55 protein-coding genes (2 of these 55 only partly in view) are annotated in these 55,667 nt (G+C 71.1%); 28 read left to right on the plus strand and 27 right to left on the minus strand.

The genetic code is table 11. The features are described from left to right. Positions 1 to 738 carry the 5' portion of a GMC family oxidoreductase gene (locus ACTWP9_RS16690; RefSeq protein WP_443246941.1) on the minus strand. The gene continues 735 nt to the left of window position 1, outside the view, so 738 of the gene's 1,473 nt are visible here — the first part of the coding sequence; the start codon lies at positions 736 to 738; its stop codon lies off the left edge, out of view. Positions 739 to 928: 190 nt separating this feature from the next. On the opposite strand from ACTWP9_RS16690, the gene ACTWP9_RS16695 reads away from it, so the two are divergent. From ACTWP9_RS16695 to ACTWP9_RS16705, 3 genes are all read left to right on the plus strand, one after another. After that, positions 929 to 1,876, plus strand: coding sequence for an NADP-dependent oxidoreductase (locus ACTWP9_RS16695; protein WP_443246942.1), 948 nt, complete (start codon positions 929 to 931; stop codon positions 1,874 to 1,876). 192 nt (positions 1,877 to 2,068) lie between these two features. Next, positions 2,069 to 3,127: a cation diffusion facilitator family transporter gene (locus tag ACTWP9_RS16700; RefSeq protein WP_443246943.1), complete on the plus strand. Its 1,059-nt coding sequence runs from the start codon at positions 2,069 to 2,071 to the stop codon at positions 3,125 to 3,127. A gap of 35 nt (positions 3,128 to 3,162) precedes the next feature. Next, positions 3,163 to 3,636 (plus strand): hypothetical protein, encoded by a 474-nt coding sequence (locus tag ACTWP9_RS16705; RefSeq protein ID WP_443246944.1) that lies wholly within the window; start codon positions 3,163 to 3,165, stop codon positions 3,634 to 3,636. 65 nt (positions 3,637 to 3,701) lie between these two features. On the opposite strand, the gene ACTWP9_RS16710 is transcribed toward ACTWP9_RS16705, so the two are convergent. Next, positions 3,702 to 4,760 (minus strand): aldo/keto reductase, encoded by a 1,059-nt coding sequence (locus ACTWP9_RS16710; RefSeq protein WP_443246945.1) that lies wholly within the window; start codon positions 4,758 to 4,760, stop codon positions 3,702 to 3,704. A 204-nt stretch (positions 4,761 to 4,964) separates the two neighbouring features. Here ACTWP9_RS16710 and ACTWP9_RS16715 point away from each other — a divergent pair, with 204 nt between their 5' ends. The 6 genes from ACTWP9_RS16715 (at position 4,965) to ACTWP9_RS16740 (ending at position 13,486) form a co-directional block, all read left to right on the plus strand. Further along, positions 4,965 to 5,999, plus strand: a complete 1,035-nt coding sequence (locus ACTWP9_RS16715) for a YncE family protein (protein WP_443246946.1) — start codon at positions 4,965 to 4,967, stop codon at positions 5,997 to 5,999. A 191-nt stretch (positions 6,000 to 6,190) separates the two neighbouring features. Further along, the gene (rpmF, locus tag ACTWP9_RS16720) at positions 6,191 to 6,361 is read left to right on the plus strand and encodes a 50S ribosomal protein L32 (RefSeq protein WP_443246947.1); all 171 of its coding nucleotides are present in this window, start codon (positions 6,191 to 6,193) and stop codon (positions 6,359 to 6,361) included. Between the two features lie 6 nt (positions 6,362 to 6,367). After that, complete coding sequence (locus ACTWP9_RS16725) at positions 6,368 to 7,549, plus strand: GTP-binding protein (RefSeq protein WP_443246948.1); 1,182 nt, start codon at positions 6,368 to 6,370, stop codon at positions 7,547 to 7,549. A 228-nt stretch (positions 7,550 to 7,777) separates the two neighbouring features. After that, on the plus strand, positions 7,778 to 10,033 hold the full coding sequence (locus ACTWP9_RS16730) for a HelD family protein (protein WP_443246949.1): 2,256 nt from the start codon (positions 7,778 to 7,780) through the stop codon (positions 10,031 to 10,033). Positions 10,034 to 10,142: 109 nt separating this feature from the next. Beyond that, positions 10,143 to 12,293, plus strand: coding sequence for an alpha-galactosidase (locus ACTWP9_RS16735; protein WP_443246950.1), 2,151 nt, complete (start codon positions 10,143 to 10,145; stop codon positions 12,291 to 12,293). Positions 12,294 to 12,409: 116 nt separating this feature from the next. Continuing rightward, positions 12,410 to 13,486 carry a glycoside hydrolase family 43 protein gene (locus tag ACTWP9_RS16740; protein WP_443246951.1) on the plus strand — a complete coding sequence of 359 codons (1,077 nt, stop codon included), beginning with the start codon at positions 12,410 to 12,412 and terminating at the stop codon, positions 13,484 to 13,486. A gap of 9 nt (positions 13,487 to 13,495) precedes the next feature. Here the strand turns inward: ACTWP9_RS16740 and ACTWP9_RS16745 are convergent, their stop codons facing one another. The 6 genes from ACTWP9_RS16745 to ACTWP9_RS16770 form a co-directional block, all read right to left on the minus strand. Then, a complete protein-coding gene (locus tag ACTWP9_RS16745) occupies positions 13,496 to 14,359 on the minus strand; it encodes an alpha/beta fold hydrolase (protein ID WP_443246952.1) in 864 nt (287 codons plus the stop codon). A gap of 3 nt (positions 14,360 to 14,362) precedes the next feature. After that, positions 14,363 to 15,340 (minus strand): hydroxyacid dehydrogenase, encoded by a 978-nt coding sequence (locus ACTWP9_RS16750; protein ID WP_443246953.1) that lies wholly within the window; start codon positions 15,338 to 15,340, stop codon positions 14,363 to 14,365. A 79-nt stretch (positions 15,341 to 15,419) separates the two neighbouring features. After that, a complete protein-coding gene (locus ACTWP9_RS16755) occupies positions 15,420 to 17,036 on the minus strand; it encodes a glycoside hydrolase family 43 protein (RefSeq protein ID WP_443246954.1) in 1,617 nt (538 codons plus the stop codon). A 17-nt stretch (positions 17,037 to 17,053) separates the two neighbouring features. Then, the gene (locus tag ACTWP9_RS16760) at positions 17,054 to 18,058 is read right to left on the minus strand and encodes a carbohydrate ABC transporter permease (RefSeq protein WP_443246955.1); all 1,005 of its coding nucleotides are present in this window, start codon (positions 18,056 to 18,058) and stop codon (positions 17,054 to 17,056) included. After that, positions 18,055 to 18,936, minus strand: coding sequence for a carbohydrate ABC transporter permease (locus ACTWP9_RS16765; RefSeq protein WP_443246956.1), 882 nt, complete (start codon positions 18,934 to 18,936; stop codon positions 18,055 to 18,057). Before ACTWP9_RS16765 ends, ACTWP9_RS16760 begins: the two co-directional genes overlap by 4 nt. After that, positions 18,933 to 20,249, minus strand: coding sequence for an ABC transporter substrate-binding protein (locus ACTWP9_RS16770; protein ID WP_443246957.1), 1,317 nt, complete (start codon positions 20,247 to 20,249; stop codon positions 18,933 to 18,935). Before ACTWP9_RS16770 ends, ACTWP9_RS16765 begins: the two co-directional genes overlap by 4 nt. Before the next feature lie 261 nt (positions 20,250 to 20,510). Here ACTWP9_RS16770 and ACTWP9_RS16775 point away from each other — a divergent pair, with 261 nt between their 5' ends. From ACTWP9_RS16775 to ACTWP9_RS16785, 3 genes are all read left to right on the plus strand, one after another. Then, positions 20,511 to 21,776 carry an alginate lyase family protein gene (locus ACTWP9_RS16775; RefSeq protein ID WP_443246958.1) on the plus strand — a complete coding sequence of 422 codons (1,266 nt, stop codon included), beginning with the start codon at positions 20,511 to 20,513 and terminating at the stop codon, positions 21,774 to 21,776. A gap of 305 nt (positions 21,777 to 22,081) precedes the next feature. Beyond that, positions 22,082 to 23,128, plus strand: a complete 1,047-nt coding sequence (locus ACTWP9_RS16780; RefSeq protein WP_443246959.1) for a LacI family DNA-binding transcriptional regulator — start codon at positions 22,082 to 22,084, stop codon at positions 23,126 to 23,128. 109 nt (positions 23,129 to 23,237) lie between these two features. Beyond that, positions 23,238 to 24,377 (plus strand): LacI family DNA-binding transcriptional regulator, encoded by a 1,140-nt coding sequence (locus tag ACTWP9_RS16785; RefSeq protein WP_443246960.1) that lies wholly within the window; start codon positions 23,238 to 23,240, stop codon positions 24,375 to 24,377. Positions 24,378 to 24,591: 214 nt separating this feature from the next. On the opposite strand, the gene ACTWP9_RS16790 is transcribed toward ACTWP9_RS16785, so the two are convergent. Continuing rightward, positions 24,592 to 25,044, minus strand: coding sequence for a hypothetical protein (locus ACTWP9_RS16790; RefSeq protein ID WP_443246961.1), 453 nt, complete (start codon positions 25,042 to 25,044; stop codon positions 24,592 to 24,594). A 27-nt stretch (positions 25,045 to 25,071) separates the two neighbouring features. Between ACTWP9_RS16790 and ACTWP9_RS16795 the strand changes: the two genes are divergently transcribed. Beyond that, positions 25,072 to 25,245: a hypothetical protein gene (locus ACTWP9_RS16795; RefSeq protein ID WP_443246962.1), complete on the plus strand. Its 174-nt coding sequence runs from the start codon at positions 25,072 to 25,074 to the stop codon at positions 25,243 to 25,245. Positions 25,246 to 25,275: 30 nt separating this feature from the next. On the opposite strand, the gene bla is transcribed toward ACTWP9_RS16795, so the two are convergent. Next, positions 25,276 to 26,211 (minus strand): class A beta-lactamase, encoded by a 936-nt coding sequence (gene bla / locus ACTWP9_RS16800; protein ID WP_443246963.1) that lies wholly within the window; start codon positions 26,209 to 26,211, stop codon positions 25,276 to 25,278. A 162-nt stretch (positions 26,212 to 26,373) separates the two neighbouring features. On the opposite strand from bla, the gene ACTWP9_RS16805 reads away from it, so the two are divergent. The 3 genes from ACTWP9_RS16805 to ACTWP9_RS16815 all read left to right on the plus strand — a co-directional run bounded on the left by ACTWP9_RS16805 (position 26,374) and on the right by ACTWP9_RS16815 (position 29,595). Then, complete coding sequence (locus ACTWP9_RS16805) at positions 26,374 to 27,330, plus strand: LysR family transcriptional regulator (RefSeq protein ID WP_443246964.1); 957 nt, start codon at positions 26,374 to 26,376, stop codon at positions 27,328 to 27,330. After that, positions 27,327 to 28,229, plus strand: a complete 903-nt coding sequence (locus ACTWP9_RS16810) for a serine hydrolase (protein ID WP_443246965.1) — start codon at positions 27,327 to 27,329, stop codon at positions 28,227 to 28,229. Before ACTWP9_RS16805 ends, ACTWP9_RS16810 begins: the two co-directional genes overlap by 4 nt. Positions 28,230 to 28,398: 169 nt before the next feature. Next, a complete protein-coding gene (locus tag ACTWP9_RS16815; RefSeq protein ID WP_443246966.1) occupies positions 28,399 to 29,595 on the plus strand; it encodes a right-handed parallel beta-helix repeat-containing protein in 1,197 nt (398 codons plus the stop codon). A gap of 61 nt (positions 29,596 to 29,656) precedes the next feature. On the opposite strand, the gene ACTWP9_RS16820 is transcribed toward ACTWP9_RS16815, so the two are convergent. The 3 genes from ACTWP9_RS16820 to ACTWP9_RS16830 form a co-directional block, all read right to left on the minus strand. Further along, positions 29,657 to 30,436: a hypothetical protein gene (locus ACTWP9_RS16820; RefSeq protein ID WP_443246967.1), complete on the minus strand. Its 780-nt coding sequence runs from the start codon at positions 30,434 to 30,436 to the stop codon at positions 29,657 to 29,659. Beyond that, positions 30,436 to 30,996, minus strand: a complete 561-nt coding sequence (locus tag ACTWP9_RS16825) for a SigE family RNA polymerase sigma factor (protein WP_443246968.1) — start codon at positions 30,994 to 30,996, stop codon at positions 30,436 to 30,438. The genes ACTWP9_RS16820 and ACTWP9_RS16825 overlap by 1 nt, the downstream gene beginning before the upstream one ends. Before the next feature lie 127 nt (positions 30,997 to 31,123). Next, positions 31,124 to 31,408 carry a hypothetical protein gene (locus tag ACTWP9_RS16830; protein WP_443246969.1) on the minus strand — a complete coding sequence of 95 codons (285 nt, stop codon included), beginning with the start codon at positions 31,406 to 31,408 and terminating at the stop codon, positions 31,124 to 31,126. A 100-nt stretch (positions 31,409 to 31,508) separates the two neighbouring features. Between ACTWP9_RS16830 and ACTWP9_RS16835 the strand changes: the two genes are divergently transcribed. The 5 genes from ACTWP9_RS16835 (at position 31,509) to ACTWP9_RS16855 (ending at position 34,818) form a co-directional block, all read left to right on the plus strand. Then, positions 31,509 to 32,087, plus strand: coding sequence for a TetR/AcrR family transcriptional regulator (locus ACTWP9_RS16835; RefSeq protein WP_443246970.1), 579 nt, complete (start codon positions 31,509 to 31,511; stop codon positions 32,085 to 32,087). Positions 32,088 to 32,310: 223 nt separating this feature from the next. Continuing rightward, positions 32,311 to 32,931, plus strand: coding sequence for an L-threonylcarbamoyladenylate synthase (locus tag ACTWP9_RS16840; protein ID WP_443246971.1), 621 nt, complete (start codon positions 32,311 to 32,313; stop codon positions 32,929 to 32,931). A 31-nt stretch (positions 32,932 to 32,962) separates the two neighbouring features. Continuing rightward, complete coding sequence (locus tag ACTWP9_RS16845) at positions 32,963 to 33,382, plus strand: contact-dependent growth inhibition system immunity protein (protein ID WP_443246972.1); 420 nt, start codon at positions 32,963 to 32,965, stop codon at positions 33,380 to 33,382. Positions 33,383 to 33,545: 163 nt separating this feature from the next. Beyond that, positions 33,546 to 34,370 (plus strand): LLM class F420-dependent oxidoreductase, encoded by an 825-nt coding sequence (locus tag ACTWP9_RS16850; protein ID WP_443246973.1) that lies wholly within the window; start codon positions 33,546 to 33,548, stop codon positions 34,368 to 34,370. A 16-nt stretch (positions 34,371 to 34,386) separates the two neighbouring features. Next, entirely contained in the window at positions 34,387 to 34,818 is a 432-nt protein-coding gene (locus ACTWP9_RS16855; RefSeq protein ID WP_443246974.1) for a TIGR03668 family PPOX class F420-dependent oxidoreductase, read from the plus strand. Between the two features lie 31 nt (positions 34,819 to 34,849). On the opposite strand, the gene ACTWP9_RS16860 is transcribed toward ACTWP9_RS16855, so the two are convergent. Both ACTWP9_RS16860 and ACTWP9_RS16865 read right to left on the minus strand, forming a co-directional pair. Next, a complete protein-coding gene (locus ACTWP9_RS16860; protein ID WP_443246975.1) occupies positions 34,850 to 35,347 on the minus strand; it encodes an RDD family protein in 498 nt (165 codons plus the stop codon). A gap of 43 nt (positions 35,348 to 35,390) precedes the next feature. Beyond that, a complete protein-coding gene (locus tag ACTWP9_RS16865; RefSeq protein WP_443246976.1) occupies positions 35,391 to 35,930 on the minus strand; it encodes a CbrC family protein in 540 nt (179 codons plus the stop codon). A 154-nt stretch (positions 35,931 to 36,084) separates the two neighbouring features. Between ACTWP9_RS16865 and ACTWP9_RS16870 the strand changes: the two genes are divergently transcribed. Continuing rightward, positions 36,085 to 36,243, plus strand: coding sequence for a hypothetical protein (locus ACTWP9_RS16870; protein ID WP_443247021.1), 159 nt, complete (start codon positions 36,085 to 36,087; stop codon positions 36,241 to 36,243). Positions 36,244 to 36,262: 19 nt separating this feature from the next. On the opposite strand, the gene ACTWP9_RS16875 is transcribed toward ACTWP9_RS16870, so the two are convergent. Together ACTWP9_RS16875 and ACTWP9_RS16880 are read right to left on the minus strand one after the other, a co-directional pair. After that, positions 36,263 to 38,917: a SpoIIE family protein phosphatase gene (locus ACTWP9_RS16875; protein WP_443246977.1), complete on the minus strand. Its 2,655-nt coding sequence runs from the start codon at positions 38,915 to 38,917 to the stop codon at positions 36,263 to 36,265. A gap of 241 nt (positions 38,918 to 39,158) precedes the next feature. Further along, on the minus strand, positions 39,159 to 39,872 hold the full coding sequence (locus ACTWP9_RS16880) for a GntR family transcriptional regulator (RefSeq protein WP_443246978.1): 714 nt from the start codon (positions 39,870 to 39,872) through the stop codon (positions 39,159 to 39,161). Between the two features lie 167 nt (positions 39,873 to 40,039). On the opposite strand from ACTWP9_RS16880, the gene manD reads away from it, so the two are divergent. After that, a complete protein-coding gene (gene manD / locus ACTWP9_RS16885; protein ID WP_443246979.1) occupies positions 40,040 to 41,248 on the plus strand; it encodes a D-mannonate dehydratase ManD in 1,209 nt (402 codons plus the stop codon). Beyond that, on the plus strand, positions 41,245 to 42,735 hold the full coding sequence (locus ACTWP9_RS16890; RefSeq protein ID WP_443246980.1) for a mannitol dehydrogenase family protein: 1,491 nt from the start codon (positions 41,245 to 41,247) through the stop codon (positions 42,733 to 42,735). Before manD ends, ACTWP9_RS16890 begins: the two co-directional genes overlap by 4 nt. 69 nt (positions 42,736 to 42,804) lie before the next feature. On the opposite strand, the gene ACTWP9_RS16895 is transcribed toward ACTWP9_RS16890, so the two are convergent. After that, on the minus strand, positions 42,805 to 43,581 hold the full coding sequence (locus ACTWP9_RS16895; RefSeq protein ID WP_443246981.1) for an SDR family NAD(P)-dependent oxidoreductase: 777 nt from the start codon (positions 43,579 to 43,581) through the stop codon (positions 42,805 to 42,807). A 154-nt stretch (positions 43,582 to 43,735) separates the two neighbouring features. Further along, positions 43,736 to 44,443 carry a 2-oxoglutarate/malate transporter gene (locus ACTWP9_RS16900; protein ID WP_443246982.1) on the minus strand — a complete coding sequence of 236 codons (708 nt, stop codon included), beginning with the start codon at positions 44,441 to 44,443 and terminating at the stop codon, positions 43,736 to 43,738. A gap of 41 nt (positions 44,444 to 44,484) precedes the next feature. Here ACTWP9_RS16900 and ACTWP9_RS16905 point away from each other — a divergent pair, with 41 nt between their 5' ends. Continuing rightward, entirely contained in the window at positions 44,485 to 45,111 is a 627-nt protein-coding gene (locus ACTWP9_RS16905) for a TetR/AcrR family transcriptional regulator (protein WP_443246983.1), read from the plus strand. A gap of 18 nt (positions 45,112 to 45,129) precedes the next feature. Here the strand turns inward: ACTWP9_RS16905 and ACTWP9_RS16910 are convergent, their stop codons facing one another. Further along, the gene (locus tag ACTWP9_RS16910; protein WP_443246984.1) at positions 45,130 to 45,744 is read right to left on the minus strand and encodes a mycothiol-dependent nitroreductase Rv2466c family protein; all 615 of its coding nucleotides are present in this window, start codon (positions 45,742 to 45,744) and stop codon (positions 45,130 to 45,132) included. A 104-nt stretch (positions 45,745 to 45,848) separates the two neighbouring features. Here ACTWP9_RS16910 and ACTWP9_RS16915 point away from each other — a divergent pair, with 104 nt between their 5' ends. Continuing rightward, on the plus strand, positions 45,849 to 46,292 hold the full coding sequence (locus ACTWP9_RS16915; RefSeq protein ID WP_443246985.1) for a hypothetical protein: 444 nt from the start codon (positions 45,849 to 45,851) through the stop codon (positions 46,290 to 46,292). A gap of 41 nt (positions 46,293 to 46,333) precedes the next feature. Here ACTWP9_RS16915 and ACTWP9_RS16920 read toward each other — a convergent pair whose 3' ends face one another. Next, positions 46,334 to 47,323 carry a GlxA family transcriptional regulator gene (locus ACTWP9_RS16920; protein WP_443246986.1) on the minus strand — a complete coding sequence of 330 codons (990 nt, stop codon included), beginning with the start codon at positions 47,321 to 47,323 and terminating at the stop codon, positions 46,334 to 46,336. A 102-nt stretch (positions 47,324 to 47,425) separates the two neighbouring features. Here ACTWP9_RS16920 and ACTWP9_RS16925 point away from each other — a divergent pair, with 102 nt between their 5' ends. After that, the gene (locus ACTWP9_RS16925) at positions 47,426 to 48,205 is read left to right on the plus strand and encodes a DJ-1/PfpI family protein (RefSeq protein ID WP_443246987.1); all 780 of its coding nucleotides are present in this window, start codon (positions 47,426 to 47,428) and stop codon (positions 48,203 to 48,205) included. Between the two features lie 145 nt (positions 48,206 to 48,350). On the opposite strand, the gene ACTWP9_RS16930 is transcribed toward ACTWP9_RS16925, so the two are convergent. From ACTWP9_RS16930 to ACTWP9_RS16950, 5 genes are all read right to left on the minus strand, one after another. After that, positions 48,351 to 49,043 carry a LysE family translocator gene (locus ACTWP9_RS16930; protein WP_443246988.1) on the minus strand — a complete coding sequence of 231 codons (693 nt, stop codon included), beginning with the start codon at positions 49,041 to 49,043 and terminating at the stop codon, positions 48,351 to 48,353. Between the two features lie 96 nt (positions 49,044 to 49,139). Then, a complete protein-coding gene (locus ACTWP9_RS16935; RefSeq protein ID WP_443246989.1) occupies positions 49,140 to 50,090 on the minus strand; it encodes a LysR family transcriptional regulator in 951 nt (316 codons plus the stop codon). Positions 50,091 to 50,472: 382 nt separating this feature from the next. Next, positions 50,473 to 52,584, minus strand: a complete 2,112-nt coding sequence (locus tag ACTWP9_RS16940; protein ID WP_443246990.1) for a xanthine dehydrogenase family protein molybdopterin-binding subunit — start codon at positions 52,582 to 52,584, stop codon at positions 50,473 to 50,475. Continuing rightward, a complete protein-coding gene (locus tag ACTWP9_RS16945) occupies positions 52,581 to 53,573 on the minus strand; it encodes an FAD binding domain-containing protein (protein WP_443246991.1) in 993 nt (330 codons plus the stop codon). The genes ACTWP9_RS16940 and ACTWP9_RS16945 overlap by 4 nt, the downstream gene beginning before the upstream one ends. Beyond that, positions 53,570 to 54,142 (minus strand): (2Fe-2S)-binding protein, encoded by a 573-nt coding sequence (locus ACTWP9_RS16950; RefSeq protein WP_443246992.1) that lies wholly within the window; start codon positions 54,140 to 54,142, stop codon positions 53,570 to 53,572. The genes ACTWP9_RS16945 and ACTWP9_RS16950 overlap by 4 nt, the downstream gene beginning before the upstream one ends. A gap of 241 nt (positions 54,143 to 54,383) precedes the next feature. Here ACTWP9_RS16950 and ACTWP9_RS16955 point away from each other — a divergent pair, with 241 nt between their 5' ends. Next, entirely contained in the window at positions 54,384 to 54,983 is a 600-nt protein-coding gene (locus ACTWP9_RS16955) for a TetR/AcrR family transcriptional regulator (RefSeq protein WP_443246993.1), read from the plus strand. Between the two features lie 139 nt (positions 54,984 to 55,122). On the opposite strand, the gene yczR is transcribed toward ACTWP9_RS16955, so the two are convergent. Next, positions 55,123 to 55,667, minus strand: the final stretch of a protein-coding gene (gene yczR / locus ACTWP9_RS16960; protein WP_443246994.1) for an aminotransferase class I/II-fold pyridoxal phosphate-dependent enzyme. It continues 898 nt past the right edge of the window; only the last 545 of its 1,443 coding nucleotides appear in the window; the start codon falls outside the window, past its right edge — the gene reads right to left on this strand; the stop codon is at positions 55,123 to 55,125.

Here is a 55,667-nt window from a genome sequence, read left to right on the forward strand (position 1 = left end):
GGCGTGCAGGGCGGTGCCCGCGGTGTCGGCGAGCCGCACACCGGTCGCGCGGTGGCCGCGCATCAGTACCCGGTCGACGGTGACACCACCCCGCACCGTCAGATTGGAACGGGTACGGGCAGCGGCGAGATAGGTGAGCGCGGTGCTCTGCCGCACCCCGTGACGCCGGTTGACCGGCACGGGACCCGCGCCCAGCCCGTCCGGCGCGTTGTGGTCCGGCGTACGGGTCTGGCCGTCGTAGGAACAGGACTCCAGGAACGCCCGCTGCAACGGGGTCAGCGCTCGCTCCGGGTACCGGCCGACGGGCACCGGGCCGTGCGCACCGTGCCAGGGGTGGGTGCCGAAATCCAGGTCCGTCTCGACGCGGCACAGGGAGGGCAGCAGCAGCGGATACGACCACTCGGGCACGCCCTGCCGCGCCCAGAAGTCGTAGTCCCCGGGCGTTCCACGCAGCGCGATCGCGGAGTTGATCGCGGAGGACCCGCCCACGAGCTTGCCGCGCGTCAGCGCCACGCTGCGGCCGAGAGCGTCCGGTTCGCTCCGGTAACCCCAGTCGTGCGTGTGGGTCGAGGCGGGGCTCAACGCCACGTCGTACGGCTGGTCCTCGGCTCGGGCGCCGTAGTCCGGGCCCGCCTCCAGCAGCAGCACCGACCGCGCCGGGTCCTCGCTCAGCCGGTTGGCCAGCACGCCGCCGGCCGAGCCGGCCCCGACGATGATCACATCCCAGCCCTCGGCCATCTGCCTCCTTCTGCGTACGCCCCTTCCGGCCTTCCCCGCACGGCGCTTCCGGCCGGGGGAACGGTGTTACGTATCACCGCAGTGGGTTAGGGGTGGAGGAGGGGACGCATGCGACTCCTGTGACCCACGCCAGAGACCGGAATTGATCGACGAAACTGTCGACGGAACTGATCGAAAGGGAGCGACGACCATGGGCGAAGGCCACTCCACCGGCGACACGATGCAGGCGATGACGTACGAGTGGTTCGGCGGCACGGAGGTGCTGTCGGTGACGCGGCAGCCGCTGCCCAAGGTGGGGCCGGGGGAGGTCCTCGTCCGGGTGCGGTGCGCGGCGGTCAACCCCGTCGACTGGAAGCTCATGTCGGGCGGGCTGCGGGACCTGATGGACACCGTCTTCCCCGTCGTACCCGGCTGGGACGTCGCGGGCGTCGTCGAACAGGTCGGCATCGACGCACCAGAGTTCTCCGTCGGGGACGAGGTGATGGCCTATGCCCGCAAGGACTATGTGCACGGCGGGACGTTCGCCGAGTTCGTCAGCGTGCCCGTACGCTGCCTGGCCCGCCGGCCGTCCTCGCTCTCCTGGGAGCAGGCGGCGGGTCTGCCGCTGGCCGGCCTGACGGCGTACCAGACGCTCACCCGGCTCGGTACCCGCGAGGGCGAGACGGTGCTGATCCACAACGCGGCAGGGGGAGTCGGCTCGCTCGGCGTGCAGATCGCTCGCGCCCTCGGCGCCCGCGTCATCGGCACCGCCTCACCGGCCAACCACGAGCGGCTGCGCGAACTCGGCGCCGAGCCGGTCGCCTACGGCGACGGCCTTACCGACCGGGTGCGCGAGATCGCCCCGAACGGAGCCGATGTGGTGGCCGACTTCGTCGGCGGCGTCCTCGACGCCACGCTCGGTGTACTGGCCGAGGGCGGCCGGCACGCCTCGATCGCGGACAACACGGTGACGGAGGCGGGCGGCCAGTGGATGTGGGTACGCCCCAGCAGCGGCGACCTGACGGAGCTGGCCGACCTTGCCGACGCGGGCAAGCTGACGGTGCGGGTGGCGGAGACGTTCCCGCTCACCCGGCTGGCCGACGCGTTCCAGCTGAGCCAGGAGGGCCATGTGCACGGGAAGATCGTCGTGACCCCCTGACGGCAATGCAGCACCCGGCGCGGCGCACTGCAACGGCCACGGGGCCGAAGACCTCCTGCCGGACGAGCGGCACGCCCTCGCACGCCCTCCTCCGGCTCCGGGCGCCGCTGAGTAATTGCGAGGGCATCGCAGCTGGTCAGACCCCGTAAGACCGCTGTAGCCGCAATCGGATTTCTGTGCCACCGTGCCGTCATGGAGGGCAGAGAGCACACCCACAGCCACACTCACCACCATCACCGCTCGTACGCCTCCCGGCTGCGCCACCAGTTGGCCCACCTGGTCACACCGCACAGCCATGAGGCGGCGGACAAGGTGGATGCGGCGATGGAGACCTCCCGGGAGGGGATGCGCACCCTGTGGATCTCGCTGGCCGTCCTCGGTGCGACCACGGTCCTGCAGGCGGTGATCGTCGCCTTGTCCGGGTCGGTGGCGCTGCTCGGGGACACGATCCACAATGCGGCCGACGCGCTGACCGCGGTGCCGCTGGGCATCGCCTTCGTGCTGGGGCGGCGGGCGGCCAACCGCCGCTACACCTACGGTTACGGCCGGGCCGAGGACCTGGCCGGCGTGCTCATCGTCGCCACGATCGCCGCGTCGGCAGCGCTGGCCGCGTGGGCGGCGGTGGACCGGCTGCTCGACCCGCGGGAGATCACGCACCTGTGGGCGGTCGCCGGCGCGGCGCTGGTCGGATTCGTGGGCAACGAGTGGGTCGCCCGCTACCGCATCCGCACCGGCCGGCGGATCGGATCGGCTGCCCTGGTCGCCGACGGGCTGCACGCCCGCACCGACGGATTCACCTCGCTGGCCGTCCTGTTGGGCGCGGGCGGCGCCGCGCTCGGCTGGCGGTTCGCGGACCCGGTCATCGGTCTGCTGATCACGGTCGCCATCCTGTTCGTCCTGCGGGACGCCGCCCGGGAGGTCTACCGGCGGCTGATGGACTCCGTCGACCCCGCACTGGTCACCACCGCGGAGTCGGCGCTGCGCGCGGTGCCCGGCGTCCGCGGCGTGGGACAGGTGCGGATGCGGTGGATCGGCCACACGCTGCGTGCGGAGGCCGATATCGTCGTCGACGCCCATCTGACGGTCGTCACAGCCCACGGCCTGGCCGTGCAGGCGGAGCTCGCCCTGATCCACGCGGTGCCCCGGTTGACCGCCGCGACGGTGCACACCGACCACACCCCCCTCGGCAACGATCCGCACGCTCCCCTCGCCCACCACGCCGCCCGCGCCCACAGCCCTGCGGCTCCGTAGAGTGAGCAGGCCGGGCGATCGACGGGGGAGAGGCCGTGGACATCACCGTTCAGTGGATACGGACGACCTGGACGAAGCAGTCCCGGGGCGGTGAGGCCGCCGCGCGCAGGAACGCGGCCCCGGTCGGCTTCACCGTTCCGCCGCTGCGGCCGTCGTCCGCACATGTGGTGCGGATGCACGAACGGGACGGCTTCGAGCCCTACGACCGGCAAGAGGACCGGCGCAAGGTCGACGTCGAGCTACGGGAGGCGGACGGCCGGCTGCGCGTCCTGCCCCGGGTGCGCCCCTTGTTCGCCCTGCCACCCCGACGGCGCCGGCCCCCGGCCGTGCGGCTGCTCCCCGGCCAGTGGGTCCGCTGGCAGCTCAACTACCGCTTCAGCAGCGCAGCCGGGATGCAGGACTGGTCGTACTGGCTGGATACGTTCAACATCGCCTACGGCCCGATGGACGCCGAGGCGTTTCTGGCAGCGCCCACGGTTTCCGTCGACGAACGAGGACCGCTCCGGTAGCCAGGGCGGACCGGACGATCGGGCTCCTGGCACAGGAGCCCGAACTCCCGGCGTTCTCCCGGGCGTCAGGCTTCTCCGTCCCGGCTGCGACGGTGCAGCGCGCGGTCCGGAGTTCCGAACCTGGCGGCGGCGAGCCGGGCCTGGTGCCAGTGCGGGTAGATCAGCTCGGGAGCGCTCACCTTGTCGAGCCGTTCGAGGTCCGCCGCGTCGAGGCGGACGTCCACGGCACCGAGGTTGTCCCGCAACTGCTCGTCGTTGCGGGCGCCGATGACCAGAGTGGTCACCCCGGGCTGCGCGAGCAGATACGCGAGGGAGACCTGGGCGGGTGAGACGCCGTGCGCGGCGGCGATGTCGACGACGGTCTCGATGGTGTCGTACAGCTTCTCCTCGTCCCGTACCGGCGGTTCGTCCCAGTCGGTCAGATGCCTGCCGCCGTCGGCCTGTTGGCCGCGCCGGTACTTGCCGGACAGCAGCCCGCCGGCCAGCGGGCTCCACACCATGATCCCGAGTCCCTGGTCGAGCGAGAGCGGCACCAGCTCGTATTCAGCGTCGCGGGACTCCAGCGAGTAGTAGATCTGGTTGCTGACGAAGCGCTGGTAGCCGTGCGCATCCGCGACGCCGAGCGCCTTCATCAGCTGCCACCCCGAGTAGTTCGACACCCCGAGATAGCGGACCTTCCCCGACCGGACCAGGGAGTCCAGCGCCTCCATGGTCTCCTCCAGCGGGGTGAGACCGTCCCACTGATGGACGTGGTAGATGTCCAGATGGTCCGTGCCCAGCCTGCGCAGGCTGCCCTCGACCTGATCGATGATGTGATGCCGGGACAGCCCCTGGTCGTTGGGGCCGTCTCCCATGGGCATGCGCACCTTGGAGGACAGCAGAAGACGCTCCCGGCGGCCCTTGACCACCTCGCCGAGGATCTCCTCGCTGAGCCCGGAGGAGTAGATGTTGGCCGTGTCGAAGACATTGACGCCCGCGTCCAGACATATGTCGATCTGCCGCCGCGCCCCGGCGACGTCCGTGGAACCGACGTTCCCGAACACGTCCCGGCCACCGAACGTCATCGTCCCCATGGTCAGGACCGAAACCCGCAGGCCGGAACGGCCCAACTGCCTGTACTCCATCCAAGCTCCCCTGCTCTGTGTGCTGAACCTCCGCCGTGCGGCGGCCGGCACTCGGCGTCTACCACGTGCGTGACCGGCCCATTCGAAGTTCAACCTTCAAGTTTTGATCTGGTGAGCAGTGGCGCATGCAATTGCGCCTGGCGCAAGGACACTTTGCGGAGATTGCACTGGAATCAGCTGTCCAGGTGTCGCAGAGTGCTGGTCATGTCCAACAACGACTTCCTGGCCGTTGTGAGCCAGAGCGGGCCCAGTGTCACGTTCTTCTCCGTCGGCCCGTACCGCGAACTCAACAGGGTCGAGCTGCCCAGCGAACCGCACGAGCTCTGCTTCGACCCGGCGCGCCGGATGCTGTACTGCTCGATCACTTACCGTTCCGGCTACTACCACAGCAACGCGGGACGAGCCCACGAGATCGCCGTGATCGACCCGGACGAACAGCGGGTGGTCGATGTCATCGATCTCACCCCGGAGCACGCGCCGCACGGTCTCGTCCTGGACCGCGACCGCGATGTCCTCTACACCAGCGTCGAAGCGACGGACTCCGCTCCCGGCGCGCTGCTCGCCCTCGACCCCGTCTCCCGGAAGGTGTTGCGCCGTATCCCGGTCGCGGCGCCCGGCCCGCACTGGTTCACGGTGACACCGGACGGACGGCACGCGTATACGGCCAACAAGGAAGCGCCGTACGTCTCCGTCGTGGAACTGGAGGCGGGAGAGCTGCTGGACCGCATCCCGGTGCCGGGCAGCGAAGGCATCGACATCTCCCCAGACGGCCGGTACGTGTTCGTGGCAACCCCGAAAGGTGACTTCTCCGCCGCGGCACCGGCCGACGCCGGAATCGTGGTGATCGACACAGCTCGGCAGCGAATCGTCCGCACGCTTCCGACGCAGGGCGTCAACTTCCCCGTCCACACGACGAGTCAAGGGCTGGTGCTCACCGGCGAACTGCGCATGGCACCGCCGGATTCCGCCGCGGGAGGGCTCGGCACCCAGGTCAACGGCGTGCTCAACGTCTACTCCCGGCCGGACTCCGACGCAGAGCTGCTGGGCCGGGTCGAGGTGGGCAGGTTCCCGCTGACCGTCACCTCGTCTCCCGACGGCTCCGTGGCCTACGTCGCCAACGTGCTGTCCTCCTCGGTCACGGTGGTGGATCTGCCGGCCCTGCGCCCCCTCGCCACGCTGCCGGTCTCAAGTGGCGGCGAGCCGGGCGCACACGGGCTGGCGTACATCCCGGCGGCCTGAGCGCAGTCCCTCCGGTCGTGAGCCCCGGCCGGGCAGGTGGTGTCAGAGGTGCTGATCCCCTCGTGCTGACAACTCCCGCATCGTCGCTGCGGCCACCGACAGCGGCTCCTGCGGGCGGCTCGGCACTGAATTGCTCATGAAACTCATTTCCATTAACCTGCCGAGGTCGTCACCACACCAGGAGGTTTCTCATGGCCGTGCCCAAGCGGAAGATGTCCCGCAGCAACACCCGGCACCGCCGGTCGCAGTGGAAGGCCGAGACGCCGCAGCTCGTGCCCGTCACGGTCGACGGAAAGGTTCACCGGGTGCCGCAGCGGCTGGTCAAGGCATATGAGCGCGGCCTGCTGCGACCGGAGGACTGAGTAACGGTGAGGCGCGACCGGCTGCCCGTCACCGTGCTTTCCGGCTTTCTCGGCGCGGGAAAGACCACCTTGCTCAACCACGTCCTGGGCAACCGGCAGGGCCTCCGGGTGGCGGTGATCGTCAACGACATGAGTGAGGTCAATATCGATGCCGCACTCGTCCGCGGCGGTGAGGCCGCCCTGTCCCGGACCGAGGAACGCCTGGTCGAGATGACCAACGGCTGCATCTGCTGCACCCTGCGCGACGACCTCCTGGAGGAGGTCGACCGGCTCGCGCGCGAGGGCCGTTTCGACTACCTGCTCATCGAGTCCAGCGGCATCTCGGAGCCCATGCCGGTGGCCGCCACCTTCGCCTTCCCGCGCGACGACGGGGCCACGCTCGGCGAGCTCGCCCGGCTCGACACCATGGTCACCGTCGTCGATGCGGCGAACTTCCTCCCGGAGCTCGCCGGAGGCGACGGGCTGGTGGAGCGAGGGCTCGATCAGTACGACGGTGACGAGCGGACCGTCAGCGATCTCCTCACGGACCAGGTCGAGTTCGCCGACGTCATCGTGCTCAACAAGCTCGACCTCGTCGACGCCGCAGCAGCCGAGCGCTTGCGGGCCGCACTCGCCCGGCTCAACCCGGCGGCCCGGATAGTCCCCTCCCGGCACGGGCGGGTGGACCTGCACGAAGTCCTCGGGACGGGGCTGTTCGACCTCGACCGTGCCTCACAGGCCCCCGGCTGGGTCCGCGAACTCAACGGCGACCATGTGCCGGAGACCGAGGAGTACGGAATCTCCAGCATGGTCTTCCGCTCCACCCGGCCTTTCCATGCCGGGCGGTTGTGGGAGTTCGTCACCGAAGGACTCGACGGCGGCGCATTCGGCCAAGTGCTGCGTTCCAAGGGCTTCTTCTGGCTGGCCGACCGTCCGCACGTCAGCGGCCTGTGGTCGCAGGCGGGCTCGGTGGCCCGGTTCGAGCCGGCCGGCGTCCGGGATGAGGCGGACCGGGGACAGGAGCTGGTGTTCATCGGCTCCGGGCTGCGCCCCGAAGCGCTCCAAGCGGCGTTGAGCGCCTGCCTGCTCGCCGAGGGCGAGAGCGCTCCGGCCGATGACCCCTTTCCGGAATGGGACACGTACGGCATCGACGACGCCTGCGCCCATGAGAACCACGGTCAGGACGACCGTGCGGAGGCGCTCGCCTGAGCCATCAGTCCTCGGGGCCGGTTCTGAAGCCCGGTCTCGATACGGCCCGCGTCCGGTGAACGCGGACATGGAAAATCCCCGGTGCCGCATTGCGGCCCGGGGATTTCCTTGGCTATGCTCGGCGTTTCTGTGTGTCGGAACGCAGAGAAGGCCCTTCGGAAAGGGCCGCCAGCTGAAAAGGACTGTACCGGGCAGGGAGCCGTTTTGTCAAACCGGGGAAGCGCTGAGTTGCAGCACGAGCAGGACTACATCGACCACCTCTATGCGCGGGTCGATGCACTGCGTGCGCAGACCGCGTCGGCCGTCGAGGAGGCGCAGCAGCCGGACGGCAACACTCGGCAGGCGCGAGTCGAGCGGGACGTACGCGTCGCGGAGCGCTCGGGTCTGCTGGCCGCGCTGAACGCGGTGGACGGCTCGCTGTGCTTCGGCCGTATCGACCTCACCGACGGCGCCTCGCACCACATCGGCCGTATCGGCATCCGCGAGGACGACACCGAGCGCACGCCGATCCTCATCGACTGGCGGGCTCCGGTCGCCCGCCCGTTCTATCTCGCCACCGGGCACACCCCCATGGGCCTGCGCCGGCGGCGGCACATCACCACCCACGGCCGTACGGTCACCGAACTGCACGACGAGCTGCTCGACCTGGGTGACGCGGAACGCACCGGCCACGAGGACCCCAGTGGTGACACCGTCCTCCTCGCCTCCCTCGACGCGGCCCGCACCGGCCGGATGAGCGACATCGTGCGCACCATCCAGGCCGAGCAGGACCGCATCATCCGGGCTCCGCACTCCGGCGTCCTCGTTGTGGAGGGCGGCCCCGGAACCGGCAAGACCGCCGTCGCGCTGCACCGGGCCGCGTTCCTGCTCTACGAGCACCGCGAGTTGCTCGCCAAGCGGGCGGTACTGATCGTCGGCCCGAACCCGGCGTTCCTCTCCTACATCGGTGAAGTGCTGCCCTCGCTCGGTGAGACCGGTGTGCTGCTGGCCACCCTCGGCGAGCTGTACCCGGGCATCGAGGCACGCGGCACCGACAGCCCGCGCGCCGCCGTGGTCAAGGGCCGCGCCGAGATCGCGGAGGCCCTGCGGCTGGCCGTACGCGACCGGCAGCAGGTGCCCGAGCCGGGTGAGCCGATCGTCGTCCCGCACGACGACGGCGATCTCGTACTCGACTGGCATCTCGTCGACGAGGCACGCGAGGCCGCCCGCGCCATGCGGCTCCAGCACAACCTCGCCCGCCCGCACTTCGCCTTCCGCATCATCGACGCGCTCACGGCGCAGCTCGTCGAACGTATCGGAACCGACCCCTACGGCGGCCCCAACCTGCTGGGCCCGGACGACGTCGCGCAGCTCGGCAAGGCCGTCGCCGCCAGCCCGGACGTGCACGCGGCGATCGGGCAGTTGTGGCCCGAGCTGACGGCCGAGGAGTTCGTCGCCGACTATCTGGCCGAACCCACCCATCTGCCCGAGGATGACGCTGCCGCGATCCGCCGCCCGGTCACCTCACCGGTCGACTGGACCCCGGCGGACGTACCGCTGCTCGACGAGGCTGCCGAACTGCTCGGCGAGGACGACAGCGCACAGCAGGCGGCGGCCGAGGCCGAACGCCAGGAGCGGATCGCGTATGCGGAGGGAGTGCTGGAGGTCGCCCGCGGTTCGGAGTCGTTCGAGTTCGAGGACGCCGAGTCGGAGATCCTCGCCGCGCACGACATCATCGACGCGGAGCGCATGGCGGAGCGCCACGAGGAGGCCGACCACCGTACGGCGGCCGAACGGGCCGCCGCCGACCGCACCTGGGCCTTCGGGCACATCATCGTCGACGAGGCGCAGGAACTGTCCCCCATGGCCTGGCGGTTGCTCATGCGGCGCTGCCCGACCCGGTCCATGACGCTGGTCGGCGATCCCGTGCAGACCGGCGAGGAGGCCGGGGTCGGCTCCTGGGAGGACATCCTCGCCCCTTACGTCGCGGACCGCTGGGAGCACACCCGGCTCGGCGTCAACTACCGCACCCCCGCCGAGATCATGGAGCTCGCCGCCGCCGTCGTACGCGCCCGGCAGCCCGGCTTCGAGCCGCCCTCCTCGGTCCGCTCCACGGGTACACGCGCCTGGGTCGGGCAGGTGGCCGGCGGGCTGCCGGACGCGGTCGCCGAGGCGGCGCGGGCGCAGACCCCCGACGAGGGCCGGTTGGCGGTCATCGCGCCCCGCCGCCTGCACGAGGAGCTGGCCGCCCGGCTGCCCGGCGTGGTCGCAGGCGCGGAGCCGGACCTCACCCAGCACCTCGTCCTGCTCGCCCCCCGCCAGGCCAAGGGCCTCGAGTTCGACCGTGTCCTGGTCGTCGAGCCCGCCGAGTTCGGTACGAGCGACCTCTATGTCGCCCTCACCCGCGCCACCCGGACCCTCGGCATCCTGCACGAGGCGCCGCTGCCGACCGGGCTGGCGGAAGCGCTGGGTACGCATAGCGAGAGCGAGACACCGAGGCCGTGAGCGCCGTTCCGGCGGCGAAAGTTTCGCGTCGCCGGGCAAGGCTTCTCCGCACGGTACGAACGGTGCGAGCGTGGGGCGGCGTATTCCGCGCATTTAGGAGGGCCGTCCCATGTCCGAAGCCGTCGTACTGCCGGAGAGCTGGGGCGGGCCCGGAGGGATCACGCTGCACTTCGCCCGCACCTCCGGCGGACAGGTGCTGCTCGGCGGACTCGGCGCCCTCGGGGACGGGGCCGCCCGTGCCGCGCTTCCCCTCGTCGAGGTCGCGCTCGCGGGGGAGGGCAGTAGCGGCGCCTCCGGCAAGCGGCACGTCGACGGGGCGGCCGGCAGACGGCTGCGCTACGTCCGGCACGAGGTGGACCCGGGCCAACCGCACGACCCGGCGGACCCCCGCCATCTCGTCGTCCATCTGACCGACCCGGAGAGCCGGCTGCGGGTGGCCGCGCACTATCTCCTCGGCGACCCCGGGGTGCCCACGCTCCGCACCTGGGCCGAACTGCGGGCGGGCGCACGCGCGGTGACCGTCGAGCGGGTGTCCTCGTTCGTGTGCGGCGGGGTGGCCGGGCTGCTGGGCGCCGGGTCCGCATGGGAGCGGGAGTTGCGGGTGTGGACGGCGCGGAATCCGTGGAGCGGCGAGTACCGGTTCGCCGGGGCGCCGCTCGGCGACCTCGGGGTGCCGGACGTGGGGATGACGCGGTTCGGGCAGACGGGAACGAAGAGCCGTGCCGCGTGGACCAGTTGCGGTGCCTGGCCGTCGTCGGAGTGGCTGCCGACGGGGTGGGTGGCCGGGCCCACGGGGGTGCTGGCCTGGCAGATCGAGCACAACGGCTCCTGGCACGCCGAGCTGGGTGACCGGTACGACGACGTCTATCTGCTGCTGTCGGGCCCGGCCTCCCGAGAGCACCAGTGGTCCGTACGGCTGGAGCCCGGCGAGTCCTTCCGCACCGTCCCCGCCACCGTCGCGCTCGCGCCCGACCGGGAGGCGGCGCTCGGCGCGCTGACGCGGCACCGCCGGGCCACCCGTCGGCGCCCGCACCACGATCACCGGCAACTCCCCGTCGTCTTCAACGACTTCATGAACTGCCTGATGGGCGACCCGACGACGGAGCGGCTGCTGCCGCTGATCGAAGCGGCGGCCGAGACGGGCGCCGAGGTGTTCTGCGTCGACGCCGGGTGGTACGACGAGGAGCGGCGCGGTGAAGGGCCCGGCGGGGTGCCCGGGTGGTGGGACGGCTTGGGAGCCTGGACCCCGGCGCGTTCCCGGTTCCCCGGCGGCCTCGCCGAGGTGACCGACGCGATCAAGGCCGCGGGGATGGTGCCGGGGTTGTGGCTGGAGCCGGAGGTCGTCGGGGTGCGCAGCCCGGTCGCCGACGCGCTTCCCGAGGCGGCGTTCTTCCGGCGCGGCGGGCGGCGCTCCGCCGAGTGGGGGCGCCACCAGCTCGACCTGCGGCATCCCGCAGCGCTCGCGCATCTCGACTCCGTCGTGGACCGGCTGGTTGAGGAGTTCGGACTCGGCTACCTCAAGCTGGACTACAACATCGACATCGGCGCGGGCAACGAAAGCGCCCCGCACGGCCCGGGGCACGGGCTCCTGGAGCACAACCGCGCCCACCTCCGCTGGCTCGACGGCCTGCTGGAGCGGCATCCGCAGCTGACGATCGAGGGCTGTGCGGCGGGCGGGATGCGCACCGACCATGCCACCCTCGCGCACGTACAGCTCCAGTCCCTCACCGACCAGCAGGACGAACTCCTGCTGCCGCCCATCGCCGCGGCGGCGCCCGCCGCCGTACCGCCGGAACAGGGCGCGATGTGGGCGTATCCCCGCCCCGGGCACGGTCCGGAGGAGGTTGCGTTCTGCATGGTGACGGCCATGCTCGGGCGCATCCAGCTGAGCGGGCGCGCCGATCTGCTGGACGCGGGACAGCGGGCACTGGTCGCCGCCGCGGTCGCCGCTTACCGCTCCTATCGCACGCTGCTGCCGCAGGCCGTGCCCCGCTGGCCGCTCGGGCTGCCCGGCTGGCGCGACAACTGGCTGGCCCTCGCGCTGGATACGCCGGGCACCACGCTGCTCGCCGTCTGGCGCCGTGCGGGCGCACCGAGCGCGTGTGTGGTGCCGCTGCCGCCGGGTGCGGAAGAGGTGACCACCGTCTATCCAGGGTTCCCCGAGGGGGAGGTCCGGCTGACGCCGGGCGGTGAGGGGCTGCACGTCACGCTGCCGAGCGCGCCCGCGGCGCGGCTGGTGCGGGTGCGTACGGCCGGGTGAGCCGAGCCCGCGAGACGGCGCCGAAAATTTTCGGGTCCGTCCCGCGCCGCTGACCTCGCCCCACGCGGACCGTAACGTCCCGACCGACCCGCCGTCCCCTCCGAGGAGTGACTTACGTGACCAGCCGCAGGACCGTACTGAAGGGAGCGGCCGGTGCGGCCGCCGGGATCGGGCTCGCCGCGCTCGATACGACCGGAACGGCCCGCGCGGCAGGCGCCCCGCCCACCGCCGCCGCGCCCACCTACGCCAACCCCCTCGTACGGCAGCGCGCCGACCCCCTCATCCTGCGGCACACCGACGGCTTCTACTACTTCACCGCGACCGTCCCCGAGTACGACCGGATCGTGCTGCGCCGCGCGAAGACCGTCAACGGGCTCGCTAACGCACTGGAGAAGGTGCTCTGGCGGGCGCACGACAGCGGCGAGATGGCGAACCACATCTGGGCGCCGGAGCTCCACTTCGTCGACGGCGCCTGGTACATCTACTTCGCCGCCGGCAGCTCCCACGACCAGTGGGCGATCCGCCCGTACGTCCTGGAGAACACCTCCGCCGACCCCTTCCGGGGCACCTGGACCGAAAAGGGCCGGATCCGGACGCAGTGGGAGAGCTTCTCCCTGGACGCCACCACCTTCGTGCACCGGGGCACCCGCTATCTCGCCTGGGCGCAGCACGACCCCTCGCAGAACAACAACACCGACATCTACCTCTCCGCGATGGAGAACCCCTGGACCCTCACCGGGCCCCAAGTACGGCTCTCACGCCCGGAGCTGAGCTGGGAGACCATCGGTTTCTCCGTCAACGAGGGGCCGTTCGTACTGCAACGCAACGAACGGGTCTTCATGACCTACTCCGCCAGCGCCACCGACGCCAACTACTGCATGGGCCTGCTCACCGCACCGGACGACGCCGACCTGCTCGATCCCGCCTCCTGGACGAAGAACAAGGAACCGGTGTTCACCAGCAACGACAGTACGAGCCAGTACGGGCCGGGGCACAACTGCTTCACCGTCGCCGAGGACGGAAAGACCGACCTGCTCGTCTACCACGCGCGGCAGTACAAGGAGATCGAGGGCGACCCGCTGAACGACCCGAACCGGCACACCCGCGTCCAGGCACTGGGCTGGAAGTCCGACGGCACCCCCGACTTCGGGATCCCGGTCGCCGACTCCTCCCGGCGCGGGCAGCGTGCGTGAGCGGGCCTGTCAACTCGGGCAGCCCGGGCCGGGCCCCCGTCGAGCGGCGGTACGCCACCGCGGGCACGGGCTCCGGCGGCTGAGCCCGCCACTTCCCCGTACCGAAGGCGGGAGCTCAGCCGTCCACTCGGCGACCAGCGCGACCAGCGTCTCCGGTCGCTCCTCGTGCAGATAGTGCCCGCACTGCGGCCACGCCACGACGCGCGAGCCGGGGAGCGACGGCAGCTCCCGCTCCCACGCCGCCGCTCGCTCGGACGCGTACACCGCGAGCACCGGGCAGCGGCGGCGCGCGAGGTAGCGGCGCGCGGCCGGACGAGACCCGAAGGAGCCGGGCGCCAGGTACAGCTGCTCACGGCAGGCCGCCAGGATCTGCGGGTCCATGGCAGCCATCAGCCGCAGATGCCGTTCACGCGCGGACGCGGGAATGCGCGGGGAGAGGGCGCCGCGGACGAACTCCACCGCCCATGAGGCCCCCTCGGTGCGCAGCGCCCGCTGTTCGTCCGGCAGCCTTCGCAGCTCGTCCGCGTCGGCGCCGTACGCCGGGTCGAGCACCACCAGCGCCGTCACCAGCTCCGGGTGCTCGACCGCGAGCGCGGTGACGATCTGGCCGCCCATCGAGTGCCCGACGGCGGTGACGGCCCCGGCGCCGGTCCCGCGCAGAAGCGCGGCGAGGTCGGCGGCGAACTCCCGTGGAGACCAACTGCCCTTGCCCGGGGGCGTACGGCCGTGGCCGCGCAGCTCCGGCACCAGGACCCGCCGGCCCTGCCCGGCCCAGGCCCGTGCGAGGGGCCGCCACTCGTGCCCGTCGCCGCCCCAGCCGTGGACGAGCAGCAGCGCGGGTCCCGCACCCGGCCCGAACGTGTCGACGTGCACCGCTCACGCCACCCGGTCCAGATCGGGCGCGTGCACCCGGTGCGCAAGCGGCAGCCCGGAAGCCAGCCGCTCCAGTTCCTCCACCACGCTCAAGCCCAGCCGGCGCAGCTCGTTGCCGTGCGAGCCGGCGATGTGCGGGGTGAGTACGGCGTTGGGCAGCTCGTACAGCGGCGAGTCGGGCGGCAGTGGTTCCGGGTCCGTCACATCCAGTACGCCGGTCAGCCTGCCCGCCACCAGTTCCCGGGTCAGCGCCGTGGTGTCCACCAGGCTGCCGCGCGCGGTGTTGATGAGCACCGCGCCGTCCGGCATCAGCGCCAGCCGCTCCGCGTCCAGCAGACCGCGCGTCTCCGGGGTCTCCGGCGCGTGCACGCTGACGGTGTCGCAGGTACGCAGCAGCTCCTCCAGCCCCGTACGGCGGGCGCCGAGCCGCGCGGCCGTGGCGTCGTCCGTGTACGGATCGAACAGCAGCGTCTCCACGTCGAACCCGCGCAGCAGTGCGAGCACCCGACGGCCGATGCGGGAGGCGCCGATGACGCCGACGCGCCGCCCCCGGTTGCCGATGCCGGAGTGGATGAGGCCCAGGGTGAAGTGCCGCTCCGCACGGTAGCGTTCACCCAGCCCCAAGGCGTTCTTGCCGGTCAGCAGGATCATCGCGAGCGTGTACTCGGCAACCGGCACCGCATTGGCGTCGGCAGCCGTGGAGACAGCCAGCCCCCGTTCCCAGCAGGCGGGCGTGACCAGTCCCTTCACCGACCCGCCCGTATGCAGCACAGCCCGCAGCCGGGGCGCGGCCGCCAGCACCGCCGCGTCCACCGGTGGGCAGCCCCAGCCGGTGACGAGCACGGTGGCGGCGGACAGCGCCGCCCGCATTCCGGGTGCCTCGAAACTGTCGGCGACAGCCGCCAGGTCGGCCTCCGCACAAGCGGCCAACCGTGCGTGCAGATCAGGAGGGAAGAGCCGGGGCAGATGCTCCGGACTCATGGCAAACGCCACAACAGGACGAGATTTTTCGAGCACAGACGGCCTTTCCAAGACAAGAGCGAGCGCGTCCCGATGAGGATCAGTGGTCGCGCAGGCTGAACCACCCGAAGTCCGCAGGAGAGCGACCACCGTCCAAATCCTGTGCGCAGAGCCCGACATGTGCACCGGTGAAGCGGAGCCGCGATCCGTAGTCGTCGGACAACCTGGTGGCATCGCACTCCGGACCGACCTGTCGCCAGTCACACCCGTCCGGGGAGGCGGAAAACCGCATCACCGGCCCGTCGAAGACGACCCGCAGATACAGCAGCGGCCAAGCGTCCACGGCGAGCTCACTCTCCCGCAGCTCGCTGTAGGCGCCCTGGTCGGCGCAGACGACCCCCAACACCCGGCCGCGGCCCTCACTGTGGCCGGCCCGCAGGTAGTAGTGCGTTCCGGTGTCGTACCAGCAGATCAGCCCGGCCAGCTGCGAAAACCGCGACGGGCGGAAGTCCAGCACCGTTTCGGCCTCGCACCGCACCGAGGGCAACGGCCTTGCCACCAGGCTCTGCTCGAACAACGAGAACGTGCTCCGTCGCCCGCGCAGCCGCAGCCAGCCGGGGCGCTCGGCGAGCGACAACCACTCCGGACCTGCCGGAGTCCGCAACGTACTCCACTCCGGCCCGAGCTCGGCAGCGTCGAACTCGTCCCGTACGGGCCGGGAGAAGCCGGGCGCCGCATCCCGCGGGGCACTCATGGGCGCGGGGACCTCGGCCCGCGGTCTGACGGTGCCGTGCGCGAGGCGGGGCCACCCCTCCTCGGTCCAGGTAACCCGCTGAATGCAGGTCTCCCGGCCCAGTACGCAGCGTGGCCCTTGCGGGGTGTGCAGCGGGCGGGAAGCCAGATGTGCCAGGAACCACTCACCCTCGGGCGTCCGCACCAGTTCGCCATGGCCCGCCTTCTGGAACGGCTCCTCGGGCGCATCGCGGGTGGTGAGCAGCGCGCCCGCCGGGTCGAGGGAGTAGGGGCCCGTCAGCTTGCGGGAGCGGGCGGCGCGGATGCCGTGGTTCCAGCCGGTGCCGCCCTCGGCGAGCAGCAGGACGTACCAGCCGTCGCGCCGGTAGAGGTTGGGACCCTCGATCAGCTCGTCCTTGTGGCGGAGGATGTTGACGGGCTCCCCGATGAGGGACTGCTTTTCGGCGTCGTACTCCTGGAGCAGGATCCCGTCGAACGACGGCCGGTCGGGGCGGTGGTCCCAGCGGGTGTTCAGCAGCCAGGTACGCCCGTCCTCGTCGTGGAAGAGGGACGGGTCGATGCCGGAGGAGTTCAGATAGACCGGCTCCGACCAGGGGCCCAGCACGTCGGGCGCGGTGGTCAGGAAGTTGTCGATGTCCTTGTAGGGCCCGTCCGTGGTCCGCACCACGCTGTACGCGAGCCGGAACAGCCCGTCGTGCCAGGACAGCGAGGGCGCCCATACGCCGCCGGAGTCGGGCACGCCGCGCAGGTCGAGCAGGCCGGGGCGGTCGAGGATGTGACCGAGCAGCTCCCAGTGCACCAGGTCCGCCGAGCGGTGGACGGGAACGCCCGGGTACCACTCGAAGGTGGAGGTCGCCAGGTAGTACCAGCCGTCCGCGTACACGAGGCTGGGGTCGGGGTGGAAGCCGGGCAGCACGGGATTGCGGATCACGGGGGGCGGCGAGGTCGTCGGCAGGGTGTTCAAGACGGTTCTCCTGCGGGTCACTTGAGGCTGCCGAGCGTGACGCCCGACTTCCAGTACCGCTGCATGGCGAGCATGATCACGGTGAGCGGGATGATCGAGAGGAAGGCGCCGGTCAGCACCAGCGTGGTCAGATCGATCTCGGAGTCGGTGCGCTGCGCGTTCCAGAAGTACAGGCCGATGCTCAGTGGCCACTTGTCCTCGCCGCGCAGCATGGTCAGCGGCAGGAAGAAGTTGTTCCAGTTGCCGACGAAGGAGAGCAGGAAGACCGTCGCCGAGCCGGTCGTCATCAGCCGCAGCACGATCCGGAAGAAGATCCGGACCTCGCCCGCACCGTCCACCCGCGCCGCCTCCAGCAGCTCGGCGGGGACGGCGCCGTCGACATAGACCTTGGAGAGGTAGACCATGAACGGGTTGATGGTGAAGGGGATCAGCACGCCCCACGCCGTGTCCGCCAGCCCGATCTTGGAGAACAGCAGATAGAGCGGCATGGTCAGCAGGGCCTGCGGCAGCAGGAACGAGCCGACCACGACGCCGAGCCCCAGCCTGCGCCCGGGGAAGGAGAACCGGGAGAGCGCATATCCGGCGGCGACCGACACCAGCATGCACAGCAGGGCACCGGCTCCGGCGTAGAGCACGGAGTTGAGCGCCCAGCGCAGGAAGATGCCGTCGTTGTAGTCGAGGACGGTTCTGACGTTGTCGAAGAAGTGGAAGTCGTCGAACCACAGCCCGTTGGAGTAGAGCAGGCCCTGCTGGTCCTTGGTGGCGGAGACGATCAGCCACCACACGGGCGCCACCGAGTAGAGCGCGAACAGCACCAGACCGACGAGGACCAGGATCCGGGAGCGCCTGGACCGGGAGACGCCGACGGGCAGTTCGTCGTCGTGCCGTCGGCCACGGTGGGTCCGGGCCCGTCCACCCCGGCCGATACGCCCCGCGCCGCCTGCATGTCCGGCGCCGCTGCCGCTGCCGGGACCGGCGCGCCCGGCGGTCTCCGGCGAGCTTCCACTCGCTGTGATGGTCATGACTGTGCCCTGTTCGTGAGCTTGTAGAAGAGGAACGAGGCTCCGCCGGCGACCAGGGCGAGAATCACCGAGAGCGCGGCGGCGTAGTGGTAGTTGTTGCTGTCGAACGCCTGGTTGTAGACGGCCAGGATCGGGGTGTAGCTCTTGGTGACGGTCTCCGGCGCCGTGGTGCGGAACAGCAGCGGCTCGTTGAAGAGCTGGAGTGTGGCGATGATGGAGAGCATCCCCGTCAGCACCAGGGCGCCGCGCACGAACGGCACCTTCACCGACAGCGCGATCCGCAGCTCGGAGGCGCCGTCCACCCGTGCGGCGTCGAAGAGTTCGCGCGGGACGGCCTGCAGGGCGCCGTAGATGATGAGCATGTTGAAGCCCATATGGATCCAGGTGAGCAGATTGCCCATGGAGACCCAGATCAGCCCGGACGCGTAGAAGTCCGCGTGGATGCCGATGGCCTCGAGCGCGTCGGTGAGCGGGCCCAGCCGCGGGCTGTAGATGTAGAGCCACATCAGTGCCGCGACGATGCCGGGGATCATGTACGGCACCAGGAACGCGAAGCGGTAGCGGTGTGCGGTCCTGCGGGTGATGCCGTCCAGCAGCAGCGCCATGACCAGCGCCAGTCCCAGCATGATCGGGATCTGTACGCAGGCGAAGACCAGCACCCGGACGACTCCGGCCCAGAAGGCGCCGTCCTGGAGGCCCCGGGTGAAGTTCTCCAGGCCGACGAAGACCTCTTGCTGGGTGCCGATGCCCAGGCCGCCGCTCTCGATGCTGAAGAGGCTCTGGTAGAGCGCGTAGCCCAGCGGTGCGACGAACGTGAACAGGAATCCGAGGTAGAACGGGACGGCGAAACCGGCGCCCCGGAACGCGTGGCGCCTCATTCGACCACGTTCACCTTGCGCTGCTTGAGGTCCTTGACGACCCACTTCTGCATGTGCGGAAGGATGTCGGCGACCTTGATGTCACCGGCCATGGCCTTGCCCCACTGGTCGGCCAGCTCCTCGTACATGGCCTTGGAGTTGGGCCCGTACTGCCAGCCGTCGGCGAACTTCGCCGACTTGTTGATGATCGGCACCGCCTTCTTGGCGTGTGTGCCCATCAGCTTCCCGGGCACGACCTGGTCCAGGTGTGGCTGGGGGTCCTTGACCGCCGGGTACCAGCCCGCGGTCTTCGGGCTGCCCATGGTCTCCACGGGCTTGTCGCTGGTGGCGAGCCAGACGGCGGCCTGCACCGCCTCCTTGGAGTGCTCGCACAGTTCGGGGACCATCAGCCCGTAGGTGTCGCCCGGTGAGACGGGTGTGCTCTCGCCCGGCGTGGTGAAGTTGGGTGCAGGCTCCCAGTTGCCGAGGGTCTTCTTGATCTGCTGCTCGAAGGACGAGAGCTGCCAGGTGGACAGCTGCCGGGAGGCGATCTTGCCCGCGTCGTACTCGCGGATCATGGCGGCGTAATCGGCGTAGCTGATCTTGGAGACCAGCTTCTCGTCGAGCATCTTCTGCATGATGCCCGCGGCCCACTTGGAGTTCTCGTCCGTGAAGTCGATCTTCCAGGCGTCGCCCTCGACCTGGTACCAGCGGGCTCCCGCCTGCCAGGCCATGTTCATCCACGTCGAGGGGTCCTCACCCGCGAGGTTGAAGACCTTCACGCCGTCCTTGCGGAGCTTCTTGCCCGCCTCGATCAGCTCTTCCCAGGTACGGGGGTACTTCAGGCCCGCCTTGTCGAAGACCTCTTTGTTGAAGAGGGTGAACATCGGCTGGCGTGCGTCCGGGACGCCGTACGTCTTGCCGCCGATGCTCAGCGCTTCGACGGCGCCGTCCGAGAGCTTGCCCTTGCTGGACTTGAGATCCCCCGCGATGTCCTTCAGCACGCCCTGCGCCATCAGCATGCTGCCCTCGCGGTTGTCCGTCTGGACCAGGCACGGGGACTTGGACTTGTCGCCTGCCTTATGCGCGTTGTTGAGCTGGTTGGACATCTTGTCCTGGGGCACCTTGACGAACTTGATGGTGATGTCGTCGTGCGCCGCGTTGAACGCCTTTGCGGCCTGCTCGGCGCCCTCGGCACCGCTCCACATCTCCAGCGTGACCGGGCCGGAGGAACCGCCGGAGCCGGAGCCGCCGCAGGCGGCGAGCGTGAGGGAGAGGGCGCAGGCGGTGGCTGCGGCCAGGAGGCGCTTTCTTCCGATGCCGCGGTGCGTCATGAGTGGTCTCCTACGGAGGGTGAGAGGGAGGAGGGGGAGGGGGAGGCGAGGGTGCTGCCGTCGGCGATCCCTTCCGGGAGGGAGTAGAAAACGGTTACCGAGGAAGGCGCCGTCAGGTTCACAGGGCCGCAACCGGTGCGGAACCTCTGCGGCGAGACACGAAAGTTTCGGATGGCGGCAGCCGGGTTCGTACGCCGGTGGGAACACGGTTACCGTCGGCTCCCTCAACCCCCCACCCCTCGCGGAAAGAGGGCACCCCCCATGAGCCGTAAGGACAACGCACACCGCAACGACCTCAGCCGTCGCCGTCTCCTCAAGGGCACCGCACTCGGCGCGGGCGCGCTTGCCCTCCCCGGCATTGCCTACGCCACTACCGCGGACAGCGATCCGGAGCAGAACAAGGCCGGTACCAAGGCCGAGGCCGCCGCTCTCACCCACCCCGGAATGCTGCACAGCGCCGACGACTTCGCGCGCATGGCCGAGAAGGTCAAGGCGGGCGCCGACCCCTGGAACAGCGGCTGGAAGCGGCTGACCGCCAACTCGCACTCAGCGGCCGGGTGGACGCCCAGACCGGTGGAGACCGTCGTCCGCGGCGGCGAAGGCCAGAACTACCCCCAGCTCTACAAGGACATCCACGCCGCCTACCAGAACGCGCTGCGCTGGAAGGTCAGCGGCGACACCGCGCACGCCGACACCGCGCGGGACATCCTCAACGCCTGGTCGGGAACGCTGAAGACGGTCACAGGGAACGCCGACCGCTTCCTCGCCTCCGGTATCTACGGCTACCAGTTCGCCAACGCCGCCGAGATCATGCGCGGCTACGAGGGCTTCGACCTGGCCCGCTTCCAGGACATGATGGCCGGCGTCTTCTACCCGATGTGCGACGACTTCCTCAAGAACCACAACGGGGCCTGCATCACCAACTACTGGGCCAACTGGGATCTGTGCAACATGGCCGCCATCATGGCCATCGGGATCCTCAACGACGACCAGGCCAAGTTCGACCAGGCGGTCGACTACTTCCACAAGGGCGAGGGCAACGGCTCCCTCGCCCACGCGGTGCCCTTCCTGCACGAGGGCGGACTCGCCCAGTGGCAGGAGAGCGGCCGGGACCAGGGTCACACCATCATGGGCATCGGCCTGATGGGCACCGTCTGCGAAATGGCGCTCAAGCAGGGCACCGATCTGTACGGCGCCGACGACAACCGCTTCCTGAAGGCGTGCGAATACGTCGCCAAGTACAACAACGATGAGAGCGTGCCGTTCCGCACCTACGAATGGGGCAGCGGCCAGAACTGCAAGCCCATGCAGCAGACCGTCATCTCCGCCGCGGGCCGCGGCCAGGTGCGCCCCGTCTGGGAACGGGTCTACCACCACTACCACTACCGCAAGGGCCTCGAGACGCCGTACATGTCGGCGATCGCCCGCAAGCAGAGCCCCGAGGGCGGCGGTGGCGACTACGGCTCGACCAGCGGCGGCTACGACGAACTCGGCTTCGGGACTCTCACCCACGTGCTGGAGGCTTAGCCCCGACGGTGAGCGCCGGGCCCGCACGATGAGCACCCGGCCCGTTCGGTCCGCGATGCGGGTGCGGATTCCCCGGGCCGGCGGCTGGGCAATTCGGCCGCGTTGCCCCTTAATGTCGACCGAAATTTCGACCGGTTCGATATACCGGTCAAGAAGAATTTCTCGCAGGTTTCGAGGACTTCAACAGAATGCGCCACCGCCGTAATGTGAGGTCGTTCGCCCCAGCTGTCCGCTTTCCGCGCGCACCCGCAGTGCGTTGTGCGTCACCGATTCCCGGTAGCGGAAAGGGAGGAGAGGAGAGCGAGATGACGCGTATCGAACCCGGTTCGGCGGGACCCACTCTCGCCGTGGTGGCCCGTGCGGCGGCCGTCTCGATCCCGACGGCCTCGAAGGTGGTCAACGGCCGCCAGGACGTCGCCCCCGACACCCGCCGCCGGGTCACCGAAGCACTGGAGGCGCTGGGTTACGTACGCCGCCCGCGCCTCACCCCCCGGCAGCCGCCGCCGGTCGTCGACCTGGTGGTGCACTCCTTGGACAACACCTGGTCCGGGGCCGTGCTGCGCGGCGTGGAGGAGGCGGCACACCAGGCGGGCCTGGAGGTGATGGTCTCGGCGGGACTGACCCGCACCCGGGGCGGCAGACCCGAGCGCGGCTGGCTCGACAGGCTGGCTCTGCGCGGCACTTCGGGCGTGCTGTTCAACCTCGCCGAGCTGACCCCGACGCACCACGCCTGGCTGGAGCAGCACCGGATCCCGTACGCCATGATCGACCCGGTGGCCGATCCGCCGCCCGGTGTCCTCACTGTCCGCGCGGCCAACGAACCGGGTGCGCACAGCGCGGTCGCGCATCTGCTGAGGCTCGGCCACGTCAGGATCGCCGTGATCGGCGGCTACCGCCGAAAACAGTGCAGCGGAGCGCGGGTTGCGGGCTATCGCGCCGCGCTGGCGGCGGCCGGGCTGCGCCCGCGCCCCGAATACATCCGTTACGCCAACTTCGACACCGGCCTCGCGCGCGAGCGCACCCGGGAACTGTTCGCGCTGGACGAGCCGCCCACCGCGGTCTTCGCCTGCTCGGACCCGATGGCGCTGGGCGTCTACCAGGCGCTGGCCGAACTGGGGTTGCGGGTGCCGCGGGATGTGAGCGTCGTCGGCTTCGACGACCTGCCGGAGGCGGAGTGGGTGACACCCGCGCTGACCACCGTTCGGCAGCCGCTGGGCGAGATGGCGGCCACCGCACTGCGGCAGTTGCTGCGGATACGCGAGGGACGGGTACCGCCGGACACCAGGACCGAGCTGCCCACCCGATTCGTGGAACGGCACAGCACCGCGCCACCCCAGGGCGCCTTCGTATGACCAGGGTTTCGAACAACGACCGCCGTACCGAACACTGCCCGGGCAGTAACCGGTTACCGTTACCAGGAAGGTCAGGAGGACTCCGTATGCCGAACCAGGGTGCAGCCGGATGAGCGTCGACAACGGTGCCGGCGCCGCCACCCGCGCGGGCAACCGGGACGGGCGCCGGGCGACCATCCGCGATGTCGCCGCGCGTGCCAACGTCTCCGTGGCCACCGTCTCGCGCGTCCTGGCCGGCAACTACCCCGTCACCTACGGCACCCGGACCCGCGTACTGCGGGCTGTCCGCTCCCTCGACTATGTCGCCAACGCGCATGCGCGGGCGCTGGCCGGCGGCGGCCCCGAGTCCGTCGCGTTCGTACTGGAGGACATCACCGGGCCGTCCTTCGCACATATCGCCGCCGGTGTCGAGCAGGAGACCGCGAAGCGCGGCCGGCTCTGTCTGGTGTGCACGACCCATGGCGACAAGCGCCGTGAGGAGGACGTCGTCACGCTGATGCGCGAACAGCGGGCCGCCGCGGTCATCCTCGCGGGCGGCGCCGAACGCACCGCCGAGTACCGCGAGCGCATCACCGCGTTCGCGCACCAGCTGGACGCCGCGGGCTCGCGACTGGTGCTCTGCGGACGCCCGGCGCCCGAGGTGCCGCCGGGCGGTGAACTGCCCGTCACGCTCGTCGAGTACGACAACGAGGGCGGGGCCTTCGGCGCCACCGCGCATCTGCTCTCGGCCGGGCACCGGCGCGTGCTGTTCCTGGGCGGGCTGAGCGCCAACACCACCGTCCAGGAGCGCCGCGCCGGATACCACCGCGCCCTGGAGTCCTACGGTCTGGCGCCCGACCCCCCGCTGGTCGTCGACACTCGCTTCACCCGTGAGGGCGGACTGCACGGCATGCGCGGCGTGCTCGCGGGACACCGTGCCGAGCCCGGTTTCACGGCCGTCTTCGCGGCGACCGACATGGTCGCGCTCGGCGCCCTGGAGGCGCTGCGGGAGGCGGGCCTGCGGGTTCCCGAGGACGTCTCGGTGGTGGGCTTCGACGACATCCCCGTCTCCCGCGAACTCTCCCCCGGGCTGACCACGGTGCACGTCCCCTACGAGGAACTGGGCCGCAGCGCGGTACGGATGGTGTTGGAGCGCCGCGACAGCACGGACGGCGGTGGAGCGGAGGAGCAGCGTGTGCGGCTCGGTACCCATGTGGTCGTCCGCGGCTCCACGGCCCCACCGCCGCGCGTACCCGGCGAGTACGCGTAGCACATGTGCACGTACCGAGGCCGGGCCATGGGCGGACGACAGCGGTGCGGTGCTGATCTTCGATACCGAACGCCCCGAACTGGAAACCCTCATGGCCGCCGACCCCTACTTCCGCACGCCTGGTGTGCAGATCCTCGGCGTCCGCGACTGGGCGCCGATCGTGCGCCTGCCGGGCGGGGTATGCCCGTACGGTGACGTTCCGCACCCCGGGCGCTCACAGCGCGATCGCGCGGTGGCTCAGCGCCGCGTCGGTGATCTCCTCGGCGGAGGCGTCCCGCAGCTCGGCAGGAGGGTGGAAGAGCAGATCGGCCGCGCGCGGATGGGGCACGTTGGCTTCGAACAGCCGCAGGTAGTAGCCGACTTCGGCGTCGTCGGCCAGGATCCGGCGGACGATTTCGACGAGCTCGTCGCGCGTGATGTCGGGCACCCTCGGGCGGGCCGGCCGGGCGGCTTCGCGTGCGAAGTCCTCCAGGCTGCGCCACCCGTAGTACTCGGCGAAGTCGAGCGGTGTGTACGGGTGCCCGGTGCTTCCGGCGAAGGCGGCGACGGCGTCGTCCGCCGGTTCGCCGCGCGCGATCAGATCCGAGATCCGCTCGATCTCGCGGCTGATCGCCTCCAGACGCCGTCGGTCGACGGGTGGTGGCAGCAGTTCGGGGCGCAGGTCCATGTTCGGCATTGTCCGGTGTTCGGGCAGGTGGCGTGGGCACGTTCGGTGGGCGGGCGGCTCGATGAGCCGGGTGGCCACCCGCACCTCGATGCCGCCGCTCCCCAGCTGCGGGAGGTCACGTCCGCGCAGCTCTTCGAAGAGGAACTGGCGGTGCTCATCCGCGCCATCGAGTCCGTAGTACGCCCTGAGTGCCCTGAGTGATCTGGGTGCCGCGCAAGACACCCCGGGCACCTACCCCAGCTCGTCGGCAACGACGGAGGCGGCCTCGGACACCAGCTTGTCGTCGTACTCGGCGTCCTGCTCCTTGCGCTTGGACAGGACCGTCACCACGAGCGGTGCCTTGCCGGGCGGGCGGACGACGGCGATGTCGCCGCGGCTGGCGTAGCGGCCGGCGCCGCTCTTGTCGCCGACACTCCAGCCCTTCGGGAACCCGGCCTTGATCAGCGTCTTACCGGTCGGGCTGTCCTTCATCCAGGCGTTGAGCTGCTTCTGCTCCGGCTTACCGAGGCCGTCACCGAGCGTGACGGCGCGCAGGTCCCTGGCGAAGGCACGGGGAGTGGTGGTGTCCCGCTTGTCGCCCGGTGTCGCCTCGTTGAGCTCCTGCTCGTATCGGCTCGCCCGGGTGACGTCGTCGCCGAGCTTTTCGAGGAAGGCGTCGAGCGCCTTCGGCCCGCCCAGGTCGCGGAGCAGTAGGTTGTCCGCGGCGTTGTCGCTGTGACGGACAGTTGCCGCACACAGTGCGCGCAGCGTCATCCCCTCGTCGACATGTTCGCCGGTGACGGGGGAGTGGGGGAGCAGGTCGTCCTTCTGGTACTTGATGACCTTGTCGAGGCCGCCGGTCTTGTACTTCTCGAGAATCGCGGCAGCCGTGAACGCCTTGTGGGTGGAGGCATAGGCGAACCGTTCGTCCGCGTGGTAGGAGACCTCCTGCCCGCTGCCGGTGTCGACGGCCTGGACACCGAGCCGCGCGTCGTACTTCCGCTCCAGCTTCTTGAACGCCGCTGCCGCCTTCTTCGGCGCGGCGGCGGACGCCGAGGACGCCGAGTCGGAGGGCTTGGCGGCCTCCGCGTCCGCCGTCCCGTCGCTTCCGCAGGCCGTCAACGGCAGGGAGAGCGCGAGCGTGCCGAGTGCGCCCAGTGTGGCGCGGCGGATCCTGGTCGTACGCATGGTGGTCGATACCTCCGACTGTGCAGGTGCTGGTGTACGCGGTCCCCCGGGTTCGACCAGCAGCCTGCCGTGCCGGGAGTCATGCCGTCCAAGACCGGATCGCGCCAGTTGATGCACGATCCGCATAGTTGGCAGTACCGGCGGCCGCATAGAGTGGCGGGCGTGGATCTTGTGGGTGCCTGTCGTGCGTTCGTACACGTCAGCGAGCGCGGCAGCTTCACCGTGGGCGCGGCGGCCGCGCACATGTCACAGTCGGTCGCCAGCCGCCGCGTGGCCGCGCTGGAGCAACACCTCGGCGAGCGGCTGTTCGAGCGGAGCTCACGCAGGGCGCGGCTGACCCCCTTCGGGCGCGAACTGCTCCCCGCCGCACGGCGGCTCGTGCTCGCCGCCGAGGAGCTGGAGCACGAGGCGGGGACCGCCCGGCACAGGCCCGTCCGGCTCGCCGTCCCCGACACCTGTCCGGCGCCCGGCCTGGCCCGCCTGGCGGCCACGGCCCGCCGGCACGGCATCACCCTGGACCTGCGTACCGCTGCTCCCGCGGTACGCCCCCACCTCGTCCGCTCCCAGCAGGTGCGGGCCGCGCTCGTCGCGGTGCCGCCCGACCAGGCGCGCTGGCACGTACCGCTCGGGCTCGCCGGTGTCGCGCAGCCGCAGGGCAGGCGCCTCTACCTGGAGACGCTGCGCCCCCGGCGCACCGACCAGGGCCCGCCCCGCCGCGTCTGGCTCCAGCCCGAGGACGACGTCCCGCACATCAGGGACCGGGTGACACGGCTGCGTGATGCCGTCGGGCTGCGCCCCGCACAGCTGTCCGTCGCCGCCGGCCTCACGCAGGCGGCGGCGGAGGTGTTCTCCTCCTCGGACCTGCTGCTGTGCTCGCCCTTGCAGGCCCAGGAGTTCGCGCTGCACTGGCGCCCCCTCGGGGAGCTCGGCCTGGAGCGGACGTTCGGCCTCCTCGCCGCGGAGGAGGGCGACGCCGAACGCCTCAGTACCCGGCTGGGCGACGCCCTCGCGCACTGCCTGGGCGCCGGCGGAGAAGCCGAAGCCGAAGTTGAAGCCAAAGCCAAAGCCAACATCGGAGTCGACGCCGACGCCGAACAGCAGGCCAAGGGAAGGGCATGACGGCCGAGCCTCTGCTGCGCGAGCTGCGCCAGGCCCTGCGCGACGGCGGTCTGTCCGGCTCTTTCCTCGTACGCGACCTGCGGACAGGGGACGAGCTGGGCATCGAGCCGGACACCGAACTGCCCGCCGCCTCCCTCGTCAAGGTGCCCCTCGCCGTTGCGACGCTCGACCGTATCCGGCGCGGTGAGCTGGACGGTGCGCAGCAGTTGGAGGTGCAGCCCGGCCGCGTCACCAAGCCCGGCCCCACCGGGCTCACCAGGTTCCGGCACCCGGCCCGGGTCGCCCTCGACGACCTCCTCTACCTGAGTACCTCGCTGAGCGACAACGCCGCAGCCAACGCCCTGTTCGACCTCACCCCTCCTGGTGACGTGGATGCCGTGCTGCGCGAGCTCGGCATCCGAGGCATCGCCGTGCGGCACTCGCTGGCCGGACTGACCGGTACCCCTGACGAGCATCTGCCGCCGGACGCCGCGGACCTGGCACACTCCCTCGCCATAGGAGCCGGCACCAGCGGCCACGGCCACCGGCTGCCGCAGCTCGATGTGACCCGTGCCAACGCCGGCACCGCGCGGGCCTTCGTGGACCTGCTGCAAGCACTCTGGACTCCCTCGGCGGTCCACCCGGACGTGGCCGCACGCGTGCGCTCGCTCATGGCCGACAGCGTGCAGCGCCAGCGGCTCGCCCCGGACTTCAGCTCCGACGCCGCCACCTGGTCGTCCAAGACCGGTACGCTCCTCAACCTCCGCCACGAGGTGGGCGTGGTGGAGCACGACGACGGTGCCGTCTTCGCCGTCGCCGCCCTCACCGAGTCCCGCGTCCCCGCGGCGGCCCAGCCCGGCGCGGAAGCCCTGATGGCCCAGGTCGCCCGCGAACTGCGGGACCACCTCCGGCACGGCTGAACCGGCGAACTGCCGTCGGACCGCCTCCAGCCGGGGCTGCGTACCGTGCCGGCGAGCTGACCGTACGGTCGAGCTACGTGATCGCTGCAACCTTTCCGGCGTGGGCGGCAACCAGGTACCGGACGCGCAAGTGGATCAGGCGCGTCCACCGTCCACAGAAGGAGCAGCAGTGACAGGCACACCGAAGCACCGTCGCAGAAGAAGCCTTACCGCCATAGCCGTTGCGGCGGCAGCCGCCACCGGCGGTGCGGGCTACTTCGCGATCGCTTCGCCCGACGGCGCCCGGGCGGCGGCCAACACCGTCGTCGTCGCCACCGACGGCGACGACAGCGGCGCGGGCACGGCCTCCGACCCGTACGCGACCCTTGAGAAGGCGTTCTCCGTCGCGAAGGCGGGCACCACCATCCGGGTCAAGTCGGGGACGTACTACCCGAAGCAGAGCCTCAAGAGCGAGGAGAGCGGAACCGCCGACGCGCCGATCACCCTGGAGCCGTGCGGCAGCGGTGAGGTGAAGGTCGACGGCTCGAAGCTGCCGGAGGGCGAGTGGCTCGTCGGCCTCTCCGGCAACTACTGGAACGTGCACGACATGCGCTTCCAGAACGGCCCCGCGCACGGCTTCGTCGTCACCTCCTCCACCGGTGGGGTCTTCAAGAACCTCACCACCGACGGCAACGGCGACTCCGGCTTCACGCTGCGCGGCGAGAACACCAACGACAACCTGGTGGAGAACCTCGACTCCTCCAACAACTACGACCCGGAGAACCACGGCCAGAACGCCGACGGCATCGCCGTCAAGTTCGGCTCCGGCAAGGGCAACAGGGTCGTCGGCGCCAGGCTGTTCAACAACTCCGACGACGGCATGGACCTGTGGAAGTTCGAGTCGGGCATCACCGTCGAACGCTCCTGGGCCTACGGCAACGGCGAGAACCGCTGGAACGACGGCGCCTTCGAGGGCAACGGCAACGGCTTCAAGCTCGGCGGCGACGGCACTGCCGCAGACCACGTCGTGCAGTCCAACGCCGCCTGGGACAACGCCCAGCACGGCTTCACGGAGAACAGCAACCCCGGTGCGATGTCGGTGAGCCGCAACACCGCCTATGCGAACGGGGCGTACGGCTTCTACTTCGCCGAGGGCTCGGCCGAGCTGGGCAAGAACCTTGCCGCGAACGACGCGGACGGCAAGGCGAAGACCGGGGGTTCGACCTCCTCCACCGGCAACAACTGGGACAGCGGGGTCGCCACACCGCCCTTCGCCAGTACCGATGCGAAGCCCGCCACCGGCCTGCGCGGCGCGGGCGGTGCGCTGCCCGACTCGGAGTTCCTGCGGGTGGACCCGGCGGCCGGGATCGGCGCCCCCATGAAGTGAGAGCGCCGAGGCGCTGATCGGCCCTGGCGGCCCCGCCTTCGCGGGGCTCGCCAGGGCGGCGCTACCCGATCCCGCCGCCTACCGCGTACGCGCGGCCCGCGGCAGTGGCCGAGACCGTGTAACTGTCGTCGCCCGTGCTCCGTTTGCCGGAGCCGTGGTCGTACTGCCCGGCGAAGACATGCTTGCCGGGCGGCACGGTGCGGTCCTTCTTGAGCGTCCAGCGGTAGACGAGCGTGCCCCCGGCGTGCCGTACGTCCACGTCGAAGTCCCGGGACGGGCGGGTGCGCCAAGAGCCGGTAGAGCTCAGCGGTGAGCTCTCCGCGATCCGTAGCTCCACGGTCAGCGCGGTGAGCCGTTTCGCGGACCGGACGGTGACCTCGGTCTGCGACCAGTAGTCGTTGCCGCCCTCGGCGGCCGAACCGCTCGACCGCAGCGGCCCGTCGACCGCCGGCAGCCTGTCGGCCGTGCCGGTCCCGCCGGACCCCCCGTTCCCCTCGGTCCCGGCGGGACCGGCCGAGGTACGCACCGTCGGGGCTCGGCCGTCCCCGGCGATGTGCCTGTCTTCGTGCCTGTCTTCGTGCGGTGCCCACAGCGCGGTCGCGCCGCCGATACCGAGCACCATGACGACGGCGCCGACCGCCGCTGCCGCCCGTGGCCAGGCCCACCGGCGCGGTGCCGGGCCACGGCGTTGCCGCTGCCGGGTCCCGGAGTCCTGGGTGCCGTGCGCGATCCGGTCGAGCATCCGTGCGCGGTCCGGCTGGTGGGCGTCGGCAGCCGCGCGCAGCCGGGCGCCGAGCCGCTGCTCCGCCTCGGACTCCGCCCGCTCTTCGCGCACGTTCATCAGGTGTACCGTCCCGTCCTTCTTCCGCGCAGCGCCAGTACGGCCTCCACGCTACGGTCCGTACCCTGCTCGGCGGGCTCCAGCAGCCGGGCTAACTCGGCCATTCCGCGCGACGCCTGGCTCTTCACCGTGCCGGTCGAGATCCCCAGGATGCGTGCCGTGTCCCGTTCCGAGACGTCGAAGGCGTGCCGCAGCACCACGCAGGCGCGTCTGCGGAACGGCAGCCGGGCCAGCGCCTCCCGCACATCGACCACGGTGGGCACGTCGGGGCCCTCGGCGGGCTCCTGGTGCCGGGACCAGAACAGCGCGACCCTGCGCCGTTCACGGGTGCGGCTACGCATATGGCTGCGCGCGAGGTTGGTGACCACTCCGCGGGCGTACGCGGCCGGGTGGTCGGCGGTGCGCACCCGGTCCCACCGGTGCCAGAGCGCGACGAAGGCGTCCGCGGTGAGATCGTCCGCCTCTTCCGCGTCGCCGAGCAAGAGGTAGGCCAGGCGGGCGAATTCGGTGTGGTGCCGCTCGAAGAAGACGTGGAACTCACCCGTCGGGGAAGGCGGCACGGAGCCCCTCCTGTTCGATATCCCGGACACCTATCGTTATTCCGCACATCCCCCGTGCGGCGGTGAGGCTACCAGGACTCCCGGGGCTCCGGACCCCGTTGTGACGGCGGCGGTTGACCGCCGGTCGTCATCTCGCGCGAACGGTGAAGATCTCGCGGGGCTTGTACTCGCGCTCGTCGAAGCCGACGATCGGGCCCAGTTCGCGGGCCGCGGCGAACGCAGCGCCCAGGGCTTCCTCGGACTCGAATCTGCCGGAGGTGATGACGGCGTCGCCGTCGGTGGTGGCCCAGATGTCGGCGGACAAGAAGCCCGCCCTCGACTGGAGGAACTCCTTCACCTTGTGCGTCCGGCCTACGAACTCCTCGAAGTGCTCGGGGCGCGGGTAGTGGAAGGCGATGAATCCAGCGGTCATCTCTCTGCCTCCGAATCAGCTATACGATGGCGTATAACCAGGAGGCTAGCGCCGTATATACGGCGGCGTATACGGGGCGAGAGGTGAGGTGGGACACATCGTGGGCGCTGTACGCACGCCGCGGGACAGGTGGATCGAGGAAGGGCTGCGGGCACTGGCCGCCGGCGGTCCGGACGCCGTCCGCGTCGAGGCGCTGGCCAAGTCGCTCGGCGTCACCAAGGGCGGGTTCTACGGGTACTTCGCCGACCGTGACGCGCTGCTGGAGGCGATGCTGGACACCTGGGAGCGGGAGAGCATCGACGAGGTCATCGACCGTATCGAGCGCGAGGGCGGCGACCCGAAGACGAAGATCCAGCGGGCCGGCATGCTCACCTTCTCCGACGACCGCCTGCTCCCCATCGACCTCGCGATCCGCGACTGGGCCCGGCGCGACGAAGCGGTCGCCGAACGACTGCGCCGGGTGGACAACCGGCGCATGGCGCTGCTGCGCGAGATGATCGGCACCTTCTGCTCAGACCCCGACGAGGTCGAGGCCCGCAGCATGCTCGCCTTCTGCGTGGCGATCGGCGAGCACTTCATCGCCGCCGACTATCCGGGCCGTACCCGCGCCGAGGTCCGCGCCCGCGCGGCCGATTTCTTGCTCGACCGCGGCCGGAAGGCGCCCCGCGACGGCCGTTAGCCGCACGCCGCCCCGGCCCTCTCCGTTGTTCCGGTGAGGGGTGCCCCTGCCCGGATCGCGCGGGCTGCGGGTTCGTCGTGGCTGGTGGGGGCACCTCCCGGCCGGAGTCCCCCAGCCTCCGGCCGGGCGGTACCCCCAGGGGAGCAGTTCCCCGCGCCCCTTCGGGGGCGCAGCCCCCATGCCGGGTGTGCAAGGTCCGCCGGGCAAGTCATAGGCTCGGCGGATGGCGAAGTACTTCGACGTGCACCCTGAGAACCCGCAGCGGCGCACCATCAGCACCGTGGTCGACAGCATCCGGGCAGACGCACTCATCGCGTATCCGACAGACTCCTGTTTCGCTCTGGGGTGCCGGCTGGGCAGCCGGGACGGTATGTCCCGTATCCGGTCCATCCGGAACCTCGACGAGCGGCACCACTTCACGCTCGTATGCCAGAACTTCGCGCAGCTCGGCCAGTTCGTGCACGTCGACAACGACGTGTTCCGCGCGATCAAGGCGGCCACGCCCGGCCGCTACACCTTCATCCTCCCCGCGACGAAGGAGGTGCCCCGCAAGCTGCTGCATCCGAAGAAGAAGACGGTCGGAGTCCGCATCCCCGCACACGTGGTCGCTCAGGCGCTGCTGGCCGAACTCGGTGAGCCGCTGCTGTCCAGCACCCTTCTCCTGCCGGACGAGGAGGAACCGATGACTCAGGGCTGGGAGATCAAGGAGCGGCTCGACCACGTGGTGGACGCGGTGGTCGACTCGGGCGACTGCGGCACCGAGCCGACCACCGTCGTGGACTTCTCCGGCGGCGGTGCCGAGATCGTACGAACGGGCGCGGGCGACCCCGCGCGCTTCGCGTAGCCGGTACGTCGCGGAAGAGGACAGCCACGAGATGAGCCGCCTGCTCCATCTGGACCGCACCCTCGACGAGCTGGAGGGGGCGCCGTGGCCGGACCCGCCGCCCGACAGCACCGCTCTCGTCAAGAACGTGCACGCCCTGCGGAAGAAGGAACTGGCCGCGCTCACCGTCGAGGATCTGCGCACCTTGACGCTGCAGAACGTCGGCCTGCCCTTCGTCCTGCCGCTGGCACTCCAAGTACTGCGCAGGGACCCGCTGGCCGAGGGCAGGTACTACGAAGGCGACCTGCTCAGCGCCGTGCTGCGGCAGCCTGCGGAGGCGTGGAAGGTCTTCCCGGACCTGGCTGAGGAGCTCGCAGACATCGTCTCCTCCCTCTCCGGCACAACGTCCGGGACGGCGGACCATCTCGACCGCGACATCCGGGACTTCCTCGCCCGGCGTCCCGCAAGCTGAGACGACCGCCGGGCGGCGCGGAATCAGCGGTCCGTACGCCGTTCGGACGCCGTTCCGACGCAGGGAATGTTCTCCCGCACCGGAGCGGGGTACCTCGGCAGGGGCCGTGAAACCGTTCCGGAAGCGCTCCGGAACGACCGATCCCGGAACCGGAGGAGCCGCTGTGAAGTTCGGTGTCTCGACCTTCATCACCGACCAGGGCATCGCGCCGGCCGCGTTGGGACGTGCTGTCGAGGAGCGGGGACTGGACTCCTTGCTCATCGCCGAGCACACGCACATCCCGGTGGCCCGTCGCACGCCGTACCCGGCCGGCGGCGATCTGCCGGACATCTACTACCGCACGCTCGACCCGTTCGTGGCGCTCAGCGCGGCGGCAGCGGTGACCGAGCGGCTGCTGCTGGGCACCGGTGTCGCGCTGGTGGCGCAGCGGGACCCGATCAGCACGGCCAAGGCGGTGGCGTCCCTGGACCTGGTCTCCGGCGGGCGGGCCGTCTTCGGGGTCGGTGTCGGCTGGAACAGGGAGGAGATGGAGAACCACGGCACGGACCCGCGCACCAGAGGGCGTCTCGTGGACGAGAGGCTCCGGGCCATGCGCGAGCTGTGGACCGCGGACAAGGCCGAGTTCCACGGGGAGTTCGTCGACTTCGACCCCGTCTACTCCTGGCCCAAGCCGGTCCAGCGTCCTCACCCGCCCCTCTACGTGGGCGGCGGTGAGGGCGCCTTCCCCCGGGTGGCGGCCCTCGGTGACGCCTGGCTGGCCAACAGCGTGCCGCCCGGAGAACTGGGGCCGCAGATCGACCGGATGCGGAGCATCGCGGGCCGCGACGTCCCGGTGACCGTCTACGCGGTGTCGAAGAAGCCGGAGGTCATCGAGCAGTACACGCAGCTCGATGTGGAGCGGCTGTTGTTCTACCTGCCGACCATGCCGGAATCCGACACGCTGTCCTACCTCGACAAGCTCGCCGACGTCGCCGGGCGCTACCGATGAGCCGCCGGGAGCAGCAGTGCCGAACATGACGGGAGGCCAGGCGCGGGAGCGCTTCGCCGAGGCCCGGGTGGCCCGCCTCGCGACCACCGACGGCGCCGGCCGCCCGCATCTGGTCCCCGTGGTCTTCGCCGTGACCGGTGACACCGTGGTGTTCGCCGTCGATCACAAGCCCAAGCGGGCGGGACGGCTGAAGCGGCTCGCCAACATCGAAGCCGACGCCCGGGTGTGCCTCCTGGCCGACAACTACGACGAGGACTGGGACCTCCTGTGGTGGACCCGCGCCGACGGAACGGCCGCCGTGCTGCCGACTGCCGACGAATCGCCGACCTCCGCACAGCATGTGCGCCTGCTGGTGGAGAAGTACCAACAGCAGTACGGCACCCGCCCGCCCGCAGGGCCGGTCGTGGAGATCGCGGTCGCCCGCTGGTCCGGCTGGCACGCAAGCTGACGCTACGGTCCCCGGCAGGGCGCGGCGGCGCTCAGCGGCGCAGGTCACGCTTCCGTACGTACCGCAGCCCGCAGGCGTCCTCGTAAGGGTCGCCCTCCGCGCCGATCAGCGAGCGCAGCGGCTGCATCGGCAGCCAGGTCAGGCCGAGCAGCCAGCGGCGAACGGTCTGCCAGAAGCGCGGCCGTCCCGCGTCCGCCTCCCGCACCACGCGTGTCAGGAGCAGAAACTTGCCCACCGTCGCCCGGAACACCACGGCACCCAGCACCTGGTGGACGAAGGACACCCCCAAGGCACACGCGACGGCGTAGCACCAGAAGACAGCGACGCTCTCGATGCCCGTGAGACGGTGAGCGAGGCCGAGACCGGCGACGAAGGCGATCGTGCCGTCGATCAAGGCGGCGAGCACTCGGCGCTCGTCACCCACCTCGTTCGGGACCAGGGGCGGCTGTGGGTACGGATGCGGCGGCGGGTGCATGGACGGAGGGGCGTACGGCTGGTGGGCGGCCTGACGGCGCTGGTCATAGGTCACGGCCCACCATCTTGCCGTACGTCTTGCCGCGCATCCGGGGCGGCTATGTGAAGTCGGAGTACGCGAGGTGGGTCGCGCAGTGCCGGCACCGGAAGAGATACGCCGTGGGCCGGCCGCCCTCGCCCAGCGCGCCGAGGCGGTCCTCGACCTGGTCCCAGGGGCGGCCCCAACCGCTTGCCTCCTGCCGCAGTGCCTCCAACGCCTCGGGATGACCCGCGAGTTCGGCGGCCCCGGCCCGGCCGAGGAACGCGGTGCCGTCGCCGCAGTGGAAGAACCACTGCGGCTCCTGCCACGCTGAGAAGCCCGGAGTGCGTCTGTCGACCGCGGAGAAGATCTCAAGGGGTACGTCCTCGCCCAGGCAGGTCCCGGCAGTGAAGTGCGCGTCGAACCGTTCCGCGACCTCGCCGCCGGCGATGCACCACGGGCACAGCCGGCCCTTGAGGTCCTCGGCCGCGTAGACCGGACCCGTGTAGCTGTACCCGCGAGCCCGCCCGCAGCAGACGCAGACGGCCTCGGACGGAACAACTGCGCCCGTGGCGACGGGGTCGGGGTGGTACGGGAACTCAGGCAGCCGCTCAGTCATAAGCGGTGACCGTAACAGTCGTCCGGAACGGTCGGCCGTGGCTGCGGCGTTCTTGTGCTGGGCGTCGGTATGTAGTCCGCTGACTCCCATGGGGGCCCGACGGCCCTGCGCCAGGCGGCTGCCGGCGACGCCCGGCACCGGCACGGCGAGACCCGTGGCCCCTCGACGGCATACCCGTGCTGCTCAAGGACACAGGCTGCCCGTCGGCCTGCTGCTCACGGCCGGTGACCACCAGGACGCCGAACTCCTGTCGCTGGTAGCCGCGGTGGAGCACCGGCTGGATGCCTGGCGGCCCCCGCGCTATCTGCCGTAGGCCCCGGCCCCTGCAGCCCTCAGGACGGTGGTGTCGGGCGGACGGCGAGGACTGCGATGTCGTCGGTGCTGTCGGCGCCGAGCCCGATGAGGAGCTCGTCGCAGAAGACGTCGAGAGGTTCGCGTGCCAGGGCGGTCGCGTGCTCCCTGAGCGCGGCCAGGGCGTTGTCCAGGGATTCGCCGCGGCGTTCGATGAGGCCGTCGGTGTAGAGCAGCACCGTCGAGTGGGCGGGGAGCGGATCAACGGCGGTGGGCCGACGCTGCTCGGGGTCCATGCCGAGGAGCAGACCCGCCCCGTTCTCCAGGTAGCGGGTCTCCCCGTCCGCGGTGGTCAGCAGCGGCGGCAGATGCCCGGCGGAGGAGTGCTTCAGCTCCCAGGGCCCCTGCTCCGGGCCTTTGACGAGAGCGTAGACGCAGGTCGCGGTGGCTTCCCGGTACAGGCTGTGGTTGGCCAGATCCAGCCGGCGCAGCACGGCTTCGGGCGGCTCCTGGCGGTCGACGGCGATTCCGCGGAGCATGCTGCGCAGCTGGCTCATGGTGACGGCAGCTTCGAGGTCGTGCCCGGCCACATCGCCGATGACCAGCGCCGTCTCGCCGTTGGGGACGACGAAGCAGTCGTACCAGTCCCCGCCGACCTGCGCGGTGGTGGAGGAGGGGACGTAGCGGGCGGCCATCTGCAGATGCTCGACCTCCGGCAGTACGGGAAGCAGGGAGTGCTGGAGGCGTTCCGCGATGTCCCGTGTCTCCTGGTAGAGCCGGATGTTGTCCACGCCGAGCGCGAGGTTGCGGACCAGGTCGTCGACCAGGGAGAGGTCTTCCTCGGTGAACGGCCTGCTTCCCTCGTCACGGGCCACGGTCAGTGCGCCGAGGATTTCCCGGCGGGCCCGCAGCGGGGCGACCACGGCGCTGTTTCCACCCAGCTGTTCGAAGAGTTCCAGGTGTCGGGCGTCCAGCGGACTCTGGGCCTGGTTCGCCGCCGGGATCTCGGTGAACAGCAGCGGGCCCGCACCCCGCAGCACCCGGGCCAGCGGCCCGCGCGCCGCCTCCGACACCGGAGGCAGCCGGCCCTCGCGCACACCGGGGGGCATCCTCCGCGCAGCACGGTGTACGACACAGGCCCGGTCGACGCGGCCGCGTTCGTCCAGCAGGTCCAGCGCGCACCAGTCGGCCAGCCGCTCGGTCAGGATCACGCACACCTGCCGCAGCCCCTCGATCAGGTCCGGGGTGCCGCTCAGTGCACTCCGGGTGTCGGCCAGCAGGGACAGCCGTTCCAACGCCGACACGTCCGCCTTGCCGCCGGTCGGCTGTGGCGCAGGCCCACGCACGGGCTCCCGCACCGGCTCCGGGGCGGTCGGCCCGTACAGAGCGCTCGTTTCCGGTGGTGGTGCGGTCCGTTCCTTCCGCGGAGCGCGTTCCGTGGGACCGGTCGCCCGCGGGGCGAGCTGGGCGACGAACACGGTACGGCCGTCGGCCGTCTCCTGGGTCTGGATGAGCAGGCGGACAGGCACCAGGCTGCCGTCGCGGTGCAGCGCCGGCAACGGCACGGAGCGGCCCAGAATCCGGGGCCGGCCGGTGAGCAGCAAGGAAGTGAACGCCGAGACATGGCGTTTCCGCAGGTGCTCCGGAATGAGTACGGTCAGCTGCTGTCCGAGCAACTCGTCCGCCTGCCAGCCGAGCATGTCAACCGCCGGGTCGTTCGCCGCGATGATCCGGTCCTCTTCGTCGGCGGCGACGGTCGGAACCCTGCTGTCCCGCACCTGCTCCGGGTCCCACGACGTCAGCTCGGAGGGATTGGCGCCCGGTTCGCGGGGGACGACCGTCCACGCGGTGGGCTTCCCGCCGGCGAGCTGGCTGGTGATCTGGTCGAACAGCCACTTGTGGAAGATGCGGTTCTGCGGGAGGGAAGGCCGGGTGAGGAGGTGCTCGTCCCGGGCCGCTTCCTCGGCGAGGTCGAGCACCCTGCGCAAGGTGAACAGCGCCGGGGTGGTGTCCGCCGGGACCGACACCCGCAGGGAACGGATGTCCGCGTCCGAAGGCTGGTTCTCCAGAGCCTCAGTCACACAAGCGCTGAGCACGTTGCTCATGTCGTGCGCGGTGGCAAGATCCTGCGGCTGCACACCGAACCGGTCCCGGGCCGATGCGGCGAGGGTCAGCTCGCGCAGCAGCGCGTGCCTGCGGTAACGGGACGCCGTGTAGAGCGCGTCCGGCAGGTCGACCAACGTCACGGTGTCGTGGGGACCGAACGAGGGCGCCGCGGTCTCCCAACCGGAGGGCGGCGACGGCGCTTCGGCGGATCCCAGCTCGAACCACACTGTCTTGCGTTCGTCGTCGGTCTCGACCCCGTAGCGCGAGGCGAGTCTCTCGACCAGGAAGAGCCCCAGTCCCGTACTGGCGTCCGTGCGGCGCTCCTGGGACACCAGGCTCCGGGCCGGCCGACGATCGACGACCTGCACCCGAACCCTGCCGTCGACGGCCGAGGCCCACACCTCGAATCCGGTGCGGGCATGCAGCACCGCGTTCGTCACCAGCTCGCTGAGCAGCAGCTCGGCGGTGGCCACCACATCGGGTGCGACCCCGTCCAAGGCGGTGCGTACGAAGCGCCGGGCCGCCGTCACGCTCTCCGGGCGCGGGGGGAAACGCCGCGAAGGTGTTCCCGGCGAGCTGAGGTTGCCCATGGCACCAGTCTGCTTCAGCCGGCCGCCGCCCGGCCCCGCCCGCCGCGTGTGTGCTGGCCGGCGGGCCGTGTCCGGTACGCCGACGGAGTGAGGCGGGCCCACATCGGGGCTTGTGGCCGGGGACCGGGGGCCGTCCTCGGTACATGCCGGCCGGTCGGTACCGACAATCGCGACCCGGGGCGCGGTGAACGGACCGCCGGGGCCCTCCGACCCCCGCACGCGGCACCGCGAGGCTGCCGGCTCACTCCCAGACCGCGACGCTGCGCCGGACCGGGACGGCGGTGGGGTCGGTGGCGAACAGGTGGGGAGAGTGGGCGCGGATGCGCTCGATGTCGCTGAAGACCGCACGCAGATGGGTGCGCATGGCCGTACGGGCGCTGTCCGCGTCGCCGCTGAGCACCGCCTCGAAGATCTCGGCGTGCTGGGCGGCGAACTCGGCCGAGGAGGCGTGCTCGTAGAGACCGAGCCGGCGGGCCCGGTCCAGGTGGCCCTTGGCGGCGGCGACCGTGGTCCAGGCGTTGGCGTGGCCGCTCAGCCGCAGCAGCCCCTGGTGGAAAGCCTCGTCCAGGGCGAAGAACTCCTCCAGTTCCAGTCCGGGGCCGCGTTGGTGCTCCAGGTTCTCCCGCAGTTCGGTGACCACGCCGGTGTCGAGCTCGTCGGGCAGGTCCTCCAGCGCGGCCAGTTCGACCGCCTCGCGCAGGAACTGGGCGTCGGCGACCTGTGCCGGGTCCACCCGGGAGACGAAGGAGCCGATCTTGGGGAAGATCTGCACCAGCCCGTCCTGGGCCAGCATGATCAGGCTCTCCCGGACCGGGGTGCGGCTCACCCCGAGAGCGGCGGCCAGCTCGTTCTCGGAGATGGCGGCGCCCGGTGCGAGCTCCAGGGTCAGGACCATTCGACGCAGCTGGTTGTAGAGGGAGCGCCGGCTGGTCGGCCGCCGGTTCGAGTCAGCCATGCGGTCCATCGTATCGGCATGGCGGCCCGACGGGTCTCGCCGAGAAGTCGCAGGTGACGCGGTGCTCAGCTCTTGTCCGACTCCGCGACAAGTGCTTGTATACAAGTCCTGCCCGACCAGGAGCCGCCGGGCCGCTGGACCCGACCGTTCGAAGAAGAAGGGACGCCGTGAGCAAGATCGAGCACGTCGAGGTGTTCGTCGCTTCCCCGGGGCGCACGTTCGTCACCCTGCGTATCACCACCACCGACGGGGTCACCGGCCTCGGCGACGCCACCCTCAACGGCCGGGAGCTGGCCGTCGCCGCCTGTCTGCGCGACCACGTCGCCCCGCTGCTGATCGGCAAGGACCCCGCCCGGATCGAGGACCTGTGGCAGTACCTGTACAAGGGCGCCTACTGGCGGCGCGGTCCGGTCACCATGACCGCCGTCTCCGCCGTGGACACCGCCCTGTGGGACATCAAGGGCAAGACCGCAGGGCTGCCCGTTTACCAGCTGCTCGGCGGCCGGTCCCGCGACGGTGTCCTCGTCTACTCGCACGCCAGCGGCACCGACGTCCCCGCCCTCCTCGACGACGTCGAGCGCTTCCTGGAGCTGGGCTACAAGGCGGTCCGCGCCCAGGCCGCCGTCCCCGACATCGGCGGCACCTACGGGGTGCGCAAGGGCAAGCTGTACGAGCCGGCCGCCGGCCCGCTCCCGGAGGAGCAGCCCTGGGACACCGAGGCGTATCTGCGCTTCGCCCCCACGTATCTGGAGGCGGTACGCGAGCGCTTCGGCTTCGGCTTCCACCTCCTGCACGACGTCCACCACCGGCTCACGCCCATGGAAGCGGCCCGTTTCGGCAAGCGTGTAGAGGACGTCGGGCTGCTGTGGATGGAGGACCCGACCCCGGCCGAGAACCAGCAGGCGTTCCGCCTCATCCGGCAGCACACCACCACGCCTGTCGCGGTCGGCGAGGTGCTCACCTCCATCTGGGACGTCCAGCAGCTGATCACCGAGCAGCTCATCGACTACGTCCGCACCAGCGTCGTGCACGCCGGGGGCATCACCCACCTGCGCCGGATCTTCGACCTCGCCGCTCTCTACCAGGTGCGTACCGGCTCGCACGGTGCGACCGATCTGTCCCCGGTCAGTCTCAGCGCCAATGTCCATCTCGACCTGGCCGTCCCCAACTTCGGCATCCAGGAGTACATGGGCCACCCCGAGGAGGCGGCCGAAGTTTTCCGCGGGGGCGTCACTTTCGCCGACGGCATGCTGAACCCGCCGGAGGAGCCGGGTCTCGGAGTGGAGTACGACGAGCAGGCCGCCGCCCGCTTCCCGTACGAGCGCCGCTATCTGCCTGTGGCGCGCCGCCTCGACGGATCGGTCCACGACTGGTGACCGCCGCCGACCCGCCCCGTCTGGAGCGTGCTGCCCTGCACCGGCTCCCGCCCGAGTGCCGCCCGGCGTTCGACCCGGGCGAACTGCGCACCCGCGTCGTCCACTTCGGGCTCGGCGCCTTCCACCGGGCTCACCAGGCGGTCTGGACCGAGCAGGCCGCCGCCCGCTCCGGTGAACCCTGGGGTATCACCGCGGTGGCGCCCCGCTCCGCCGCGACGGCCCGGATGCTGCGCGAACAGGACTTCCTCTACTCGCTCACCGAGCGCCATCCCGACGGCGCCGCCACCCGGGTCCCCACCCGCGTCGTCGCCGCGCTCACCGGCGCGCTGGTGATGGCCGAGGATGCCGCGCGCGTCGATGCGCTGCTGACCGACCCCGAGGTCACGGTCGTCACCCTCACCATCACCGAGAAGGGCTACCACCGCATCCCGGGGCGCACGCCACGCGACGGTGCCGTCCTGGACCTGACGTCCCCGGCCGTCGCCACCGATCTCGAACGAGCCGCGGCAGGACCCGGCGCGGCGCGACCCGCCACCGTCGTCGGACGCCTCGCCGCCGGGCTGGCCGCCCGGATGCGGTCCGGTGCGGCGCCCATCACTGTCGTCTCCTGCGACAACATGGCCGACAACGGAGCCGCACTGGGCGCCGCCGTCCGCGAGTTCACCGCCGCCGCCGGATGGCCGGACCGGGAGACGGTGCTCGACCGGATGGCCACAGCGATCGCCTTCCCCGGCACGGTCGTCGACCGGATAGTCCCCGCCACCACCGACGCCGACCTGGCCCGCGCCGCTGCGGCGCTCGGTCTGCGGGACACGGCGGCGGTGACCGGTGAGCCGTACCGCAGCTGGGTGCTGGAGGACTCCTTCGCCGCCCCCCGGCCGCAGTGGGAGCTGGACGGCGCGCTGCTCGTCCCCGACACCATGCCGTACCAGCTCACCAAGCTGCGGCTGCTGAACGGCTCCCACTCAGCGCTGGCCTACCTCGGACTGGCCGCCGCGCGTGACACCGTCGCGGAAGCGCTGGACACCGACTGGGGCGCCCCACTGGTGCGGGGCCTGTGCGCCGAGCTGGCTCCCACCCTGCCGCCCGGCGGGCCCGACCCTGCGGCCTATGCGGCCGAACTCGTCCCCCGCTTCCGCAACCCCGCCATGGACCACCGGCTCCGGCAGATCGCCGCCGACGGCTCGCTGAAACTGCCCGAACGCTGGCTGCCTGCGCTGCGCACGCTGCGTGCCGCGGGCACCCCCACCCCGCTGCTCGAACTCGCCCTCGCGGGCTGGGTGTACGCCACCCACCCGGACCGGCAGGCCGCCGACCCCGCGGCCGAAGCCCTCGCCGCCTGCTGGCGCGCCCACCCGGAGCCCACCGGCACCGTCCGCGCCCTGCTCACCACGCTCGGCGCCCCCGACCTCGCCGACGACACCGCGCTCACCGGCGCCGTCGCCGCCCGGCTGCCCGCACTGCGGGCCGGCCGCATCGAGGTCTGACGGCCGTTCGTACGTACGCGTATGCCGAATCGCATCGCGGTGATATGCACCAATGCTGAAGAGACTCCTTCACCCCTCCCGAAAAACCTTCGTGTTGGACGCCTGCGCGCGCGGGCGGACCACCAGCAGGTCGATGTTGACATGGCTGGGGCGGGTGACGGACCAGGCGATGGTGTCCGCGACATCGTCGGCGGTCAGCGGCTCGGCCACACCCGCGTACACCTTCGCCGCCTTCTCCTCGTCCCCCCGGAAACGGGTCAGTGCGAACTCGTCGGTCTTCACCATCCCGGGCGCGATCTCGATCACGCGGACCGGGCTGCCGACGATCTCCAGCCGCAGCGTCTCCGCCAGCACGTGCTGAGCGTGCTTCGCCGCGACATAGCCGGCCCCGCCCTCGTACGTCGCATGCCCCGCGGTGGAGGAGAGCACCACGACGGTGCCGTCGCCGCTCGCGGTGAGCGCGGGCAGCAGGGCCTGGGTGACATGCAGGGTGCCGATGACGTTCGTCTCGTACATCTGCCGCCAGTCCTCCGGATCGCCGGAGGCCACCGGGTCGGCCCCCAGCGCACCGCCGGCGTTGTTCACCAGGACCTCCAGCGTGTCGAACCGCCCGGCGAACTCGTCGACCGCCGCCCGGTCCGTCACGTCCAGCGCGTACGCCTCGGCCTGGTGCCCCGCCTCGGAGAGCTCCGCCGCCAGGGCCGCGATGCGCTCCTCGCGGCGCGCCGTGAGGACGACCCGACAGCCGGACGCCGCGAGTCGGCGCGCGGTGGCGGCGCCGATGCCGCTGCTCGCGCCGGTGACGACAGCGGTACGGGACGAAGTGGCCTGCGCGGTGGCGCTCATGAACGCTCCTGGACGTTCCGGATGTGCGGTGGTCTGGGGCAAGGGTATGCGGGCAGGCCGGCACCGTACGCAGGCGCCCCTCGGGCCGGCCGCACATGCCGGCGCCGAGCGGCTGTTGTCCGCTTTCCTTCGCGGCGCGGGGTGCGTCGGCCCGTCAGGCGATCTGCGGCGAGTGCGGGGTCGACTTCAGGCGGATCAGAGTGGTGCCGTACGCGCCGAGCCACACCACCCACAACAGCCAGCCGCCGAGACCGAGGAGGCCGAGGGGGCCGGTGCGGTCGATGACCAGGGGGGCGAGGGTGGCGGAGGTGAACAGCAGCGTGGCCGACAGCAGTCCCAGGGTGCCGTGCCACGGCCGGATCAGTCCGGCCCGCCGCCCGCCCACGGACAGGCCGACGAGAGCGAGCGCCAGGAACGTGCCGTTGAGGGTGAACAGCGCGTCGTGCAACGCCCAGAGCCCCGAGGTCGCACCGGCGTCGTCCGAGGTCCTCGACGCGATGGCGAGGCGGATCGCGATGACTGCGGCGAAGGCGGCGTTCTGGAGGAGGATGCCGGCGAATCCGAGCAGCGACCACGCCTCGCCCCGTTCCCGCTCGGACCGTCGCAGCGCTGCGACCGCACCCGCGCCGAACAGCGTGGCGAGCGCCCAGGCGGCGGGAGTGAGGGCGGAGCCGAGGCCCACCAGGTCGCCCTCCGCGCTGAAGAACGCGGTGACTTCGCCGATGTCGGCGCCGGTACGCGGCAGACCGGCGGGGGCGACGATCACGTTGCTCATGACGATCAGAAAGGCGAAACCGAAGGCAGCGATGCCGCTGAGCCGGGAGAAGTTCACGGCGGCCGGCCGGGCTTGTTGGCGTATCATGTATTCACTATAAGCACCGTAAAGCGAATAGGGGACAGCCCATGGGTACGGAGCCGGGCCGACGCCGCTACGACTCGCTGCGCCGCACGGCGCAGGCGCAGGAGACCCGCGCGGACATCGCCCGCGCCGCCCGCCGGCTGTTCGTCTCCCAGGGCTGGGCGGCGACGACCGTGCGGGACGTGGCGCGCGAGGCGGGGGTCTCCGTGCCGACCGTCTACGCGGCATACGGCAACAAGGCAGGGCTGACCCGTGCGCTGGCCGACGCGGCGGACCTGTCGGCCGATGTGTCGCAACTGCTCGCGGAGTTGGAGGTCCCGGAGGCGGGCCCCGCTGCCCAGTTGACCGCGATGGCCGCCTACGACCGGCGGCTGTTCGAGCGGGCCGGCGACATCATCACGCTGATCCGGGAAGCGGGGCGCACCGAACCGGAGCTGGCGGCGCTCTACCGCGATGGACGCGCACGCGCCGACGACACCCGCGTCCAGGTGTTCTCGTCATGGCCGGGCGACATTCTTCGGGAGGGCCTGGATGTGCGGGCCGCCGTGGACATCTACGCGGCTCTGTGCAACATCGATGTCTACACCGTGCTCATCGCCGAACGTGGCTGGTCACCCGGGCAGGTCGAGCAGTGGTGGAGCGAAGCGCTGGCCCGGGAACTGCTGAACTGATGCTGTGACCGCCCAGGTTCACCGGTTGCCGAACCGGGGCTCTTCCGTGCGGGTGCGTTTGACCTCGTAGAAGCCCGGCACACCGGCCAGCAGCAGGAAACCGTCCCACAGCTGTCCGGCCGTCTCCCCGGTAGGGGCGGGGGAGACGACCGGACCGAAGAAGCCGACCCGTTCACCGTCCTCCCCGGCGACCGAGAGCACCGGGGTGCCGACCTCGGTGCCGACCAGGGCGACGGCCTGAGCGTGGGACGAGCGGATCGCCCCGTCGTAGGCGGTGGACCCGGCGACCTCCGCGATCTCCTGCGGCAGCCCGGCGTCGGCGAGGGCTCCGGCGAGCTCCCAGTCGCCGTGGAGATGGAAGCGCGTGCCCAGCGCGGTGAAGAGGTCACCCAGCGCCCGGTTGCCGAACCGCTCTTCCACCGCGGCGCACACTCGCACCGGTGCCCACATGTAGTCCCCCCACTCGCCCTCCGGGTTGTCGTCCCGGTGCTCGTTGAGTACGGAGAGGCTCATCACCCGCCAGCGGACGGTCACCGGCCGTACCTTCGTCACCTCCACCAGCCACCGGGAGGTGATCCACGTGTACGGGCAGACGGGGTCGAACCAGAAGTCCACAGCCCGCAGTTCGGTCATCCGATCGGCTCCTTTCCCGGCTCTTGTCACGTTACGTGGAAGCTCCCGGCCGGCGCCCGAGCCCCCCACCCCTGACGCCGTCGCGGAGGATGGAGAATCCAGAAATGGATCTGGATGACCAACTGGTAGGCCACTGGAGCAGCGTCCCGTTCTCCTACGGGGTGATGGAAGCCTCCGAACTCGGGCTTCTCGGCGATGGGCAGGGCTGGAGCGCATGGTTCAACGTCGGCGAGCTGGCCGTCACACGACTGCGCTGGCGGTGCCCGGAACCAGGAGTCCTGGAACTGCGCGCGCGGTGGAGCGTACACGGCACGCCCGATAGCAGCGCCGGCTCGCTGTCGTTCGCCTCGGCGGAACCGGCAGAACCGCTGGACGAGGTCACGCGCCATCGCTACGTCCTCGCCCCCGTCGAACCCATGCCGGGCGCCGATCCCTTGCCGGCGATCAGCTTCGAGGAGCCGGTCGAGTTCTGCTTCCACTACGCCAGAGGCCCGAAGGAGATCCGCCCCGAGGAAGACCCGACGTTCCCTGCAGTGCCGTACCAGTAGGGGTGCGACGAGCCGTCCTGAGCAGCACCCCCGCACAACGCTCAGGCGCTCCGGGCGGAATGAGGCTGATGCGTGCCCTCCCGGAAGGTGCGGCGGTAGGCCGTGGGGGTGGTGCCGAGGCGCCGGCGGAAGTGGGCGCGCAGCGATACCGCGGAGCCGAAGCCGGTGATGTCGGCGAGGCGCTCCACCGGCAGATCGGTGGTCTCCAGCAGTTCGCGGGCGCGTTCCATGCGGGCCCACAGCAGCCAGCTCAGCGGCGTTGTCCCGGTCGAGGCACGGAATCTGCGGTGCAGATGACGCACGCTCATCCCTGACTGACGGGCGATGTCGGTGAGGGTGAGAGGGCGGTGCAGATTGCGGTGGAGCCAGTCCAGGGTCGCGGGCAGCGGATCGTCGTCGCAACGGTCGGTACGGGGGCCGGGGCGAGGCACGAGCTGGGCCATGGTGCCGTTGCGCCGCTGCGGTACGACCAGGGAGCGTGCCGCCTCCGCGGCGACCGCCGCGCCGTGGTCGCGGCTGATGAGGTGCAGGCACAGATCGAGACCCGCCGCGACGCCCGCCGAGCTGAGGATCTGGCCGTTGTCCACGAACAGCACGCCCGGGTCCACGCGGACCGCCGGATGTTCCCGGGCGAGCCGGTCGACCGCCAGCCAGTGCGTCGTCGCCGCGGCACCGTCCAGCAGGCCCGCCTCGGCCAGCAGGAAAGCGCCCGTGCAGATCGACGCCACCCGGATACGCCGGTGGGCGGCCGACCGCAGCAGCTCCAGCACCTCACCGTCCGGACGCATATCGTCCGCCACACCCGGGACCACGATCGTGTCCGCGGCAAGGGCGGCCTTCAACGGGTGCGCGGGCCGCAGTTCGAAGCAGAGCTCCCCGGCCGCCGTACTGGTGACGGGGGAGTTGCCGCACACCAGCAACCGGTACGGCCGACTGCCGTCCGGCAGCCGCGCGAGGGCGAACGCCTGGCAGGCGGCGGTCAGATCGAAACCGACAACGCCACCCGGTGCCAGGACAGCCACAGTGTGCATGGCAGGAACCTATCGGGACCGGTCACGATCGCTGCTGCCGGATCCGTCCCCCGCTTGCCAGGGTGAAGCCGTCCCGATCGCGAACTGCCAGGGAGGTACAGGATGATGGAACGGCGAGACATGCTGCGCCGGACGACGGCTGTGGGAGCCGGAGCGCTGGCTCAGGGAGTGCTGAGCACCACTTCCGCCGGCGCGCAGGAGAGCGTCGGCGAGCGGGGCGGCGGGCACGGCGGCAGGAGCACGCGGCCGTTCCGCGTCCACATCGTGATGTTCGACGGTGTGGAGGAGCAGGACTTCGTCGGTCCGTACGAGGTGTTCTCGGCCGCCAGGATGCTCGGCGGCACGCGGAAGATGGACGTCGGTCTCGTCACGGCCGGTGAGACCGGCACCGTGCGCTGTGCGTACGGCACCGAGGTACAGGTCACCCGGCGCTGGGCACCGCGCGAGGCGGAGCTGATCGTGGTGCCGGGCGGGGGCTACACACGTAAGGACGGGCCCGGCATCTGGGCCGAAATCAAACGCGGCACGCTGCCGCGCGCCCTTGCAGCGGCTCCGCGCAAGGGGCTGACGCTCAGTTCGCTGTGTACGGGGGCGCTGCTGCTGTCCGCGGCCGGGCTGGTGGAGGGCCGCCGTTGCACCACGCACCGGGGTGCCCTCAAGGACCTGGAGAAGGACGGGGGCATCCTCACCCCGGCCCGGGTCGTGGACGACGGCGATCTCGTGACGGCCCAGGGCGTCACCTCCGGCCTGGAGCTCGGGCTCTGGCTGGTCAAGCGCGAGCTGGGCTCCGAGGCCGCGAACGGGCTGGAGATGATGCTGGAGTACGAGGCACGCGGCACCGTCTGGGAAACGGAGCGGAGGCACCGGAGCCTGTCCGGCTGATCAACGGATCAGGGGGATCAGGGGGGCGCGGAAACAGGTCCACGCCCCGCCGGCGCGGGAACGGCTCCACGCCCGCTGGCGCGGGAACGGCTCCACGCCCCGCCGGCGCGGCCAACTGTGCGGCCGGCCACGACGCGAGGGGAGCTCAGTCGCCGAGCGCGAGCTGGAGACCGAACGCGCCGATCACCGTCCCGGCGACCCGGTCGAGCATGCGCCGGGCGGAATCGCGTCGCAGGTAGTCGCGCAGCATGCGCGCGCAGCCGATCAGCAGGAACGACCAGAGCACGCCTAGCAGGACATGGATCACCGACAGCAGTACGCCCATGGCGAGATGGGAAGCGCCAGCCGGGACGAACTGGGGGAGGACGGCGACGTAGAAGGCGCCCACCTTGGGATTGAGGAGGTTGGTCAGAGCGCCCTGGCGCCAGCCGCCGCGATGGGGGTGCCCCTTTTTCGAGCGGAGCCGAGAACTTGGGGGAGCGACCTCGGCACCGGCCTGGATCGGGGCGTCGTCATCGCCCGGTTCCGACGAACCCACCGCGGCGGGACGGCGCGCGGCCCAGAGCATGCGAGCGCCCATCCACACCAGATAGGCGGCGCCCGCCCAGCGCAGCAGCGTGTAGGCGAGATGGGAGGCGGTCAACAAGGCAGTGATGCCCAGGGAGGTGAACAGCCCCCAGGTCAGGGTTCCGGTCTGGATACCGAGGACAACTCCCCAGGCACGCCGGCGGTGGCCGAGCGCGGCGGTGCGCAGTATGAGTGCGGTGTCCAGGCCCGGTGTGAGGGTGAGCAGCCCCACGATCACAGTGAAGCCCCACAGTTCGGAGAAATCGATCACGGCAAGGGACTGTAGAACCTCGATAATGCAAACCGCCAGATTCCTGCCCGTAATCGGGCACGAACTCGATGCTCCGCATGGCGGTCCTCGTCCCGCTCAGCGGCCGACCGCTTCGGCGTGCCGGGTCCAGCCCGGTCGCCAGGTCTCGGCGGTGGGACGGCGGAGCTGCGCGGAGGTGAGGTGGTCGCGGAGCTCGGTGAGCGCGGGGTGCGGGTTGTCTGCGCGCCAGAGCAGCGAGTGGGGGTAGACCGGGGTGGGGTCGTGCAGGGGGATCAGGCGGAGGCGGAGGCCGGCCGGCCAGACGAGGGGGGTCTGCTCGCTGACGAAGGTCGCGAGCGTCGAGGAGTCCGCGATCGTGTCCAGCAGCGGATCGATGCCGAAGTTGGGGCCGACGACATCGATGGTCAGTCCGAACTCCTCGGCGAGCGCGTCGTAGTAGGCGCCCCACTCGGTGCCGGGGGTGTTGCCGGGCATCCAGATCGTGTGTCCGGCGAGCTGGGCCGGGGTGACAGCGGGTGCCTCGGCGAACGGGTGGGAGGGTCCGGTGAAGAGATGGAGGGGCTCGTCGAAGACGGGAGTGGCGCGGACGCTGTCGGGAAGCCGCCGGCCGGGCATGGTGACAGCGCGGAAAGTCGCGTCGATCGTGCCGGACTCGACGGCGGCGACTGCCTCGTCGATGTCGAAGAGCGCGACGACGTCCAGCTCGATGTCGGGATGTGTGCGGTGGAAGTCCCGCAGCAGGCCGGCCGTCGCGGTCCGTCGGCGGAGCACGTCGACGCGCAGCGCTCGGCGGCCGGCGCGTACGGAGGCTGCGGCCCGCTCGGCGGCCCGTAGCAACTCGCGGGCATGGGACACAAACGCCTGCCCGTCGATGGTGAGCTGCGCTCCGCGCGCTGTACGGGAGAAGAGGCGCACGCCGAGGTCCCGCTCCAGCCCGGCGATGCGCTTCGAGACGGCCTGCTGACTGATCGACAGGTCGGCGGCGGCGTCCTGGAACCGGCCCGCGTCCACGACCGCGACGAAGGTGCGTACAGCGTTGAGATCCACGGCCGGCAGCCTAGCCGATGGTCGCACCACAAATGGTTGTGGGTCGATGGCGTCCCGGTTGTTTGATCCAACGGTCTGCCGCGCGCTTCGATGACGCCGAGCAATGTCCGGGTGGCCTGGTCCGAACAACCTCTGGTTGTCCACGGCTCATCCAGGAGGAGCCTACGAATTCGCGCAGGTCGCACCCGCGAGCTCGGGGGTGAATCAGGGCCTGCCCGGCGGATCTTGCGTACTTGGCATGGGGGTTCGCAGGGGGACGCGCCCCGCAGGGGCGCGGGGAACTGCGCGACAAGCCACGACGCGCCCGCAGTCGACGAGCGTCCGGCAGGGGCACCCCCTACCAGAGGAAGGGAGGGCCGGCGCAAGATCCGCCGGTCACGACCTACGCGCCGTCCCCCACCTCCATCACGCGGTCCGGCCGCAGCGGCAGATCCCGGTGGCGTACGCCGGTCGCATGCCAGACCGCGTTGGAGATCGCCGCGGCGACGCCCACGATCCCGATCTCCCCGATGCCCTTGATGCCCACGGGGTCGTTGGGGACCGGGTCCTCCAGCCAGTCCGCCTCGATCACGGGGACATCCGCGTTGGCGGCGACGTGATAGCCCGCGAAGTCCGGGCCGAGCTGGCTGCCCGAGGCCGCGTCCCGCACCGCTTCCTCGTGCAGCGCCATGGAGATGCCCCAGGTCATCCCGCCGACGAGCTGGCTGCGCGCGGTGAGCGGGTTGACGATGCGGCCCGCGGCGAAGATGCCCAGCATGCGCCGGACCCGCACCTCGCCGGTGGTGACGTCCACGGCGACCTCGGCGAACTGTGCCCCGAAGGAGTGCCGTTCCTTCTTGGCGAGCTCGGCGAGCAGCCCGGCGGTGTCCGTACGGGCGGTGATGCCCTCGGGCGGGATGTCGCCGTCGGTCAGAGCCAGCCGTCCGCGCAGCTCACCGACGGCGGAGGTGACGGCCAGCGCCCAGGAGCGGGTGCCCATCGAGCCACCGGCGACCCAGGCGGGCCCGAAGTCGCTGTCGCCGATCCGCACGGCCACGCGCTCGGGTGCCACATCGAGCGCTTCCGCGGCGATCAGGGTGAGAGCGGTGCGGGCACCGGTGCCCACGTCCGCCGCGGAGATCCGTACGGTGAAGGTGCCGTCCGCCTCGGCCGTCACGGAGGCCGTGGAGGGCGCGGCCCCCGACGGATAGGTGGCGGCAGCCGTGCCGGTGCCGAGCAGCCAGCGGCCCTCGCGGCGCATCCTGGGCCGCGGATCGCGCCCGGCCCAGCCGAACCGGCGGGCCCCCTCCTCGAAGCATCCGAGCAGATTGCGGCTGCTGAAGGGCAGCCCGGACAGCGGGCCGACGGTCGGTTCGTTGCGGGCGCGCAGGGCGATCGGGTCCATGCCGAGCCGCTCGGCCAGTTCGTCGAGGGCCGACTCCACCGCGAAGGAGCCCGGCGCCTCGCCGGGCGCCCGCATCCAGGTCGGCGTGGGCATGTCCACATCGACAAGCCGGTGCGCGGTGTGGTGTGCCCGCGCTTCGTACAGAACGCGTCCCAGGGCAGCGCTCGTCTCGACGAACGGCCGCAGCGTCGAGGTGAGGTTGAGCGCCTCGTGCCCGAACGCGCGCAGCCGCCCGTCCGGTTCTGCGCCCAGCCGGACGCGCTGCGCCGTGGGGCTGCGGTAGCCGGTGACGGCGAACGTCTGGCGCCGGGTCAGCGCGAGCCGCACGGGCCGTTGCAGCACCGTCGCCGCCATCGCCGCTGCCACCTGGTGCGGCCGTACGCCTTTGGAGCCGAACGCGCCACCTATGTGCTCGGAGCGCACCCGTACCGAGGACGGGTCCAGCGAGAACAGCTTGGCGAGCTCGTCCGCCACCCACATGGAGCCCTGGTTGGAGTCGAAGACCTCCAGCCGACCCCCCTCCCAGCGGGCGGTGGCTGCGTGCGGCTCCATGGCGCTGTGGTGCTGCTCCGGAGTGGTGTAGGAGGCGTCCACCACCACGGCGGAGGCGGCGAGTTCCGCCTCCAGGTCTCCCTTCGTCAGCACCGCGTTGCCGTCGTCGGGGACGTAGCTGCCGGGCCGGTCGGCGTGGAACGCGACGTCGTGCGGCTCCTCGTCGTACTCGACCACGAGCGATTCGGCCGCCTCCCGCGCCTGCTCCGGCGTCTCGGCGACCACCAGCGCCACGGGCCAGCCCGCATGCGGGACCCGGTCGTGCTGGAAGACCGCGACGGTGGGGTCGGGCCCGCCGAGCATGGAGGCATAGTCGGTCGCCAAGCGGGGTGCGTTGCCGTGGTGGAGCACGGCCAGCACGCCGGGCATGGCACGTACGGCCTCCTCGCCCACCTTGCGGACGCGCCCACGCGCGACGGTCGAAAGGACCAGCCAGCCGTGCACGAGCTGATCGAAGGGCTGCTCGCTCGCGTAGCGGGCTGCGCCGGTCACCTTCTCCCGGCCCTCGACGCGGGTGTGCGATGCGCCGACGGTCGGAGGCTGTGCCGTGGTGGTCATCGGGCGGTCTCCTCGGCCAGTTCGGTGAGCAGGGTGACGACGAGATTGCGGATCAGGGGCACCTTGTAGGCGTTCTGCTCGAGCACCTGGGCGGCGGCCAGCTCGGCGTCTGCGGCCTCCGCGAAGGCCGCGCCGACGGCGGGCTGCCCGCACAGCACCCGCTCGGCGGTCCTGGCCCGCCACGGCCGGGACGCGACGGCACCGAAGGCCAGCCGTACCTCGCGGACCACGCCGTCGGCGACGTCGAGCGCGGCGGCTGCCGAGCCGATGGCGAAGGCGTAGGAGGCCCGCTCGCGGACCTTGCGGTAGCGCGAGTGTGCCGCGACCGGAGCGGGTGGCAGCGTGACGGCGGTGATCAGCGCGCCGGGCGGCAGCGCGGTCTCCCGGTGCGGGGTGTCGCCCACCGGCAGATAGAAGTCGGCGAGGGGTATCTCTCCGCCGCCTGCGGCGCTCTCGTACGAGACGACGGCGTCGAACGCGGCCAGCGCGACGCCCATGTCGGACGGGTGGACGGCCACGCAGTGCGCGGAGGCGCCGAGGATCGCGTGGTTGCGGTGCTCGCCGGTGGTGGCCGGGCAGCCGGAGCCGGGCACACGCTTGTTGCAGGGGAGCGAGGTGTCGGTGAAGTAGGCGCAGCGGGTGCGCTGGAGGAGATTGCCGCCGACCGTGGCCATGTTGCGCAGCTGCCCGGAGGCTCCCGCCAGTACGGCCTGCGCCAGCGCCGGGTAGCGGCGCCGTACCTCCGGATGGGCGGCCAGCTCGCTGTTGGTGACCGTGGCGCCGATGCGCAGCCCGCCGTCGTCGGTGGACTCGATGTGGCCCAGCGGCAGTTCGCGTACGTCGACGAGGCGCCCCGGGCGCTCCACGCCGGCCTTCATCAGGTCGACGAGATTGGTGCCGCCGCCCAGGTAGCGCGCGTCAGGGTCCGCGTCGAGCAGGGCGACGGCGCCGCTGACCTCGGTGGCGCGCTCGTAGCTGAACTCCCTCACGCGGCAGGCTCCTTGGGGTTCTCGGCGGACTCTCCGGCGGTCGTGTGCTGTGCGGCCTGTGCGACGGCCTGGACGATGGAGACGTAGGCACCGCAGCGGCACAGGTTGCCGCTCATGCGCTCCCGGATCTCCTCGGGCGTCAGCGCGGGCGGTCCTGCCTCGGGCCGTACATCGTCGGTGGCGGCGCTCGGCCAGCCCGCCGCGTGCTCGTCGAGTACGGCGAGCGCCGAACAGATCTGCCCGGGGGTGCAGTAGCCGCACTGGAATCCGTCGAGGTCGAGGAACGCCTGCTGCACCGGGTGCAGCTGCTCGCCGTCCGCGACGCCTTCGATCGTGGTGACGGCGCAGCCGTCGGCGGCGACCGCGAGTTGCAGACAGGAGACGATACGGCGGCCGTCGACCAGGACCGTGCAGGCACCGCACTGCCCTTGGTCGCAGCCCTTCTTCGTACCGGTGAGATCGAGGCGCTCGCGCAGGACGTCGAGCAGGGTGCTGCGGTGGTCGACGGTCAGCGTGTGCGGTGCTCCGTTGATGGTCAGAGTGATCACGCTTGCGGTGGCTGGGGCCATGGGCGGCTTCTTTCGCGAGGGCGGTACGCGGAGAATCTGCGCGGTGCGGCGAGGCCATGGACGGACAGTGGCCCGTCGCCCGGACGTCCGCCGCTATGGTGAGAGGTCAGGAAACGGACAACAGTCCGCTCTACCTTCATGAACGTAGAGGACAGTTGTCCGCTTCGCAAGGGAGACCCGCTGCACCCCGTCCGACACCGCAGTTCTGCGCCAGGGGCGGAAGAGGACGGAAGGAGGACGAGTGCGGCACAAGAAGCCCGGCACGCGGCTGCGCTCGGACGCCCAGCGCAACCGCGAACGCATTCTTGAGGTGGCGCTCGCAGAGCTGACGCACGCTGCGGACGCGCCGCTGAGCGCCATTGCGAAAAGGGCGGGCGTCGGCCAGGGAACCTTCTACCGCAACTTCCCCAGCCGCGAGGCCCTGGTCCTGGAGGTCTACCGCTACGAGGTGCAGCAAGTCGCCGAAGCGGCAGAGCAGTTGCTCCGCACCCGGCCGCCGGACCAGGCACTGCGTGAGTGGATGGACCGGCTCGCCCAGTACGCCCTGGCCAAGGCGGGGCTGGCCGACGCCCTGCGTACGGCCACCACCAACCCACGCGGAACGCTGGCCGAACTCGGTCACGGACCGGTGACCCAGGCCGTCACCGTCCTCCTGGAGGCGAACGAGCGGGCCGGCACCGTCCGTCCCGGAGTGACCCCGCAGGACTTCCTCCTCGCCATCGCGGGACTGTGGCAGATCGACCCGCACGACGACTGGCAGACGCGGGCCGGCCGGCTCCTGGACCTGGTGCTGGACGGCCTGCGCGCGGGAGCTCCCAACCCCGCGCCCACCGACGACTGAGCCCTGCCGGAGCGGCACCGGCGCGGAGCCGCCCGCACAGCACTGCTCGGTGGTACGGGGGGTTCGAGGGTGAGCAGGAATCCGGCGAGGTGCTGGACGCTCCCCGGACCGACGGGCGCGCCATGTCGGAGGCCGTCCGTCAGATTGCCATCGCACGAGGGCCCGGGATGTTCCGGCCGGGTTCGCCTCCGTAGGTGTGCCAGGCCGTGGCCAAGCGGTGCACCGCTTCCGTCAGCGTGTCGGGGGCGGCGCAGAAGTGGATGCGGATGAACTCCCCGCTGCCCCCTGCCGCGTCCAGTCCGCTGCCGGGCAGCACCGCGACGCCGTGGCGGAGGGCCGTCTGCGCGAAGGAGTCGCCGTCACCGCGGGGGAGGCGCACCCACAGGGTGTGACCGCCGGTGACGGTCGGGACCTGCCACTGCGGCAGCCGCCGCGCCAGCTCCGCGTGCAGGTGGTCATGGCGGGCCTGGCGGTCTGCCGCCGAATCCTGGCACAGGGTCTCCAGCTGGGGCAGCAGTTCGATGGCCGCGAGTTGCGCGGAGAAGTCCCCGCCGAGGTCATGTACCGCTCGGAGTCGGGCGAGCCGGTTGATGACGGACCGCTCGGCCCGTATCCAGCCCACGCGCAGCCCACCCCAGACGCTCTTGCTGAGCGAGCCCACCGAGATCACCGCGTCGCCGAACG

Origin of the sequence: Streptomyces sp. 3N207 (assembly GCF_052246355.1) — a bacterium.
Classification (GTDB): Bacteria; Actinomycetota; Actinomycetes; order Streptomycetales; family Streptomycetaceae; genus Streptomyces.

Bases quoted from the DNA above. Each gene is read 5' to 3' on its own strand.
- ACTWP9_RS16715 (WP_443246946.1), top strand. From the start codon at position 4,965: ATGTCCAACAACGACTTCCTGGCCGTTGTGAGCCAGAGCGGGCCCAGT.
- ACTWP9_RS16790 (WP_443246961.1), bottom strand. From the start codon at position 25,044: ATGGACCTGCGCCCCGAACTGCTGCCACCACCCGTCGACCGACGGCGT.
- ACTWP9_RS16920 (WP_443246986.1), bottom strand. From the start codon at position 47,323: ATGCACACTGTGGCTGTCCTGGCACCGGGTGGCGTTGTCGGTTTCGAT.
- rpmF (WP_443246947.1), top strand. From the start codon at position 6,191: ATGGCCGTGCCCAAGCGGAAGATGTCCCGCAGCAACACCCGGCACCGC.
- ACTWP9_RS16865 (WP_443246976.1), bottom strand. From the start codon at position 35,930: ATGACTGAGCGGCTGCCTGAGTTCCCGTACCACCCCGACCCCGTCGCC.
- ACTWP9_RS16940 (WP_443246990.1), bottom strand. From the start codon at position 52,584: ATGACCACCACGGCACAGCCTCCGACCGTCGGCGCATCGCACACCCGC.
- ACTWP9_RS16905 (WP_443246983.1), top strand. From the start codon at position 44,485: ATGGGTACGGAGCCGGGCCGACGCCGCTACGACTCGCTGCGCCGCACG.
- ACTWP9_RS16840 (WP_443246971.1), top strand. From the start codon at position 32,311: ATGGCGAAGTACTTCGACGTGCACCCTGAGAACCCGCAGCGGCGCACC.
- ACTWP9_RS16950 (WP_443246992.1), bottom strand. From the start codon at position 54,142: ATGGCCCCAGCCACCGCAAGCGTGATCACTCTGACCATCAACGGAGCA.
- ACTWP9_RS16760 (WP_443246955.1), bottom strand. From the start codon at position 18,058: ATGACCATCACAGCGAGTGGAAGCTCGCCGGAGACCGCCGGGCGCGCC.
- ACTWP9_RS16880 (WP_443246978.1), bottom strand. From the start codon at position 39,872: ATGGCTGACTCGAACCGGCGGCCGACCAGCCGGCGCTCCCTCTACAAC.
- ACTWP9_RS16820 (WP_443246967.1), bottom strand. From the start codon at position 30,436: ATGAACGTGCGCGAAGAGCGGGCGGAGTCCGAGGCGGAGCAGCGGCTC.
- ACTWP9_RS16910 (WP_443246984.1), bottom strand. From the start codon at position 45,744: ATGACCGAACTGCGGGCTGTGGACTTCTGGTTCGACCCCGTCTGCCCG.
- ACTWP9_RS16785 (WP_443246960.1), top strand. From the start codon at position 23,238: ATGAGCGTCGACAACGGTGCCGGCGCCGCCACCCGCGCGGGCAACCGG.
- ACTWP9_RS16735 (WP_443246950.1), top strand. From the start codon at position 10,143: ATGTCCGAAGCCGTCGTACTGCCGGAGAGCTGGGGCGGGCCCGGAGGG.
- bla (WP_443246963.1), bottom strand. From the start codon at position 26,211: ATGCGTACGACCAGGATCCGCCGCGCCACACTGGGCGCACTCGGCACG.
- ACTWP9_RS16830 (WP_443246969.1), bottom strand. From the start codon at position 31,408: ATGACCGCTGGATTCATCGCCTTCCACTACCCGCGCCCCGAGCACTTC.
- ACTWP9_RS16780 (WP_443246959.1), top strand. From the start codon at position 22,082: ATGACGCGTATCGAACCCGGTTCGGCGGGACCCACTCTCGCCGTGGTG.
- ACTWP9_RS16915 (WP_443246985.1), top strand. From the start codon at position 45,849: ATGGATCTGGATGACCAACTGGTAGGCCACTGGAGCAGCGTCCCGTTC.
- ACTWP9_RS16700 (WP_443246943.1), top strand. From the start codon at position 2,069: ATGGAGGGCAGAGAGCACACCCACAGCCACACTCACCACCATCACCGC.
- ACTWP9_RS16775 (WP_443246958.1), top strand. From the start codon at position 20,511: ATGAGCCGTAAGGACAACGCACACCGCAACGACCTCAGCCGTCGCCGT.
- ACTWP9_RS16875 (WP_443246977.1), bottom strand. From the start codon at position 38,917: ATGGGCAACCTCAGCTCGCCGGGAACACCTTCGCGGCGTTTCCCCCCG.
- ACTWP9_RS16900 (WP_443246982.1), bottom strand. From the start codon at position 44,443: ATGATACGCCAACAAGCCCGGCCGGCCGCCGTGAACTTCTCCCGGCTC.
- ACTWP9_RS16810 (WP_443246965.1), top strand. From the start codon at position 27,327: ATGACGGCCGAGCCTCTGCTGCGCGAGCTGCGCCAGGCCCTGCGCGAC.
- ACTWP9_RS16750 (WP_443246953.1), bottom strand. From the start codon at position 15,340: ATGAGTCCGGAGCATCTGCCCCGGCTCTTCCCTCCTGATCTGCACGCA.
- ACTWP9_RS16695 (WP_443246942.1), top strand. From the start codon at position 929: ATGGGCGAAGGCCACTCCACCGGCGACACGATGCAGGCGATGACGTAC.
- ACTWP9_RS16770 (WP_443246957.1), bottom strand. From the start codon at position 20,249: ATGACGCACCGCGGCATCGGAAGAAAGCGCCTCCTGGCCGCAGCCACC.
- ACTWP9_RS16845 (WP_443246972.1), top strand. From the start codon at position 32,963: ATGAGCCGCCTGCTCCATCTGGACCGCACCCTCGACGAGCTGGAGGGG.
- ACTWP9_RS16710 (WP_443246945.1), bottom strand. From the start codon at position 4,760: ATGGAGTACAGGCAGTTGGGCCGTTCCGGCCTGCGGGTTTCGGTCCTG.
- ACTWP9_RS16895 (WP_443246981.1), bottom strand. From the start codon at position 43,581: ATGAGCGCCACCGCGCAGGCCACTTCGTCCCGTACCGCTGTCGTCACC.
- ACTWP9_RS16925 (WP_443246987.1), top strand. From the start codon at position 47,426: ATGATGGAACGGCGAGACATGCTGCGCCGGACGACGGCTGTGGGAGCC.
- ACTWP9_RS16765 (WP_443246956.1), bottom strand. From the start codon at position 18,936: ATGAGGCGCCACGCGTTCCGGGGCGCCGGTTTCGCCGTCCCGTTCTAC.